Below are 54306 nucleotides of genomic sequence, written 5' to 3'. Positions count from 1 at the left end.
CGGCAGGCTGACGCCGACCCGGCGTACGCTCCCGGCCACCGTGGCCACGTCCCGGCTGGCGCTCACCGAACTCGCCGCCGGACCGTCCCGCGCCGAGGCGGCGGCCGGCCTGACCACGCGGGTGCCGTCCGGCCTCCAGGTGGTCCGCATCGTCGACGGTCTGGCCACGCTGGCCCCGGCGGCCGGTTTCGGCGACGGCGGCGCGGCGGCCGTCCGGCTCCGCCGGGCCCAGGTCGTCTGGACGCTGACCCAGTTCCCCACCGTGCGCCGGGTGGCGTTCGCCGACGCCGCGCCTACCGGGCGGGGTGACTACGCCGACCTGCTGCCGCCGATCGTGGTGACTGGCCCGGCGATCGGCGACCGGGTCACCAGCCCGGTGACGGTGACCGGGAGCGCGGAGGTCTTCGAGGCGACGGTCAGCCTCCGGGTCCTGGACGCGGCCGGCCGGGAGGTCGGCACCTCGTTCACCACGGCGGCCTGCGGCTCCGGCTGCCGGGGCGACTACCGGGCCACCGTCGGCTACCGGGTGGCCGTCACCGGTCCCGGCACCGTCGAGGTGTACGAGGTCTCCCCGCGCGACGGCAGCCGGGTCAACGTGGTGGCGGTCCCCGTCGTCCTCGTCGCCGACACGTGAGATCTGGGGGCGCCGTCACCGCCACTGGGCGGTGAACAGCGGAGCTTCCGGCCGCTCCGCGCGCCCGATGCGCAGATCCTCGAAGATCGTGTTCCGGGCCGCCCGCTCGACCTCGGCGTCGAGGTCGATCCCGAGCTCCGCCGACGCGTCGTGGGCCGCCCCGATCAGCACCAGCTCCACACCCCGATGATCGAGGAACCGGGGCGGATCCAGCGGCGCGAACCGGCGGGTGCGGAAGCGCTCCTGCAGGTCAGCGGGGAGCTCCGGCCGACCGGGGCCGGGCAGACCGACCCCCGGCGGCGACGGCGCCCGCGGATTCTTCACCGTGATGACGTAGCTCGCCTCCGGTTCGATCCGGAGCTCGTGCTGCGGCGGACCGGGACGGCGGGGCAGCTCGAGCTGGTACGCCAGATGAGTGTGGTCGTCGTGCCGGGTGATGCAGTACGCGCCCTCGGCCGCCGGCCGAGCCGGTGGTTGGAACCGCTCACCACGCGTCTTCGTCCCGTACCGGTGCGGTCTGAGCGCCTCGTAGAGCTCCTCAGGCCGGCTCACCACGGCGTCGACGAACGCCCAGAAGCGGTCGTGCTCGTCGATCTCGGGTAGGCGCTTGCGGCCCACGACGAGCAGCCGCAGACGCCGTCGTCCGTGCCACGGGTGCAACACCACCAGCAGCCGCTGCACCTCGCCGAGCGAGTCCACGTGCTGCTCGCCCACCCGGGGCCGGTAGAGGAAGTAGATGTCGCCGTCCTCCAGCGCCTCGCTCACGTCACGACCGCTCTCCTAGCGCGTTCCGACGTCGGGCGCCTGGTAGATCCAGTCCTCGGCCGCGTCCTCCGGCGCGCGCTCCGCCCGGCGGTATTCGAAGGTCTCCGTGGCCTCGTGTGGCCCGTGGAGCTTCAGCTCGTACGACATCGGCGGGTCGTCCGCGTCCGGCACGTCCCAGCCGACGGTCTGCCCGTTGTATGGCCCGCCACGCAGGCGCACGGTCACCTCATCCACGCCCCGACGGTAGCGAAGTCGGGTGCCGGCTGTGGCCCAGACGCGTCCATCGGCACGGCCGGTGAGCCCTCGATGAACCCCTGCGAAACGACATCGTTTCGTCAGCTGCTGCGACGTAGCTCATATGTCAGCCGGTAGCTGCGGCCAAGCGGTTAAGGTCAGTACGGCATCGTTTCGCGGGGAGGGTTATGTGCGGGGGGAACAGCGGGGCGGCCTCGACCAGGCCGACCGGAACCCGGAGTTGATGGCCACCGTCCTTGACCTGCTCCGTGAGGTCGGCTACGACCGGATGACGATCGACGCCGTCGCCGTCCGGGCCCACGTCAGCAAGGCCACCATCTACCGGCACTGGCCGGGCAAGGCGGAACTGGTGGCCGCCGCGCTGCGACACCGGCAGGTCGCCGTGCACACCCCCGCCGACACCGGCTCGCTCCGCGGTGACCTGCTGGAGCTGCTCCGCGCCACCGCCGCGATCTGCACCGCCGACGGCGCCCTCATGCAGGCGTTGACATTCGCGATGCGGACCAGCCCCGAGCTCGCCCAGCTCGTCCGGCAGCACGTGCTGCCGGCCGGCCAAGTCGGCACCGTCGCCGTGGTGGTCCGCGCGGCCGCCCGCGGCGAGATCCCCGCCGAGGCCGGCGAACGGCACCTCTTCCACGACCTCGCCCCGGCCATGGTGATGTCCCGGATCCTCACCCACGGTCTCCCCGCGGACGACGCGTTCCTCACCCAGCTCGTCGACCAGGTCCTCATCCCGGTGCTCCGCCACCGCTCCGCCTGACCGCCCCACACCGGCACCCGTCACGACGCGGTGTTACGCCCGTCAACCGCAACGCACGGCTCCCGCCACATGAAAGGCCCCTCACCATGCCCGGCAACACCCTGACCGCGCCCGGCGCACCCGACGCCGTGACGCCGGCTGCCCACCCGCGGCGCTGGCTGGCGCTCGCGGTCATCGCGATCTCCCAGCTGATGGTCGTGCTCGACGCCACCATCGTGAACATCGCCCTCCCGCAGGCCCAGCTCAGCCTCGGCATTTCCGACGCCGACCGGCAGTGGGTGGTCACCGCCTACACCCTCACCTTCGGCGGTCTGCTCCTGCTCGGCGGCCGGATCGCCGACTACTGGGGACGCAAGCGCACCTTCGGAGTGGGCATGGTCGGCTTCGCGCTCGCCTCCGCCATCGGCGGCCTCGCCACCACCGGCGGTCTGCTCTTCGCCGCCCGCGCCCTGCAGGGCGCCTTCGGCGCGCTGCTCGCCCCGGCCTCCCTGGCCCTGCTCACCGTGCTCTTCACCGAGGCGAAGGAGCGCGCCAAGGCGTTCGCCGTGTACGGCGCCATCGCCGGCGGCGGCTCCGCCGTCGGCCTCGTCCTCGGCGGCGTGCTCACCGAGTACGCCAACTGGCGCTGGTGCCTGCTGGTGAACATCCCGATCGCCGCCGTCGCCCTGCTCGCCGCGATCCCGCTGGTCCCGGAGAGCCGCGCCCACGGCGACACCCGCTACGACATTCCGGGCGCCGTCGTGGTCACCGCCGGGCTGGTCTCCCTCGTGTACGGCTTCACCAGGGCCGCCGAGGACGGCTGGGACGCCGCCGCCACCGTCGGTTTCATCGCCGCCGGGCTGGTGCTGCTCGCCGCGTTCGTGCTGATCGAGCTGCGCTCCAGCCACCCGCTGCTGCCGCTGCGCATCCTGCTCGACCGCAACCGGGGCGGGGCGTACATCGCCTCCACCCTGATCGGCGCCGGACTGTTCGGCGCATTCCTCTTCCTGACCTTCTACTTCCAGGTGGTGCTGCGGTACACGCCGGTCAAGGCGGGCCTCGCCTCGCTACCGGTCACCGCCGGCGTCCTGCTCGCCGCGGGCGTGGCCAGCCAGTTGCTGCCCCGCGTCGGCGCGAAGCCGCTGATGGTGGCCGGCGCGGTGCTCGCCGCCGGGGCGATGCTCTCGCTGACCCAGATCGGCGTGGACACCTCGTTCGTCACGCACCTGCTGCCGTCGCAGGTCGTCCTCGGCATGGGCCTCGGCTTCACCTTCGTGCCGCTGTCCAGCCTCGCCCTGGTCGGGGTGCCCGAGCACGACGCGGGCGCTGCCAGCGCCACTCTCAACGCCACCCAGCAGGTCGGCGGATCGCTCGGCACCGCCCTGCTGAACACCATGTACACCAGCGCGGTCACCGCGTACCTGGTCGGCCGGATCCCCGACCCGATGAACCAGGTCAAGGCGCTGGTGCACGGCTACACCGTGGCGTTCGCCTGGGGCGTCGGGCTGATCGTGCTCTCCGGGCTGGCCACCCTGCTGCTGATCAAGGTCCGCAAGGAGCACCTGGCCACAGCCAACGCCGTGCACATGGGCTGACGACACACACGACGGCGCGGCCGCCGGTCACCATCGCAGGATGGTGGCCGGCGGCCGCGCCGCGCTTCCCGCCAGGTGTGAACGGCAGGTCGAGATCGTGGCCGGGCTCGAACCTCGGGCACACGATCGGGTGGTTGGAACCAGCGCCCCGGCTGCGAGCGCTCGCTGCGAGCGGAAGACTCGAACTTCCCTCTCCCGTGTCAGAGACGGGTGTGCTGCCGACTGCACCAGCTCGCAAGGGTTCCGCTCCGCCGTCGCGGATGCGGACCGTGCCCCGACCAGGATTCGAACCTGGGCTCTCCGCTTTCGTAGAGCGGCGCTCTCTCCGCTGAGCCACCGGGGCGTACGACCGGCGCCCCCCTCGGACGCCGGTCGGTCTAACCCTTCACGCAGACCACCTGCTTGAGGTGCGCGACCACCTCGACCAGGTCGTCCTGCTGCGCCATCACCTTGGTGATGTCCTTGTACGCGCCGGGGATCTCGTCGACCACCCCGGCGTCCTTGCGGCACTCCACGCCGGCGGTCTGCCGGACCAGGTCCGCCGTGCTGTACGTCCGCTTCGCCTGACCCCGCGACATCCGCCGCCCGGCCCCGTGCGAGGCCGAGCAGTACGCGTCCGGGTTGCCCTTGCCGCGCACGATGTACGAGCCGGTGCCCATCGACCCCGGGATGATGCCCAGGTCCCCCCGGCCGGCGCGGATCGCGCCCTTCCGGGTCACCAGCACGTCCACCCCGTCGTACGTCTCCTCCGCCACGTAGTTGTGATGACAAGAGATCGGCTCGCCGTACGAGACGTGCGGAAACTCGTCCCGGACCACCCCGCAGAGCAGAGCGAGCATGACCTCCCGGTTGCGCCGGGCGTACTCCTGGGCCCAGAAGAGGTCCCGGCGGTAGGCGTCCATCTCCGGCGTGCCGGCGAGGAACACCGCGAGGTCCCGGTCGGGCAGGTCGACGTTGTGCGGCAGCCCGCGGGCCACCGCCATGTGCCGCTCGGCCAGCTCCTTGCCGATGTTGCGGGAACCGGAGTGCAGCATCAGCCAGACCTGCCCGTCGTCCGGACCGCCCTGCTCGACGCAGACCTCGACGAAGTGGTTGCCGCCGCCAAGGGTGCCCATCTGGTGCTGGGCCCGGTGCTCCAGCTGCGCCACCTTCCGGTCCAGCTCACCGAAGCGCCGCCAGAACGCGTCCCAGCCCGCGTGCGCCAGACCCCGGACCCGGCGCGGGTCGACCGGGTCGTCGCGCTTGGCGAACCCGACCGGGATGGTCGCCTCGATGGCCGAACGCAGCGGAGCGAGGTCGTCGGGCAGGTCGGCCGCGGTGAGCGAGGTCCGCACGGCGGACATGCCGCAACCGATGTCGACGCCGACCGCGGCCGGCGAGACGGCCCGCCGCATCGCGATGACCGACCCGACGGTGGCGCCCTTGCCGAAGTGCACGTCCGGCATGACGGCGACGCCCTGCACCCAGGGCAGTGCGCCGATGTTGCGCAGCTGCTGCGCGGCCTGCGGCTCGATGCCGTACGGGTCGGTCCAGACCCGGACCGGGGCCCGGGTGCCGGCCAGCGGGGTGAAACCCATCGTCGTCTCCTCGTGTCGGGGGTGTTCGAGCGGCTGGCCGGATTCGAACCGGCGATCTTCACCATGGCGAGGTGACGCGCTGCCTGACTGCGCTACAACCGCGTGGTCGTCCCGGCTGGGACGGACGTAGGCCGTACGGGACTCGAACCCGTAACCGCCCGGCTGAGAACCGGGTGAGCTGCCAATTGCTCCAACGGCCCGTGGGACGGGGAACCGTCCCGGATGTGTCGCCCCGGCCGGCGCGTCGGGGCGCCGGCCGGGCTCGTGCTCATGCCATCCACTGTGGAGTTGAGAAGGTGCGGCGTCGCCGACCGGGGCCGGGACAGGGCAAGCAGGGGCGGCAGGATTCGAACCTGCAACCGTCGGGTTTGGAATCCGGTGCTCTGCCGGGTTGAGCTACGCCCCTGAGCGGGAGTGGGTGACGAAAAAGCCGCCCGGTCCCTTCGCGGGGCGGGCGGCTGCGCGTGTCGCGCTGGCGCTAGTCGCGCCGCCACCCCGATTGCCACCGCTGCCGCCGGCAGCGGCCCAGGCCACGCTCGCCGGTGGGCAGCGGGGCACCACCGCGCGGCATGGGCCGCGGGGCTTCGGTGCGGGTGCGCTGCGACACGGCGTACTCCCTGGGTTGATCCGGTTGACGTTGCCCGTTGACGGTAAGTCCAGTGCACGGTGACCGCAATTGATATTCGGCTGGTCGATGCCGGCGTGCGGCTGGTTGACTGCGGCCATGGTCCCCGAGGCGACGGTGCGGTCCTGGCTGGAACGGCACTGGCAGCTCGGTGACGCGCAGCTCAGCCATCACGCCCGGGGGTGGCGCTGACCGGCGAGGGTCGAGTGGAGCAGCAGGTCATCGGGTCGACTCTCGGCCGGGTCCATCGGGCGCTCGCGACGGTCCGGGTCCGCGACGCGGAACGGTTCCACTGGGTCGACCCCACGGCGGGCCACCTGGGGGTACGCGACTGGGTCCGTCCGGCGGTGACCGCGGCGGTGCGCGAGCTGGATGAGTTGGCGCCGGAAACGCTGTCGTGGGGTCTGCTCCACACCGATCCGGCGCCGGAGGCGTTCCGGTGGGATGGCACGGCGAGCGTGTGCGGGGTGATCGACTGGAGCGTCGCGCTGACCGGTCCGCTGCTGTACGACCTGGCCTCGGCCGTGATGTACGTCGGCGGGCCGGATCGCGGCGGCGAGCTGGTCGAGGCGTACCTGCGCGGAGGCGCGCTCGACCGCGCCGAGGTGGACCGGGGCCTGCGGCCGATGCTGCGATTCCGGTGGGCGGTCCAGGCGGACTACTTCGCGCGGCGGATCGTCGCGGACGACCGCACCGGCATCGATGGACCCGCCGAGAACGACAAGGGCCTGGCGGACGCCCGGCGGCGTCTGGTGGCATTCGGACCCGGAGACGAGGGGTGGGCTTGAACCGGTGTTGTCCGCCCCCGCAGAGTTGAGGACTGCGGCGGTCGCCGCCGGGGTGCACGATGCGGACATGACCTCCGACGAGGCGCCACGGCGGGCCACGGTGGACGAATGGCACGCGTGGCGGCGGACGGTGTTCGGCGACCCGTACCTGGTGTGGCACGACGGGCCGGAGTTCTCCAGGCTGCTGCGGGCGGCGCGGGCTGATCCCGTCATGGTGGAGCGGATGCTGGCGGCCGGCCTAGACGACCGGGACCCGGTCGCCGCGGAGTCCCTGGCGGTGCTCGGCGAGGCCGGGTTCGCGCCGGTTCGGGCTCGGGAGCTGCTGCGCGCCGCCGTTCCCACCGCGTCGAACACCTTTCTGGTCAGCGTCGCCACCGCCCTGCACCGGTTGACCGGCGAGGAGTCGTGGGCGGCGGCGATCGTGGCGGTCCTCGGCGCGCGGCACTGGACCGACCGGATGGATGCCGCGATCGCGCTGGCCCGCTTCGCGCCCACCGCGGACCTTGTCCACGCGCTCGGCCGGGCCGTCTGCGACAGCGAGTACCTGGTGCGGTACCACGCGGCGAACACCCTCCTGCGGTACGCGCGACCGCCGGACGATCCGGAGGTCGACCCTCCGGTCCCCGTGTACCGGGAACCGGGGCTGTTCGAGCTGATCGCGACGCCCCGTGCCGAGCCGCGACGACGATGGCGTCGGCGACGGGACTCCCCCGCCGACCGGGCCGGGTGGCAGGCGGCCGCCGACGAGCTGGTCGGCAGCGCGCTCGCCCGGCTCGACGACCGGTGACGGTTCGGTGCGGGCCGAACCGTCCGGCGGCTACCGTGCCGGTGACGACCGCGCGGAGACCGGTCCGTTGACCGGAAGGAAAGCGTGGAGCTCAGGAAGCGGCTGGCCGAGCGGTTCCGCGAGGTCAACGGGGCCCATCCGATGACGGCGGCGGACGACGCGTACGTCAGCAAGCAGTTCGTGGTCCTGGCGGAGCTGTGCGCGGCGACCGGTCGGGACCCGGACGACGTACGCCGGCTGATGCTGGACCGGCGGCTGCCGCTGCCGGCCTACCTGCGCTCGGACGACGCGGAGATGGTTCCCGCGGACCTGTTCGCGCTGGCCGAGCGAGCGGGCGGCCCGGAACGCCTGGCGGCCTGGTTCACCGCGCACTGGGCCGACCCGGCGACCGGCGCGGCCGAGTGGGACGCCTACGTCAGCGGCCGGTACGTCTGCCTGCGCTCGGTCACCCCGGAAACGATCAAGCGGAAGGACGAGCTGACGGCGGCGATCCGGTCCGCGTTGGACGAGCCGGATGCCGGGTCGGCGGCCTGGTCGGCGCGGCTGCACGCGCTGGTCGACGAGCTGGACGCGCTGGAGCCGGCGTTCACCGGCTACGACCGGCTCCGCTTCGGCGGGCCGACCTCGCGGGACACGTGCGTCGACGCGGTGCGGGCCCGCTACCCCCGCTGCGAGTGACCGAGCTCCGCGCGTTCGAAGACGCGTTCGCCCTGGTGCTGGACGGTTGCGGCGCCCAGGGTCAGCGCGGCGAGGACCAGGGCGAGCACGGCGACGGCCGGGCCACGTCGCGGGGTGGGCGGGTCGAGCAGGGCCCGCACCCGGTCCGGGACGTCGCCCCCGGTCGCGGCGGGCAGGAGGTCGCCGGGGTGGCGCCGTCGGGCCAGGGCGGCGCGGGCCAGGGCGCGGGCGACCAGCCGCCGGTCCCCCAGTCGGGCGGCGGCGTCCTCGTCGGCCCACCGCTCGACGGCGTTGCGCAGCGTCCGGGCGGTGGGGGCGAGTGACGGGTTGGCCGTGGCCGCCAGGTCGACCGCGGTGATCCACCAGGCGTGCCGGTGGGACAGGTGAGATCCCTCGTGGGCGAGCAGGGCGGCGCGTTCGTCGGGGGCGAGGGCGTGCAGCATGCCGCGGGTGACCACGATGCGGCCGGTGGCCTCGGGGGTGGTGAAGGCGTCGGGAGTGTCGGTGTCGAGCACCACCAGGGAGCCGGGTTCGCCCAGTCGGCCGCAGTCGCGGTGCGCGGCGCGCATCGCCCGGGTCCGATGAAGGAGGAAGATCGCGGTGCGGGCCGCCGCGGCGGCGAGGGCGAGCAGGGCGGTGGCCGAGACCGGCCAGGGCACGGGAGCCTGCGACCGCAGCGCCTGGGCCGACCAGGCGCCGACCGCGGCGATCTCGGCGTCCTGTCCGATCCAGGTGGCGGCGGCGACCGCGGCGGCGAACCAGAGCGCCGCGGTGACGAGGAGGCCGGTGGGCGCGAGGAGCCGCACGGCGAGGGCCGGTCGGAGGGTACGGCTCAGCCATGGCCCGCAGCAGGCGTAGGCCACGGCGGACGTCAGCACCAGCCCCAGGGCGATGATCATGAGTCCGGTTCGGTTCGTTGGAGCAGGGCGACCAGCAGCGCTTCGTCCTCGGGCGTGAGCGAGCCGACGAAGCGGGTCAGGACGGCCGAGCGGTCGGTGTCGTCGTCGTCGAGCAGCCGGCGCATCTGGTGGGCGGTCACCTGGGCGCGGTCGCTTACCGCCTGGTAGGCGTAGGCGCGGCCGGACGGGTGGCGGGTGACCCGGCCCTTGTCGTGCAGGCGGGCCAGCACCGTGGTGACGGTGTTGTAGGCGAGCCCGGCGGCGAGGCGCTCCCGGACGGTCGCCGGGGTGAGCGGCGCGTCGGCGGCGGCGAGCACCGCCAGGATCTCGTGTTCCAGGTCGCCGTGCCGGCGGCGTCTGCTCTCCACCCGTCCCCCATCAACTACAACCCTTGTAGTAGTAAGCTCTGAACTACAAACATTGTAGGTGCCACTCGACGACGGGGAGCGCGATGGACGTCGGACTGTTCGACGAGGTCAACCGGTTCGCGATGGCCACCCCGTGGCTGCACGCCGCGGTGACCGGCTATGCCGCGTACGGCGTGTTGCTCTTCGCGGCGCTCATGCTGGCGGGCTGGTGGTACGCCCGGGGCACGAACGACCCGGCGCGGGTGGCGGCGGCCGTGCTGGTCCCGGTGGCCACCCTGCTGGCGGTGGCGGTGAACCAGCCGTTCGTGTCGGCGTTCCACGAGGCCCGCCCGTACACCAGCCACCCGGGCATCCTCGTGCTCGCCACCCGCAGCACCGACTTCTCGTTCCCCTCCGACCACTCGGTGCTGGCGGGCGCGGCGGTCGCCGGCCTGTGGTTCGTGTCCCGACGGCTCGGCCTGGTCACCGCGGTCGCTGCCCTGGCCATGGGCTTCGCCCGGATCTACATCGCCGCGCACTACCCGCACGACGTCCTCGCCGGCCTGGTCCTCGGCGCGGTGGTCGCGGTGGTCGTCGTGCTGCTCGCCCGCCCGCTCACCACCAGGCTCGTCACGGCGACGGGTCGTACCGCGCTGCGCCCCCTCGTCTCCACCGAGCCCCCGACGCGGCCCGGTCCGGTCGTCGCCGCAGGCCCGGGACGGACTCCGCCGGAGGTCACCGGCCGGTGACCGCCGGCCGGAGCGGTCCCCGGCGGATCATCGGTCCTGGACCGCTCCGGTGACCCGGCGCGCGACCGCCAGCAGGTAGTCCTTGCGGTTGAGCGGGTTGTGATCCCAGCGGGGTCGGCCCGGCGCCGGCCCGCGCACCGGCCGGTAGTGGTCGAACTCCGACTCCAGCATCCCCTCGCCCCGGGTCAGCGACGGCAGGCGCTGCCCCAGCGCGTGCACCCGGCCGGCCGGCACCTCCCCCTCCACCAGGTACGACCTGCCGCGCACCGTGGAGCCGCGGGGCACCGCGTCGAGTCCGGCCAGTACCGGCAGCACCGCGCCGAACAGATCCGCCGGCACGTCCAGGCGGAACCGGTGCATCGGCTCGTGCACCCGGGTGCCGGCCCGGGTGAGCGCCGCCATCAGCACCAGCGGGGTCAGGTTGCGGAAGTCCCCGGCGGTGCTGGACATGCTCTTGTCGAACACGCCGTGCGAGTGGCTCTGCCGGGCCCAGTACCCGCCATGGGTCAGGGTGATCACGCAGTCGATCACCTCCCAGCCGCGCAGGCCCTGCCGCAGGGTCTCCCGGACCGTCTCCTCGATGGCCTTGAGGAAGGCCAGCGGCATCGAGCCAAGTTCTATGCCGAGGCGGAACTCCACCCCGCTGTCGACCGGGCCCGGCTCGATCAGCAGCCCGACCGTGCCGAGGAACGGATTCGGCTCCTTGCCGATCCACTCGACGGCGGTCCCCACCCCGACGACGCGTTCCACGCAGACGGTGGTGGTCTCCCGGCAGTCGACCCGCACGCCGTACTCGTCCGCAAGGGTGGCCTGGATGACCTCCTTCTGGACCTCGCCGTAGAGCGACACGGCGATCTCCTGCCGGACGTCGTCCTGCCGCAGGTTGATCAACGGATCCTGCTCGGCGAGCTGGGCGAGGGCGGTGTGCAGGGCCGCCCGGTCGGCGGCCCGGCACGGCACCACCACCGTCTCCAGGGTCGGCGGGGCGAAGTGGTGGCGGCCGGCCGGCCGGTCCGGCGGCGTGCCGAGGAAGTCGCCGATCCGGACATCGGCCAGGCCCCACAGCCGGGCGATCCGGCCGGCGCCCACCACCGGGACCGGCACGGCCACGCCGTCGGCGAAGACGCTGATCGCGGTGATCTTCGCGTCCGCATCCCGCTGGAACGGGACCCGGTCGCGGACCCGGAGGGTGCCGGCGAAGATCCGGGCGTACGCGATCTTCTCGCCGGCCGGTCCACGCTCGACCTTGAAGACCGTGCCGCGCAGCGGGATGTCCTCGTCGCCCTCAGCCGCCGGCAGCAGCTCGACGAGGCCGGCGATGAGCGCCTCGACACCGGCCCCGGTGATCGCCGAGCCGGCGAAGACCGGATGCACCCGCGCCCGCCCGGTCTGCGCGGCGAGCGCCGCGCGCAGCCGACGCCCGGTGACCGCACGCTCGTCCGCGACGTACGCGGCGAGCAGCGCGTCGTCGTGCGCGGAGAGCAGGTCGACGAGGCGCTCGGCGTGATCCGGGTCGTCGGGGTCGAAGGGAAGGCAGCGGGCGGCCGCGGTGCCGGGGGCGTCGACCCGTCCGGTGGCGATGATGGCCGGGGTGAGCTTCTCGGCGATCTGGCGCAGCACCCGTTCCGGGTCGGCGCCGGCGCGGTCGACCTTGTTGACGAAGATCAGGGTGGGGATGCCCAGCCGCTGCAGCGTCCGCATCAACACCCGGGTCTGAGCCTGGACGCCCTCGACCGCGGAGACCACCAGCACCGCGCCGTCGAGCACACCGAGCACCCGTTCCACCTCGGCGATGAAGTCGGGGTGGCCGGGGGTGTCGATCAGGTTGACGGTGACCCCGTCGACCACGAACGAGACCACGGCCGAACGGATGGTGATGCCGCGCTGCCGTTCCAGCGTCATCGTGTCGGTGCGGGTGCTGCCGTCGTCGACGCTGCCGAGCTCGTCGATGACGCCGGCGCTGTGCAGCAGCCGCTCCGTCAGGCTCGTCTTACCGGCGTCGACATGTGCCAGGATTCCCAAGTTCAACGTTTTCACGCAGCGTCATGTCCTCTGGGTAGGTGGCGATTCCCTTCTGGTTGGACATGGACGCTGCGCGCATTGCCTGGCTCCTCTGCTCGGGCGTTCTTGGTCGGATTGCAGCAGCCGGCCCCGGGGGCCGGCAACCGATTAACTCTTCCGGGGTACGCCGCCGACGCCGCCGGAGGGGCGGCCCCGTTCGCGCGGCGGATCGTGCACCACGGCTCCGGCGGCCAGCAGGCGAGTCCCCCCGCAGCATGGCGTGATCCCTTCGTCGCGGCGGCGCTCCTGCCGGCACGCTGCGACCGGGGTACGACGCGGAACCGGGGGCACGTTGGATCGGCGGTCTGAGCGGGAGCTGGCCGGCCCGCTGCCGGCTTTCCGCGTCCGCTACTGGACCTGACCGACCGACGGGCGGACCGTCATCCGCTCCATGAAGGGGAAGCGGGCGGTGAGGTCGGCGAGGGTGGCGCCGGCCCGCCAGGCGGCGGCCACCTGGACGACCGGCAGCAGGTCGGTGGCGTCGCCGCGGGCCCGGACCTCCCCCGCCACCCGGATGTCGATCATGAAGTACCGGGCCTGCGAGCCGAGTCCGACGCAGACGGTCCCGTGCTCGGAGGTCAGCTCTGCGCAGGTGAAACGGCTCCTGCCCTGCTCGGGGGCGGAGACGCGGCCGACGTCGAGCTGGTGCTGGGCGGCGCACGCGGTGAGCCCGGACGCCAGCCCGCCCCGTTCGACCAGGTCGGGATAGAGGCGCACACCCAGCGCCGTCGACACGTCGCTCATGACTGACTCCCACTTCCTCGTGACAGAGACCAGCGGCGCGCAGGTTACGCGGAGGTTTCCGGCGCGCGTGTGGTCATCCTGTCCCCCTTGGACGACCACGGCAATAGGAACCCTCGATTCCACTGCCATCGGGGGCGAAACCCCTTGACGCCTAGAAAGGCTAGGCCTAGCGTGCCTTGGTATGAGCATGGACCTGCGCGGGCACCTGGACCTGCTGATCCTGGCCGCCCTGCGGCAGACCGGGCCGACGCACGGCTACGCCCTGATCCAGGCCCTGCGGGACCGCTCGGAGGGCACCTTCGACCTGCCGGAGGGCACCGTCTACCCCGCGCTGCACCGGCTGGAACGCGCCGGCCTGGTGGCCAGCGCGTGGAACGACGACACCGGCCGCCGCCGCCGGTGCTACGAGCTGACCGACCAGGGCCGCGCGGCGCTGGCGGCGAAGCAGTCCGAATGGCAGGCCCTCGTGCGCGGCGTCGCCGCGATCCTCGCACCGGCCCAGGGAGCACCGGCATGAACGACTCTCCGATCGACGCGTACCTCGACCGGCTCTTCGACCGGTTGGCCGGCACCGGCGCCGCCGGGCGGCGGGCCCTGGTGGAGGCGGAGGACCACCTGCGCAGCGCGGCGGCGCAGGCCGTCGCGGAGGGGACCGACCGCGCCGAGGCCGAACGGCTCGCCGTGGCCCGCTTCGGCGACGCCACCGACATCGCCGCCCGGCTGCGGCGCGCCCACACCTCCACCGCCGACGTGCTGCGCCGGGCCTTCACCGGCGCGTGGCTGCTCGGGGCGGTCGGCCTGCTGGCGATCGGCGTGAGTGGGCTGCTCGCCGAGGCGCTGGGGCGGCTCTTCGGTCCGCACCTGGTCGCGGGCGACGCGGCGGGCGTCACCTACACCGCCGCGCGCTGCGCGGACTTCCTACGGCTGTCGCCGGGAGCGCCGACCTGCGCCCGCGCCGCCGAGTTGCACCACTGGGGCGAGGTGGTGGAATACCGGGTGGCGGCGGGCCTGCTCGGGCTGCTGGCGCTCGCCCTCTATGTCGCCGTACGCCGGCGGGGGCCGCTGCGCGGGCCACGCTGGGCACCCCCGGCGGGGCCGCTGGCCCTGGTCGCCACGACCGTGTTCGGACTGGCGGCGGCGCTGCTCGCGCTCCCGGTGCTGGCCCGGGCCGCGTTCGGCGATCCCGCCGGCATCGGGGCGGACCTCTCCGCCGGAGTGGTCGCGGCGGCGCTCACGGTGGCGGCGGCCGTCGTCGGGCTGCGCCGCACCGGTACCGCCGGCTGAGTCCGCACGACCGGGGCCACCCGTTCGTCGTCGACCGGTCGAGACCAACGGCGGACGGGTCACCTGGGGCTGGGCGTACGACGACTTCGCCTGACGGGCAGGGTCGGTAGGGTCGATCACCATGGCGCGCATCCGCTGTGACTTCTTCTCCGAAGCCCTGGGCATGGGCACGTCGATGACGGTGCTCCTGCCGGAGCGGACCTCCGCCCAGATCGGCATGGCGGGCAGCGCCGCCGTCGGTGACCCGCCGGTGCTCTACCTGCTGCACGGCCTGACCGACGACGACACGATCTGGACCCGGCGCACCTCCATCGAGCGGTACGTCGCGCCGCTCGGGCTGGCCGTGGTGATGCCGAACGCGGGCCGCAGCTTCTACACGGACGAGGAGCACGGCAACCGGTACTGGACCTTCCTCAGCGCCGAACTGCCCGAGGTCTGCCGCTCGTTCTTCCGGCTCTCCGAACGGCGGGAGGACACCTTCGTCGCCGGGCTGTCGATGGGCGGGTACGGGGCGATGAAGTGGGCGCTGCGCGACCCGGGGCGGTTCGCGGCGGCGGCCAGCCTCTCCGGCGCGCTCGACGTGGCCCGGCGCCGCGAGCATCCAACCAGGCCGGTGGACCCGGCGGTCTGGCACACCGTCTGGGGCGACCGGCAGGTGCCCGGCACCGACGACGACACGGTCGCGCTGCTGGAGCGCGCCGGCGACGCCCTGCCCGCGCTCTACGTCGCCTGCGGCACCGAGGATTTCCTGTACGAGGACAACACCCGCTTCGTCGAGACGGCCCGGCGGCGCGGCGTGCCGCTCACCGTGGACCTCTCCCCCGGCGGCCACGACTGGGGGTACTGGGACGCGAAGATCCAGGACGTGCTGGCCTGGCTGCCGCTGCGGCGCGACACGGCCGGCGGTAACTGAACGTCCCGCGCCGCCCCCGGCGCTCGGCCGGAGGTGCGGCGCGGGTTCGAGCGCGGCCGGCCGGTTTCTCATCGGTGGTGGCGGCGGCCGTACCGGAGGACCTGTCGGTGGGACCCGAAGTCCCGGCCCGGCGTCAGACGCCGACGCTGCCGTCGATGGCCTCCCGGAGGAAGTCGGCGTGGCCGTTGTGCCGGGCGTACTCGTGCATCATGTGCAGCATCACCAGCCGCAGCGACACGTCCTCACCCCAGCGCGCCTGGTGGCCGGTGACGTCCAGCGACTCCGCCTCCCGCTCGATGCGGCGGGCGTGCTCGACCTCCCGCTGCCACGCCTCGAACGCCTCGGGCCGGCTGGCCGTGCTCGCGTCGTACGCCTCCTGGTAGTCGCCGGTCGCCGACCAGACCAGCGGGATGTCCTCGCCGTTGATCACCCGGCGGAACCAGGCGCGCTCCACCTCGGCCATGTGCCGGACCAGCCCGAGCAGCGACAGTGTGGAGGGCGGGGAGGACCGCCGGCGCAGCTCGTCGTCGCTGAGCCCCTCGCACTTCATGGCCAGGGTGGCGCGGTGGAAGTCGAGGAAGGCGCGCAGCGTCTCGCGTTCCCCCGCCAGCAGGGGCGGGCCGATCCGTTCGGTGTCCACGAGGGGTCCTTCCTGGGACGACGGGAGGGCCGCTGGCCTGCCCGCCGAGGGTTGGCACGGGTCGACGGGGAGCCTAGTCTCAGCCCACGGATCCACCCTCGAAGGGATCATGGCATGCACCCCCACATCAGACGTTCCGCGCTGGTCGCCTCGGCGGTCACCGCGGCGCTGGTCGCCGCTGGCACGACCGTCCAGGCGGCCGGCGACCCGTACGGGCACACCGCCACGGCGACGGCCTTCGCCCCGAACCCGGTGCAGCAGCTCGGCGACCAGAGCCTGACCGACGCCAAGGACGCCGACTACCCGGCGCTGGCCGGCGCGTACCGGTCGGTGCTGCTGACCAACCTGGACGGTTCCGGGACCCTCACCGGCAAGTACGTGGTGGTCAAGAGCAAGACCGGCACCCCGGCCAGGGCGGTCGACGGCGGGTACCCGGCGTGGCACCGCGACGCCGACCAGTTCGAGCAGGTCATGGGCTACCACTGGGTGAACACCGCCCAGGCGTACCTGCAGTCGCTCGGCTTCGGCAGCACGCTGCGGCCGGTGAACCAGCGGCAGATCGAGCTGCGCATCGACCAGTTCGGCGGGGACAACTCGTTCTTCCGGGAGGACAAGGCGAACATCACCCTGGGCAAGGGGGGCGTGGACGACGCCGAGGACGCCGAGGTGATCGTCCACGAGTACGGCCACTCGGTGCAGGACGGGCAGGTGCCCGGCTTCGGCACCAACCTGGAGTCCGGTTCGATCGGCGAGGCGTTCGGCGACTACCTGGCCGTCGCGGTGACGAGCTGGGCGACCGGCACGCCGACGAAGACCCCGGAGGCCTGCGTGGCCGACTGGGACTCGGTCTCCTACACCCGCACCGCCCCGCACTGCCTGCGCCGCCTCGACGGCAGCAAGGTCTACCCCCAGGACCTGCGGGGCGAGGTGCACGCCGACGGTGAGATCTGGTCGCGCGCGCTGTGGGACATCCGCACCGCGCTGGGTGGCCGCAAGGCCACCACGCTGATCGTGGAGGCGCAGTTCGACTTCGCTCCGGACACCTCGTTCCGGGACGCGGCGCTGGCCACCGTCGCCGCCGCGCAGCGGCTCTACGGCAACCAGGCCGCCTCAGCGACCCGGGCGGCGTTCGTCGCCCGCGGCATCCTCTGACCGGCGGCGCCGTCCCGGCCGGACGCCGGCCGGGACGGCGCTCACCGCAGGGACGACCGGGCCACCGGGAAGTCGAAGTACGTCTGCGGGTACGGCTCGGCGGTGAGGCGGTAGTGCCACCACTCGTTCGGATAGTTCTCGAACCCCTGGGCGGTCATCAGCCGCCGCAGCAGCTCCCGGTTCGCCCGGGCGGACCCGCTGACCCGCGGGTCGGCGGTGTGGGCGAGCGGGTCGAAGCAGTCGAACCCGGTGCCCATGTCGACCGAGTTGTCGGGGAAGCGCTGTCCGGGCGGCGCGGTGCACGACACCAGCGGCTGTCCCGGCACGTATCCGGGCTGGGTGGGCGGCGGGGCGGGGACCAGGGTGAGGTCCAGCGTGCTGCCCCGGCTGTGCGAGGTCGGCGCGCCGACGTACCCGTCGGCGAAGAGCTTCGACTTGGCCACGTCGGGATAGAACTCGGCCTTCATCTGCTGCTCCCCCGGCAGCTTCGCCCAGGCCACGAAGTCGTCGACGGCGCGCTGGGGGCGGTAGCAGTCGTACACCTTCAGGCTGCGCCCCTGGCCGAGCGCGGCGGCCTGCACCCGGCGCAGCGCCTCCGCCGCCGGACGGGTGAGCAGGCAGAGCGGCTCCGGGTAGCCGACGATCGGCCGGCCGACGAAGTTGTGCGCGGTGGCGTACCGGATGTCAAGGTGGATGCTCGGTTCGACGTCGGAGAGCGCCACGAAGTCCGCCGGGGCCCGCGGCCCGGTGGCGGACGGTGGTGGGCTCGGCGAGGGCGAGGGCGAGGGCGGGGGCGGGGGCGGGGGCGGGGGCGGGTGCATCGCGGGCCGCTGGCAGCCCGCGACGACGGCGGTCGCGGCGACGAGCACGACCGCCAGGCGCCGGGCGCCGCCGGACGGTCGTCTCCCGCTGCTCACGCTGCCCTGTCTACCGGACCCACCACGGCGGCGACGGGCAAACCCGGAGACCCGGCCCGGTACGGCCGGGGCGGGCGGCGCTACCAGCCCGGCCCGGTGGTCCCCGAGCTGGCGCGCACGGCGTGCCGCCGACGCCGGTTGATCAGCACCGCTCCCCCGGCCACCAGCACCGCGCCGACGCCGAGGAGCGGTCCGGTCCGGGGCCAGGGCGCGGGGCCGCTGCCCGGAGCGCCGTGCAGCCCGGCGCCACCGGCGAGGGCCGACGGCGGCGCCGTGCCGGTCGGCGACGCGCTGGCGGCGGTCAGCTCGCCCGGGCGGACCAGCCGGCCGACGGCGGCGTCCCGCCGCAGTCCGAAGCCCCAGTCGAGCAGCGCCGCGCCCTGCTGCCACCCCCGCTGGGTGGGGATCTCCGCGCCGAGCAGGGTCACCACCAGCCGCCGGCCGTTGCGCTCGGCCGCACCCACGTAGGTGTGCCGGGCGAGGTCGGTGAACCCGGTCTTGCCGCCCAGCGCGCCCGGATACTGGTACAGGAGCTGGTTGTCGTTCTGGATCTGGAACGGCTTCTCGCGCAGGGCCGGCTGCCCGGGGATCTCCGCGGTGCGGGTTGCCGCGTACCGGCGGAAGGCCGGGTCGGCGAAGCAGGCCCGGAAGATCAGCGCCAGGTCGTACGCGCTGGTGAACTGGCCCGGGCCGTCCAGTCCCGACGGGGTGACCGCGTGGGTCTGAAGGGCGCCGAGCTGCCGCGCCTGCTCGTTCATCGCGCGGATCCCGCCGGCCTGGCCGTCCGCGCCGCCGCCGAGCCGAGCCAGCGCGTTGGCCGCCTCGTTGCCGGACTTGAGCAGCAGGCCCAGCCAGATCGTCTCGATCCGGTACCGGCCGCCCTCGGCCAGGCCGACCGCGGAGCTGCCCGGCTCGATGGCCAGGTCCTCCGCCGTCACGGTGACCTCCCGCCGCGGGTCCAGCCGGGGCAGCATCGTGGCGGCCAGCAGCAGCTTCTGCACGCTGGCCGGTACCCCGTACTCGTGCGGGCCGCAACCGCCCAGCACCGCGCCGCTGTCCAGATCGGCGACGAGCCACGAGGTGGCGGTCACCGCGGGCGGCGCGGGCACGGACGGTGGCACCACCAGGCCGACGCTGGCGAGCTCGGCCCCGCCGACGGCACGGGCGGCGGGGTCCGCCGGCGGCGGTGGCTGCGGTGGCCGGGTCGCCGGGGTGGGCACGTTCGGACAGGGCACCGAGGGCGCGGCGATCGACGTTGCGGCGCGGGCGCTCCGGCCGGCCGACGTCCCGGCGCGGGAATTGGCGGCAGCGGCCGCGGGCATGCCCAACACCGGCAGGAGCAGGGCGGCGGACACCGCGACTGGCAGGCCTCTCATGCCCACGGACGCTAGCCACGCCGCCACGATCGGGTCGTCTCCTCCGCCGTTCGCGTCCGGGGGGACGGATCCGGCGGTAGGCTGCGCGTCTCCTCCGGCCGGCGTCGCTCGTGGTCCACTGACAGCAGATGTCAGTGGCCCCGGCCTAGCGTACGGCCATGGAGAACAGCTTCGACTGGTTCGTCGGCACCTGGACGTCCACCCAGCGGCGGCTGCGGACCGTCCTCACCGGTTGCGACGAGTGGTACGAGTTCCCCGGCGTCACCCGGTGCTGGAGCGTCCTGGGCGGCGCCGGGAACGTCGACGAGGTCACCTTCCCCACGCAGGGGTTCAGCGGCGTGACCCTGCGCCTGCACGATCCGGCCAGCGACGAGTGGTCGCTGTACTGGGCCAGCAGCCGCAGCGGCCTGTCGCTGCCCCCGGTCGTCGGACGGTTCGGCCCGGACGGTCGCGGCGTCTTCACCGCCGAGGAGACCTACCAGGGCACCCCGATCGTGGTGCGGTACCTGTGGTCGGACATCACCGCCACGACCGCCCGGTGGGAGCAGGCCTTCTCGGTCGACGGCGGCGGCACCTGGGAGACCAACTGGACCGCGGACTTCACCCGGACCGGCTGACCCGGCTGCCCGGCGAGGACGGGAGGTGACCCCGCCCGCTCAGGCACTCAGACGACGTGTCGGCGGACCAGCACCCGCAGCGCCACGTACCCGGGCAGCACCGGCAGCCAGAAGGTGGCCAGCCGGTAGACCAGCACCCCGGCGACCGCCGTGTCCACCCCGATCCCGTACAGCAGCAGGCCGGAGACGAGCGCCGCCTCGGTGGCGCCCAGCCCGCCGGGGGTCGGAGCGGCGGACGACACCCCCTCCCCGACGACGCAGACCAGCAGCACGGGCGCGACGAGCCCGGGGTTGACCGGCAGGCCGACGGCGAGCAGCGCCAGGTACAGCGCGCTTCCGTAGGCCAGGGTGAGCGCCAGGCTCGCCGCCAGCAGCCGGGTGATCCGTCCGCTGTGGGCCAGCGAGCGTACGGCCTGCGCCGCCTGGCGGCGGGCCGCGCCGACCCGCGCGCGGAGCCGGGGCACGGCCAGCGCCGCGGCGGCCAGCAGCAGCACCGCCAGCACGGTCAGCAGCACGGCCAGGCCCCGGCCGGTGGCGGCGTTCACCAGGTGCCGGCGCGTGCCACGGGCGAACGGCAGCAGGACGGGCAGGAGCAGTCCGACGGAGACGACGCCCGAGACCCGGTCCACGGCGACGGCGGTGGCCGCCGCCGGGACCGGCAGGCCCTGCTGGCGCAGGTAACGGATGCTCAGCGCGGCGCCACCGAGGGCACCCGGGGCGAGTCGGTTGACGAACGACGCGGCCACCTGCACCGCGACCGTCCGGCCGAGCGGCACCTGGCCGGCGGCGGCCAGGCGCAGCACCAGCGCGCTCAACAGGTAGGTGGCGGCCGAGGCCAGCAGGACGCCGGTCACGGCCAGCGGGTCGGCGTGCAGCACGGCGTGCAGCGCGGCCCGCACCTGGCCGAGCTGCGGCAGCAGGAAGTGCACCAGCAGGCCGAGCATGACCAGCAGGAACACGTCCCGACGGGTGATCCGCACGACCCGGGCCAGCCGGTCCTGCCGGCCGGGGCACCGGCGGGCGATCTCGTCGTGGAGGTCCGCCAGCAGGCCGGGGCGGGCGTCGGCCAGGGCCCGGCCGGCCCGGGACAGCAGGGCCGGTTGCAGCCAGCGCAGCGTGTCGGCGACCGGACCGGTGCCGAGCTGCCGGGTCGCGGCGTCGACGGTCGGCCGTACGCCGGCCAGCGCGGCCAACGTGACCAGGAGCTCCACCAGGTCGCGGGCCTGCTGGTCGGCCGAGGCGCCCTCGGTGCCGAAACCGAGGTCGACCAGCCAGGTCGAGGAGTCGGCGACCAGCACGTTGGCCGCCCGCAGGTCCCGGTGGGCCAGGCCGGCCCGGTGCAGCCGGGCCACCTGCCGGCAGACGTCGTCGAGGACGTCCGGCCCGAGTTCGGCCGCGTCCAGCGCGTCGAGCGGCCGGCCGGGCACGAACTCCTGGACCAGCAGCGCGTCGCCGACCGCGTCGGTGGCGGTCGTGATCAGTTCCGGGGCACGCGCCCCGGCCCGCCCGGCGAGCAGCAGCAGGTACGCCTCGTGCTCGTTCTTCTGCTTCGCCGTCACGTACGGCGGCTCGTCGGCGATGTCCCGGTAGCGCAGCCGGCGGTAGAGCTTGTAGAGCCAGTCCGCGTCCCGCTGGCGGCCGCCGGTGACCTTGACGAAGAGGCGTCGCCCGTCGGTGGTGGTGACCTGCCAGGGTCGGGAGCCGCGCGCGTCACCGCGGAGCGGCGTCAGGTCGGCCACCTCGATGCCCCGGCCGAGGAGGACCTGCCGGAGCCGCCGCGCCGAGTCGCCGGGGCCCACGTCGCCGACGATCAGCCGGGTGAGGCTGGCGGCGAACCAGCCGACCAGGAACCCGCCCAGCACGTCGACCGGCAGGTGGGCGCCGACGTAGATCCGGGCGGTACCGACCGCCGCCAGGGCGAGCCAGACCAGGCCGCGTAGCCGAGCGGGCAGGGCCGGGGCGAGCACCACGCCGAGCGCGGTCGCCACTGCCATGTGCCCGGAGGGATACCCGAACCGCCCGGTGACGATGTCGTGGAACCGGATGTCGGTCAGGAACGCCTCCGGTCGCGCCCGGCCGACCACGGTCTTGACGACGCGGGCGGACCAGTAGGCGAGGGTGCCCGCGATCAGGAGGTCGCGGGCCAGCCCGAACCGACGGGCCGCCACCGCCCCCGCCGCCGCCACCATGACCGCCGGGTAGGCGCCGAGCTGCATGACCAGCACCAGGACCGGTCCGACCGGCCCGGGGATCTGGTTGACCAGCGCGAAGAGGTCCTTCTCCCAGTGACCGGGCGGCCGCCGGGCCCAGTAGCTGAGCACGGCGAGCAGCCCGCCGGAGACCGTCAGGCTGAACACCAGCGCCGGCGACGGCCGGTGGGTCCGGGGCATCCCCGGCCCTAACGGGGGTCCGCCCGGCGCGGGCCGCCGGTACGCGGGTTCGGCTCCGGCCGCGACGTCCTCCGGGCGGCTGCCGCGCTGTCCCGCATGAGTCGACCATAGGGCGAGCCCGGCGCGCGACGGGCCGCAACAGGGGCGATCCGTCCGGTAGCGGCATCCTCACTCCGGGCGGCCCCAAGGGCCCGCACGCGGTCCGGTGGCCGCAGCCGGCCGCCGAGGGCTGATGCGGGCGGAGCCGACCGGGCCGGGTACGGGCTACGCGCGGCGGCGGCCGGTCTGGCGGGGCCGGCGACGGGCCACCAGCACCGCCACCAGCACCCCGACGACGGTGGCGGCGCCGCCGGCGACCGGCCCGATGACCCGCCAGTCCCCCTCGGCCATCCGGCGTCCCGCGGTCGCGGCGGGGCCGCGCCACGGGGCAGCCACGGTCGGCGGGGCCGGGGAGTCGGTCGGGGCGGACTCCGCCGCGTCCAGTTCGCCGGGCGCGACCAGCCGGCCGGCCGAGGCGTCCCGGGGCAGCGAGAAGCCCCAGTCCAGCAGTTGGGCGCCCTGCTGCCAGCCGCGTACCGGGCGGGCCTCCGCGCCGAGCAGGGTGACCACGAGCCGTCGCCCGTCGCGCTGGGCGGCGCCGACGTAGCTGTGCCGGGCCAGCTCGGTGAAGCCGGTCTTGCCGCCGAGCGCGCCCGGGTACCGGTAGATGAGCTGGTTCTCGTTCTGGATCTGGAACCCGCCCTTCTTCAGCGCGGGCTGGGCCGGGATCTGGGTCCGCTCGGTGAGCGTGTACCGGCGGAACAGCGGGTTGGCGAAGCAGGCCCGGGCGATCAGGGCGAGGTCGTACGCGCTGGTGAACTGCCCCTTGCCGTCCAGGCCGGAGGGGGTGACCGCGCGGGTCTGCCGGGCGCCCAGCCGGCGGGCCTCCTCGTTCATCGCGCGGATCCCGCCGGGCACGCCCTCGGTGCCTCCGCCGAGCCGGGCCAGCACGTTCGCCGCCTCGTTTCCGGAGTTGAGCAGCAGCCCCAGCCAGACCGTCTCCACGCTGTACCGGCCGCCTACGAGCAGGCCGACGGCGGAGCTGCCCGGGGCGATGTCCAGGTCGCCCCGGCTGACGGTGACCACCTGCTTCGGGTCGAGCTTCGGCATCATGGTCGCCGCCAGCAGCAGCTTCTGGGTGCTGGCCGGGGTGCCGTACTCGTGCGGGCCGCAGGCGCCCAGCACCGCACCGGTGTCCAGGTCGGCGACGAGCCAGGACGTCGCGGTCACGGCCGGCGGCGCCGGCGCGCCGGCCGGCGCGACCAGTCCGGGCGTGTCGAGCTGCTCGCCACCGACCACCCGGTCCTGCGGCACGGCCGGCGGGGGCACCGGCCGGGGCGGCCGGGACACCTTCGGGGCCGGCGCCTTCGGGCAGGGCAGCGGCGCGCGGGCGGCCCGCGCGGCCGGGGCGGCCTGGGCCCGCGCGGCCGGCGTCGGCACGGCCGGGCCGACGGTCACGAGTACGGCGGCGGTGGCGGCGGCCAGGACCCGAGCTCTCATGACCACGCAGACTAACCCGCAAGATCTCTTGGCGACGGCCGGCCCCGGGGGGGTCTTCGCCCGGCGCGGTCACGCCCCCCGGGGAGCGGCGCGGGTCCCGGTGCTGGCCGTTCGCGCGCGGCTCGCCGCCGAGCCCGGGGCTGCGTTCCAGCAGCAGCACCGGCACGCCGGCCAGTCGCAGTTCGCAGGCGAGCAGCAGCCCGTTCGGGCCCGCCACCGACGATCACCACGTCGAGGGTCATTCCGGTCCTCCTCCGGGACGGTGGTGTCAGTCTGGCCTGACGACCACGCTCGACGTCAGTCTGGATTGACAATCCAGCGCTTGTCAATCCAGACTGACAGTCATGGAAGAGACCGAGCTCGCCGCACGGCTGCGCTCGCCCGACCCGGCCGTCGGGCTGCGCGCGGTCGGCGCGCTGCACCGCCTGGCCGAACAGGTCGAGGCGGCGGCCGTGGCGCGCGCCCGTCAGGACGGCTGGTCCTGGGAGCAGATCGGGGACGCGCTCGGCGTGTCCCGCCAGTCGGTGCACAGCAAGCACGGGAAATGAGGCCGAGATGTTCGAACACTTCGCCGCCGACGGCCGGACGGCCGTGACCGCCGCCCTCGAGGAGGCCCGGCACCGGGGGGACCGCCGCCTCGGCACCGAACACCTGCTCCTCGGCGTGCTGCACGCCCGCGAGCTGGCACCGCTGGGCGCGCTCGGCCTGAACCTGCCCCGGGCCCGAGCCGCCCTGGAGGCGCTGGACGTGGCCGCCCTCGCCGCGGTCGGGATCGACGTGCGCGGCGTCGAGCGGGCGCCCGTACCGCTGTCCGGCAAGCGGACGCCGTTCACCTCCGCGGCGCGGACCGCCCTGCGGCGGGCCGTCGGCGTGACCCGCGAGCAGGGCAGCCGGCGGATCAGGCCGGCGCACCTGCTGCTGGCCATCCTGGAGTGCGCGCCCCCCGACCCGGCGGCCGAGGTGTTCCGCGAGCTGGGCGTGGACCGGTCCGCGGTCCGCGCCCAGCTGAGCCCGAAGGCGGCCTGACACCGCGACCGCGCCGCACCGGCGGGCCGGTCAGGGCAGCGTCGCCCCGCATTCGGCGAGGTAGTCGTGCAGGGCGGCCGATCCGCGCAGCCGGCGCAGCTCCTGCTCGCGCCGGGCCAGCTCGGCCCGGACCCGATCCGCACGCCGACACCGTCACCGCCCGCCACCTGCGCCGGTACGTCTCCCGGTGACCGGCCGGCCCCGCCGCCCGGTCAGCGGGCGGCGGGGCCGTCGCGGGACGCGTCGATCCGCCGGAGCCAGCGCCGCTGCCACGGCGTCTCCACGGCGCGGGAATGGTGTCGCGCGCGTACCCAGGCCACCGCCCGGTCGGCGGGCAGCCCGTCGAGGACGGCGAGCGCGGCGAGCGCGGTGCCGGTCCGGCCGATCCCGCCCCGGCAGGCGATCTCCACCCGCTCCCCCGCGTACGCCCGCCGCCGCGCCTCGCGCAGGGCGTCCAGCGCGTCGGCGCGGTCCAGCGGCAGCCAGAAGTCGGGCCAGCGGATCCGCCGGTGCGGCCAGGCGGGGACCGGGCCGGGGGCGAGCAGCAGGGCGAAGTCGGCCGGCGAGGCGGTGTCGGCGATCCGCCGTCCGCGCACCACGACCCCGCCGGGCAGCGTCAGCAGCCCGGCCCCGTCCACCCACGACTCTGCCGCCATCCCCCGATTGTGCCGCCGGCGCATGAATGACCACGGCGGTGTGGCGGTGTTCGGCCTTTTACGTTTTCAGACCTTTGTGCGAGTTTCGCTCGGAGCGGCCGCCGTCCGGCGCCTTGCCGGCCGCCACGTCGTAGAGCATCTGCTCGATCCGGTCGACCCCGGCCCGCAGCGACATCTCCCGCAGGTAAGCCTCGCGTCCCCGGCGGCCCATGTCGGCGCGGGCCGGCGGCGGGATGGCGGAGGCCAGCCAGAACCGGTCGGCCAGCGCGGCCCAGTCCTCCGGCGGGCAGGAGAGCCCGGCCCGGGCCCGCTCGACCAGCGCGACCGTGTCACCGCCGGCCGAGGCGACCACGGGCGAGGCGCAGGAGAGGGCCGCCTGCAGCTTCCCGGGCACCATGCCGCGCAGCTCGGGCAGATCCCGCAGCATCACCAGTTGGTAGTCCGCCGCCGCGTACAGCTCCGGCATGTCGAGCGGTGAGCGTCGCTCCACGAAGCGGACGTTGTCCGCCCCGAGCTCGGCGGCGAGCCCCCGCACCCGCCGCTCCTCCGCGCCCGAGCCGACCAGGACGAGGTCCATCCGGTCGTCCAACGCCGCCGCCGCGCGCACCGCGGTCTCCAGACCCTGCCGTACGCCGATCGTGCCGGCGTGCATCACCACGCACCGGTCGTCCCGGCGGATCAGTCGCCGGGCGGCCTGGCTCGGCTCGGTCGGCCGGAAGATCCGTTCGTCGGTCCAGTTGAGCACGATCCGCACCCGAGCCGGGTCGGCGCCGCCGTCGGACACCAGGTCCCGCATGGAGGGCGCGCTGACCGCGATGCCGTCGGCCTCGGAGTAGAGCCGGCGCAGGGTGGCACCGATCCGCCCCGACCAACGTCGGGTGTCGACGCTGCGGGAAGGGTCGTCCTCGGGCCACACGTCCTGCACGTGCAGCACGGTAGGGACCCGACCGAGCAGCCGGAGCAGGCCGGCGGCGGCGAAGGTGACCGCCGGGAGCTGGAAGACGTACAGGGCATCGACGTCGCCGAGGTAGCGCCGGCCGGTGAGCGCGACGCTGCCGGCGAACGACAGCCAGCTGGCCATCCGTGCGCCCGCGGACCCGTCGCCCGCGGCGTACCGGGGCACCCGGCGCACCGTCAACCGCTCGCTGCGCGTCTGGTGCCGCCAGCGCTGCCGCCAGCCGGGATAGACGTGCCCGCCGGGGTAGTCCGGGAAGCCGGTCAGGACACGGACCTCGTGCCCGCGGGCGGCCAGCTCCTCCGCCAGGCTGCCGGGGATGAACGCCGGCTCCGGCGGGAAGTGGTACGACAGGATGCCGATCTTCATCCGCCGGCCCCCGGCGCGGCGGCCCGGCGGCGTCCCGCCGGCACCCCGTACGATGCCGACAACCCCTCTGCGTCCGGCCGCGACCGCCGGAGCACCACCAGCGCGGCGATCCGTCCCGCGATCGCGTCGACGAGAGGGGTCCAGATGCTCGACGGAGTGCTCTTCATCTGCCACGCCAACATGTGCCGGTCACCGATGGCGGAGTACATCGCGCGTCGGCTTCTCGCCGGGCACCGGGTCACGGTGGCCAGCGCCGGCACCGACGCCGTCGACGGGGCACCCATGCACCCGTACGCGATCGACGTCGCGGCCGGCACGGGCGTCGACCCCACCGGTTTCCGCGCCCGGAAGCTGCGCCCGGAACACCTGACGTCGGCCACGGTGGTGCTGACCGCGACCCGGCGCCAGCGCTCGCTCTGCACGGCGCTGGCCCCGGGGGTGCTGAACCGGACCTTCACGCTCCGCCAGTTCGCCCGGCTGGCCGCCGCGGCGGAACCGCCGAAGGACCCGGCCGACCGACCGTTGCGGGCGGCGGTCGAGGCCGCCGTCCGCGCCCGGGGGCGGCTGCAACCCGCCGCCCCCGACGCGGACGACCTGCGGGACCCGATCGGTGGTTCGCCGGCGGCCTTCCGGCGCTGCGCCGAGGAGATCGAGCGGTCGATCAGACCCGTGCTGGCGCTCATCGGGACAGCCGGGTGAGTTCCTGAGTCGGATCGCTGACCCGGCCCGCCCCGGCGCGGTCGCCGTGCCGGGCGGCTGGCGCCCGGTCGGCGGGCCCGGCCGGCGCGGGCGGCACGGCCACCCGGTACGCCTCGTACTGGTAGGCGTCCGCCTTCGGCACCTTCGCCATGTTCAGCACACAGCCGAGCAGCCGGACCGAGACCGAGTGCAGCGACCGGGCGGCGGCGGCCACCTGGCGGCGCGAGGTCCGGCCCTGCTGGGTGATCAGCAGGGCACCGTCGGCCTGCACCGCCACCACGACCCCGTCGGTCACGGCCAGCAGCGGCGCGGTGTCGATGATCACGATGTCCGCGGACTCCCGCAGGGCGAGCAGCAGGTCCGCCATTGCCTTGGAACCGAGCAGCTCGCTCGGGTTGGGCGGCGCGGACCCGCTGGGGAGCACCAGCAGGGACTTGTCGCCCCAGCGCTGGACGACGTCGCCGACCTGCACGTCGCCGACGAGGACGTCGGTGAGGCCGACGCCACCGTCGAGGCCGAGATAGTCGGCGACCTTGGGCCGGCGCAGGTCAGCGTCGATGAGCAGCACCCGCCAGCCCGCCTCGGCCAGCGCGATGGCCGTGTTGCAGGCCATGGTGGTCTTGCCCTCTCCCTGAAGGGCGCTGGTCACCGCGATGACCCGGGCCGGCTCGTGCACGTCGACGAAGCGCAGGTTGGTGCGGAGCTTGCGGACCGCCTCGGCGCGCGCCGAGTTCGCCGCCTCGCCGACGATCAGCGGGGCGCTCCGGGCGCCGCTCTCGAAGGGGATCTCCCCCAGCAGCGGGCTGCCGGTCACCCGCTGGAGCGCGGCGGCGTCCCGCATCCGCACGTCGGCCAACCCGCGGAGCACGGCGAGCGCCATGCCGAGCAGCAGGCCGAGCACGCCACCGATGACCAGGTTGCGCACCGGCTGGGGGGAGACCGGCCTGGAGCTCACCCGGGGTCCGCTGACCACCTCCAGCTTGATCGTGGCGGTCGCGGCGTCCGGCGGCGTCTCCACCTTCTGGACCAGCTCCACGAACTTGGCGGAGAGGGTCTCGGTGACCTTCAGGGCGCGGGTCTGGTCGGTGTCGGTGACGGTCGCCTTCAGCAGCACCGTGCCCGCCTCCGTGGAGGTGGTGACCCGCCGCTGCACCTGCTCGGCGGTGAGACCGACGGAGTTCCCGGCCACCACGCTCTGCGCCAGCCGGTCGCTGGTGAGCAGGTCGGCGTACGACTTCACGCGCTGCTGGAGGAAGAGTCCGCCCTGGTAGGCGTCGCTGACGCCCTGGCTGGGCGTGGTGACGAAGAAGGTCACCGAGGCCACGTACCGGGGCGGGGTCCGAACCGTCACGAGGGCGGCCGTGCCCAGCGCCACCATCAGGGTGACCAGAACGATCCACCAGTGGCGTCGGATCAGGCGCAGATAGGCACGAACGTCCATCACAACCCCCCTCGCGTCGGGTCAGTTATCCGCAAAAGCTGCACCAAAGCCCCCTAAAACGTCCAGTACACATATCAGGATCTAAAGTACTCATCCTTCTCAGTGAACGACTCAACGAATGTAGACGATCAGAACGGCACACGGGTATCAAATCCCCCCATTCCCGGACCAGACGCTGAGGGCAGACCATGGATCGCGGAGCCACCACCGCCGAAGCAGCTCCAGCACCCCGCGCCGAGGCCACCCACCGCGCGGCGACCCCGTCTCTGTTAACGCTGGACACCGTCACGTGGTGCGCGGGCTTCCGGGTGCCGCCTGGAGCCGCTTCGAATTCGGCCTGGCGCCGGCTCAGTCAGTCCGGGTGCTGACCGTCGCGCTCGCCTGCGCGGCGGTGTACGTCGCGATCACCGCGGTCCGCTCCCTGCCGGGCTAGAGGCTGCACGAACACCTGTTCGGCGCCGACGAGGCGGACATCCGGCCGCTGCACCCGCTCATCTCGCACGTCCGGGTGCCGTCGCTCTCCCCCGACGAGGTACGCGGGCTGGACCCGTCCGTCGACCCGGACGGGCTGATCAAGCGGTTGTCCGTGCTCGGCACGGAGGTCGGGCGGCGCTGACCGCGGTGCCCGGCCCACGCTGACCGGCTCGCAGTGGGACGGGCCGTCCGGTCGGGCGTCCCACCCCTTCCGGTCCGCGCCGCGCGCCGGACGCCGTGGCTCAGCGCCGGCGCTCGGCCGTACGCTCCTCCTCGGTCTCCTCGGTCTCCTCCAGCGCGTCGGCGTACGGCTCGGTGAAGTCGTCGCCCGGCACCGCGACCTCCTCGGCCCGGTCCCGCTCGTCGGGACGCCCGCCGGCCGGCGGCTCGGGGGCGGTGGGATCACCGGCGAAGCCGTACTCGTTGGGCTCGTCATGCCTGCTCATGCGGTTGTCCTCCGGTCTTCTCCATGTTCGCCTCTCGCCGCCAACGCTAAGCGGTGATCCTCTCCACCGCAGGGCGGCGGCGATGTTGGGGCCGGGCCGGGCGCGCCGGCGGCCAGGGCCGCCCAGAGGACGTGCCGCAGCGCGACGACGGCCGCCGCCGCCGCGAGCGCCGGCCAGCCGCCCGCCAGGGAGAGGCGCAGCAGCCCGGCGGCGACCAGCAGGTCCAGCAGGGCCCGCAGCGCGGCCCGCCAGGAACCGGTGGTGACCAGCGCGGCGAACCCGGCGAGGAAGGCCAGCCCGGTGGTCAGGTCCGGCAGCGCGCCGGTCACGGCGGGGACCCGCCGCCCGCCTGGCCCACCTGCCGCTGCTCCTGGGCGATCTCCCGGCGGAGGAAGAAGTTCAGCGCGGTCCGGATGGTGGCGATCGCCGCGAGCTGCCCGATCTCGACGAAGGTCGGCGACACCGCGGTACGCAGGATGTCCCCGGCGAGCTGGAACTCCAGCCCAAGGGTGAGGAACCGGCCCAGCGAGATCCGGATCGGGGTGAACCGGGCGGCGTCGCGGTGCCGGAGTCCCACGACCACGAACCGCAGCGCCGCCCAGAGCGCCCCGACGAAGATGATCAGCGCGCCGGCGACCTCCACCACGGCGACCACGACCTGGTCGCCGTGGCGCAGGACCTCCGACCACCGCACCCCGGGCCGTTACCCGTCCCGCGGAGCGGTAGTCGACGGGGGTCGACCCGGCTCAGGAGAGCTCGGCGACCGCCTCGAAGATCAGCCAGAGGCCGGAGATGGCGAAGAGCACCGCGGCGCCGTACCGGATGGCCCGCTCCGGCAGGTGCCGGCCCAGCAGCCGGCCGACCAGGATCGCGAGGGCGTCGGCGGCCACCATGCCGAGGGTGGAGCCGAGCCAGGTGCCGAACCAGCCGTACTTGGTGGCCAGGGTGATGGTGGCGAGCATGGTCTTGTCGCCCAGCTCGGCCAGGAAGAACGCGACACCGACGGCGACGATCGCCGACTTGCTGGTCTTCTCGGCCTTGCGCTTCTCCTGCTCGGTGAGCTTGTCCCCGCGCAGGGTCCACGCGCCGAAGCCGAGGAACGCCAGACCGGCGATCAGCGAGATCCAGCCGGTGGGCAGGGCGGCGTTGAGGCCGTACCCGATCGCGACCGACGCGAGGTGCACGATCGCGGTGGCGACGGTGATGCCGATCAGCACCGGCACGGGCTTGAAGCGCGTGGCGAACGTCAGGGCCATGAGCTGGGACTTGTCGCCCAGCTCGGCGACGAAGATGACGCCGAAGCTGATCACCAGCGCGACGAGGAAACCGTCCATGTGAACCTTCCCGATCAAGCCGGGAGGAGGTACAGGGCGCCCTCGACCCGGCTGCGACAGCCTGAGTCGAAGGTCTCGCCCGCCCCGGAGACCGGGGCCGCGTGGCCGGGTGCGGAACGCACCAGTATGTCGACCACGACATTGGGGGCTACTCCCCTTCGCGTCGGCCAGCCTAGCCCACCTCCTCCGACGCCGGTCGCCGCGGGTGAACCGGGTCACCCGCGACGGCCTCCCGCCTACGCCGGCCCGCTGCTCAGTCGGCCCGGGCGAGCGTGACGCCGAACAGGCCGTCCGGGTCGGTCCAGAAGGCTTCCGGGGCGAACCCGGCGGCTGTCAGCTCGGCCGCGATCCCCTCGGGCCGGAACTTCGCCGAGACCTCGGTCCGCAGCTCCTCGCCGGCGGCGAACTCGATGTCCAGGTCGAGCACCCGCACCCGCATCGGACGCTCGGCGCGCAGGCGCATCTCGATCCACTCCCGCTCCGGCACCCAGACCGCCACGTGGCTGAAGGCGTCCGGGTCGAAGTCCGCCCCCAGCTCCCGGTTGATCACCCGCAGCACGTTGCGGTTGAACTCGGCGGTCACCCCGGCGGCGTCGTCGTACGCCGGCACCATCACCGCCGGGTCCTTGACCAGGTCGGTGCCGACCAGCAGCCAGTCGCCGGCCTCCAGCGCGGCGCGCATCGCGGTCAGGAACTCCGCCCGCTCGACCGGCAGCAGGTTGCCGATCGTCCCGCCGAGGAAGACGACCAGCCGCCGGCCGCCGGTGGGCAGCCGGTCCAGCTGCCGGGTGAAGTCGCCGACGATTCCGCGGACCCGCAGCCCCGGATAGTCGGCGGCGATCTCCTCGGTGGACTGCCGCAGCGCGCTGATCGAGACGTCCAGCGGCACGAAGGTGCCCAGCCCGCCGCGGCGGGTGAAGGCGTCCAGCAGCAGTCGGGTCTTCTCTGACGAGCCGGACCCCAGCTCGATCAGCGTCTTCGCGCCGCTCAGCTCGGCGATCTCGTCGGCGTGCTCGGCCAGCACGGCCCGTTCGGCCCGGGTCGGGTAGTACTCCGGCAGCCGGGTGACCTCCTCGAAGAGTTCGCTGCCCCGGGCGTCGTAGAACCATTTCGGTGGCAGCCACTTCGGCTCGGCGGTCAGCCCGAACCGTACGTCCTCCCGCAGACTGCGGCCGAGGTCCCGCTCCTCCAGGTAGATCTCCAGTGGCTCCGCGCTCATGAGGTGTCCCTTCCGTTGGCGAACATCCCTGTCCCACCTGCGAAACTCGTGTCAACCGTGTGCCAGGGCGCGGGCCCGCACCCCTCTCGCGGTCGCCACCACCAGCTGCCCGTCCGGCACCGCCTGCCAGCCGGGTTCGTCGTCGAGGGGTTCCGAGGCCAGCAGCACCGAGTCCCCGGCGGTCCGCACCGACAGCGCGTGCCCGGCGACGCTGGCCACCACCATGCGGCCGTCGGTCAGCAGCAGGTTCAGCCGCGAGCCGGGCGCGGCCGCCTCGACCGCCGCCACCGTGTCGGCCACCGCGCCGGCCGGGTCCTCGCCGGCCCGCAGCCGGTGCCGGACCAGCGCCCAGAGCAGCGCGGCATCGGTCGGCGCGTCCAGGGTGAGCAGGTCGCGCACCGGCAGGTCGGCGGCGAGCGGGACCAGCGAGTCCGGCCAGCCCCGGACCACCCCGTTGTGGCTGAACAGCCAGCGCCCCTCGACGAAGGGCGCGGCGGCGCTCTCCTGCACCGGCATCCCGACGGTGGCCGAGCGGACGGCGGCGAGCACCGCGCCGGTGACCGTCACCGCGGCCAGTTCCGGCAGGGTGGCGTCACCCCAGAGCGGCTGGGCCCGCCGGTAGCGGACCGGGTCGCCCTCGCCCGGGTACCAGCCGACGCCGAAGCCGTCGGCGTTGATCGTGCCGCCGCCGCGCATGTCCCGCGGCGCCCAGGACTGCCGCAGCAGCGAGTGCGGCGGGTCGTACAGCAGGGACCGCAGGCTGACCGACGGTCCGAGGTACGCGAGGTGGCGACACATCAGGCGGCACCGCCGCTCACGCCGCCACCTCAGTTCGCGACTGCGGGGCTCGCAAGACCGGCTCACTCCTCGCGCTCACGCCGCCACCTCAGTTCGCGACTGCGGGGCTCGCAGACCCGGCTCACTCCTCGCGCTGCTGAGCCGGATGGCTCGCTCGCTCCGCTCGCTCACGGGTGCGCCTCCTCGGGCCGGGCGTCGCGGGCGCAGCGGAACCCGCTGAAGATCTGCCGCCGGATCGGGTAGTCCCAGTTGCGGAAGGTGCCCCGGCAGGCCGCCTTGTCGGTGCCGAACGAACCACCCCGCAGCACCCGGTAGTCGTCGCCGAAGAAGACCTCCGAGTACTCCCGGTACGGGAACGCGGCGAAGCCCGGATGCCCCCGGAAGGTCGTCGAGGTCCACTCCCAGACGTCGCCGATCAGTTGGTGCACGCCGAGCGGCGAGGCTCCCGCCGGGTAGGCGCCCACCGGGGCCGGCCACAGGTGCCGCTGCCCCAGGTTGGCGTGCTCGGCGGTCGGGTCCTCGTCACCCCACGGATAGCGGCGGGACCGTCCGGTCGCCGGGTCCCAGCGGGCCGCCTTCTCCCACTCCGCCTCGGTGGGCAGCCGCCTGCCGGCCCAGGCCGCGTACGCCTCCGCCTCGAAGAAGCAGACGTGCACCACCGGCTCGTCGTCGCGGACCGGCGACCACCGGCCGAACCGCCGGTACGCCCAACCGTCGCCGTCGCGCCGCCAGTGCATCGGCGCGGTCAGCCCCGCCTCGGTGCGGTGCCGCCAACCCGCCTCGCTCCACCAGCGGGGCTCGTCGTATCCACCGTCGGCGATGAACTCGCGGTACCGGCCGTTGGTGACCGGCGCGGCGTCGATGACGTACGCGGGCAGCTCGACGCTGTGCGCGGGGCGCTCGTTGTCCAGCGCCCACGGGTCGGTGGAGGTGCCCATGGTGAACGGGCCGGCCGGCACCAGCACCTCGCCGGCCACCCAGGCCCGCGGTCGCGGCGGCGGAGGCGCGTCCAGCACCGGCGGCCCGGAGCGCAGCTGGTGGGTGGCGAGCATGGTCTCGTCGTGCTGCTGCTCGTGCTGCACGATCATCCCGAAGGCGAAGCCGTCGGCCACCAGCCCCCGTTCGACGAAGCGGATGCCGTCCAACAGGTCGTACACCTTGTCCCGGACCGTGCTCACGTACGCCCGCGCCTCGGCCGGCGGCAGCAGCGGCAGCGACGGCCGGTCCTTGCGGGGCTGCTTGAACGCGTCGTACAGGTCGTCGATGTCCTGGCGGACCGGTGGGCGGCCGCCGACGTCGCGGACCAGCCAGAGTTCCTCCTGGTTGCCGACGTGGGCCAGGTCCCAGACCAGCGGGGACATCAGCGGCGAGTGCTGCCGCATCAGGTCGTCGTCGTCCACCGCCTCGGTGAGCAGGGCGGTGCGGGCCCGGGTCCGCTCCAGCTCCATTGCGATCCGGCTGCGCAGCCGCTCCGCCTCCGCACCCGGCCGCTGGGTCGTCGTCACCGGTACCCCCTCTCTGCGGCGGCGCGGCGCCGCCGGATTCCTCGGCTCGTCTCCTCGTGTGTCCCCGCCGGCAGGGCCAACCCCGGCAGGGCCGCCAGGGCCAGGTCGAACAGGGCCGCCGCCGCCTCGGCGAGCGGCCGGTCAGCGAGGCCGTACCGGGCGGCGGGGTGCCAGCGGTCGGCCACCGGGGCGGCGACGGTCAGCGCGGTCCGGGTGGTGCCCGGATCGGCGAACAGGGCGGCCAGCACGGCGAGCGGCAGCGTCCAGTCCCGACCGGGCTGGGCGTCCAGGTAGCGGACCTCCAGGTAGCCGCGCGGGCGTACCGGGGGGAAGAGCGTGCTGACGTGGTATTCCAGGTCGTCGGTGGTGGGTGGCCGGGGCAGCGCCCCGGCGAGCCAGTCGGCGAAGGTGACCCCGGCCGGCGGGGTCCAGTCCGGACTGTCGTCGCGCAGGCAGAGCAGCGGCGCGGCGAGGACGTACTCGGTCCAGGCCGCGACCGGGTCCCGGTCGGGCCGGGCCGGGGACCAGACCGGTCGGGTCCGGGCCGGGTCGATGGCCAGCCAGGCGGCCATCCGGGCCGAAGCCCAGCCGGTACGGCGGCCGGCGTGGCGGTCCGCGGTGGCGAAGGCGGCCACCAGGGGCGGTCCCACCGCGTGCACCGCCGCCCACCGCTCGGCCAGCCGCTCCGGCTCGCCGGCGTCCAGGCAGACCTGCAGCCCGGCGGTGCTGTACATCATGGTTCGACCGGCCGGCCCGCGCCGGTCGAAGACGCAGCGCATGGCCTGGTAGCGCGGGGTCTCCACGACCGGGCGGGGGGCCCGCCAGGGGTCGATCCCGGTGTGGCCGAGGACCAGGCCGGCGGCGTCCAGCACGGCGGTCAGCTCGGCGATGTCGCCCTCGGTGGCGGCGATCAGCGCGCCGACCGACGATCGTGGCGGGGTGGAGATCTCCACCTGCCCGCCCGGCTCCACGGTCACGCTGCCGCCGCCGGGGAGCGGCTCTGCGAGGCTCGTCGCGCCGATGGTGGCGGGGCTGTGCCGCCCCAGCGCCCGGCGCAGCCGCTCACGGTCGACGGGCCGGGCCGGGTCCGCCGCGTCGTGCACGGTCCATTCCAGTTCGACGCCGGTGAGCCTGGGCGGGCCGGTCTTGAAGCAGATCCTGGCGATGTGTCTGGCCGCCCCGGCCGTGTCCCGCAGGACGGTGGTCCGGTCCAGCTCGGGCGACATCACCAAGAGACGGCTCCCTTCTCCGCGCGGGTCCCGACCGCGCCGTCGACCGCGCCGTCACCGACCGTTACCGCCCGGTGCGCCCGGTGCGCCCGCGGTCCCACCATCTTCTGTCTAGCAGACGGAATCCGCGCGCCCGTGAAGATGAATTTTTGTCCGGATCGGCGGCTCAGCCGTCGGCGCCGGTGCTCGGCTTCCCGGTCCGGCCGGCGGCGGGGGTGCGCGCCGGGGAGGAGGTGGATGCCGAGGCGGCGGTGGGTGCCGAGGCGGGACCGGTCGACCGGGTGGGACGGGCGTCGGGCGACGCCTTCGGCTGCTTCTCGGGCACCAGCCGGTCGCAGTAGGCCTCGACCCGGGCCGCGCCGCCGGCCGCGGCCACCAGGTCGGCGAACGCGGGCGTCTCGAGTGCCCGGGCCCGCTGGGACGCGGACTTCGCCAGGTAAGCGCGGCACAGCCCGGTGAGCTGTGCGACGCCCGCCGGCCGGCCGGGGCCGCCCGTGGTCGCGGGGCCGGAGCCGGCGGACGGAGTGGCGGTGGGGCCGCCGGTGGGGTCCGCGCTGGCGGTGCGCGACGGCGAGGCGCTGGAGCTGCCCGGCGTGGTGGGTGCGGGTGGGGACGTCGGCTGCTCCGGCCGGTCGAGGCTGACCGCGGCGAAGGCCACGCCGGCGGTGGCGGTGGCGGCGAGCCCGGCGACCCAGGCCGCCGCGCCGACCCGCAACCGCCGTCGCCGGGGTGCCGACGAAGGCGCCGGCGCGGACGCGGTCGCGGGCGCCGCGCGGGCCGCCCGGAACGCGGCCAGGGCCTGCTCCTCCCCGGACATCTCGCCCGGGTTCGCCGGAGCGGCCGCGGCGGCGAGCAGATGCCGCAGCGGGTCGGCCTCGGCCGCCGGGGGTCGGCCGTGCCAGGCGGCGTTGAGAAGACGCTCGGACTCCGCCCGGTCGGCGGGCCCGTCAGACCGGCGAAAGCTCAATGGGAATCCCCTCACGTCATCCGTCCGCCGGCTCGGCGTGCGGCGCGCTGGGCGCCTGCCGTCCCCGGCCGGTACGGGGGCGGGGCGGGGCCGACGGATGGCCCGGCTCGGCGCGTTCGAGCAGCGCGGCGAGTCGGCGCAGGCCCCGGTGGGCGGCGGTGCGAACCGCGCCCGGGCGCCGGCCGAGGACCCGCCCGGCGGTCTCCGCGTCGAGCCCGATCACCGCCCGGAGCAGTACCGCCTCGGCCTCCCGGGGCGGCAGAGTGGCGATCAGCGCGAGCGCCGCCTCGGTGCCGATGGTCTCGCCGGCCCGCTCGGCGGTGTCCGCGTCCCCGGCCAGTTCGCTGAGCGCCTGCACGGGCACCGGCAGCGACGGCCTGCGGCGCTGCCGGCGCAGGTGGTCCATGGCCCGGTTACGGGCGATCGTCACCGTCCAGGCCCGGAACTCGCCGCCGGTGAAGCTGGGCAGGTCACGGGAGATCTGCAGCCAGGTCTCCGAGGCGACGTCCTCGGCGTCCGCGCCGACCAGCGCGGTGAGATAGCGCAGCAGGCCGGGCTGCAGGCTGCGGTAGAGGAAGCGGAACGCTTCCTCGTCTCCCGCCTGCGCGGCGACGACCGCCTCGCCCAGCTCACCGGTCATGGATCCGCCGTTCCGAATCCGCGGGCCGACCCGTGCCGGAGCCGGCGTGGCCGACGCCCGCCCTGTCCGGCAACCGGACCACCACCCGCACCTTCAGCCCCCCGCTGCCGATCGCGCCCGACGCCGGGGCGGCGGGCGGCACGTATGGACAACGCCGCGAAGCACGGCCGTCGGCGGACATACGGTACCGGCCTCATGGGGCGGCCCTGAGCCGGGCTAACGCTAGGAGTGGATCGGTGGCGGGACAAGCCTCCGTTCAGCCGAGAAAGAGTGAGATTTGTCTACGACCGAACACGGCGAGTCGGTGTAACGGCGAGAGCTTGTCGGACGCCGCGGGACGCGGATCGGAGGGGAATCCCGCGAGCGCGGCTTCCGAAAACCGGAAATATCACCTCGTTCGCGCCTTTCCTGGTCGATCTTGCCGGCGCCGTCACGGTTCAGCCGAACGGCGCTGGTGCCGCTGGCCGTTCGGCGGATCGACTCGGACCGGCCGCCGCCTCCGACCGGCAAGATCGCGGGAAATAATCCGCCACCCATCTGGGTACGGTAATGGGGTGTTGTCATCGGAAGTCGTACTCAGCGGTCGGTACCGCCTGGACGAACGTGTCGCCACCGGCGGCATGGGCGACGTCTGGCGTGCCACGGACCTGGTGCTGGGCCGTCAGGTCGCGGTGAAGGTCCTGCTCCCGGCGCTGGTGTCCGACCCCGACTTCATCGCCCGGTTCCGCGCCGAGGCCCGGATCATGGCCTCGCTGCGCAGCCCCGGCATCGTGCAGGTCTTCGACTCCGGGGCGGACGACCTGCCCGACGGCAGCCACGCCGACTACCTGGTCATGGAGTTCGTCGAGGGCGAGCCGCTGTCCCGGCGGATCGAGGCCGCCGGTCAGCTCGAGGTCGCCGAGACCATGTCGATCGTGGCGCAGGTCGCCCAGGCCCTGCACGCGGCGCACGCCCGCGGCATCGTGCACCGGGACGTCAAGCCGAGCAACCTGCTGGTGCAGGAGGACGGCACGGTGGTGCTGGTCGACTTCGGCGTGGCCCGGTCGACCAACGTGACCAGCATCACCAGCACGAACGCGGTGCCCGGCACCGCCCTCTACATGGCTCCCGAGCAGGCCGCGGGCCGTCCGGTCTCCGGGGCCACCGACATCTACGCGCTCGGCGCGGTGGCGTACTGCTGCCTCACCGGCGGTCCGCCGTTCACCGGCGACAACCCGCTGCAGGTCGCCGTGCGGCATCTCGACGACGAGCCGCCGGAGCTGTCGCACGATATCCCGCAGCCGGTCCGCGGTCTGGTCGCCCGGGCGCTGGCGAAGGACCCGGCCGACCGGTTCCCCACCGGCGCCGCGATGGCGGCGGCGGCCCGCGCCGCGACCTCCGAGTCGCCCACCGCCACGGTGCCGGTCGCGCTGCGCCGGCCGACCGGGCCGGCGAGCACCCGGGACGACCTGCCGGCCACGGCGCCCGCGGCCACGGTCGCCCCGGCGGGCCGCCGGGGCCGGCGCGGCACGCTGGTCGGCGCGCTCGCCGCGGTGCTGGTGGCCCTGGCCGCCCTCGGCGCGGCGCTCGGCGCCGCCGGCCCGGCGGAGGCGCCGGCGACCACCATCGAGACCACCCAGCCGCTCGGGCCCAGCGATGACGCGCAGTCGCCGCCAGCGACCGAGACGGTCCCGACCGACCAGGGCGGGCGGACGTACCGGCCGGCCGGCCCGGGGCACCGGCCGTCCGCGTCGGTCTCCGCGTCGCCGACACCGCGGCCATCCTCCGCCACCTCGCCGCCGCCCGCCACGTCGCCAGATCCGACCGCCGTCGAGACCACGTCGCCGAGCACCGATCCGACGCCGAGCGAGGCCACTTCCTCGAGCGAGCCGCCGCCCAACTCTCCCCCGGTCCCGCAGAACAACTGACCCGGTCCGCAGGAGCTGGACCCGGTGCCGGTTCCGCCACCTTCACCGTGCCGGAACCGGCGCCGGTCCATCCGGGTCGCTCGGCACTCCGCCCCGAGTCGCCGCCCGACCGCGCCGGAGCGGACGACGCCGGCCGGGCAGCGCTCACTCCGCGCCGAGCGCCTCGACCACCGGGCGGGCCAGCGCCCGCCGGGCCGGCAGGACGGAGGCGGCCAGCGCGGCCAGCACCGCCACCGCGACGATCAGGCCGAGCCGCCCCCACGGCATGACCAGGGTGAAGTCGCCGCCGATCCGGGCGACGACGGCCATCGCGCCCGCGCTGACGCCGGTGCCCAGCGCGATCCCGAGCAGCGTGCCGACCAGGGCGGTGAGCACCGCCTCGACGGCCAGCACCGCCCGCATCCCGCCCCGGGTCAGGCCGACCGCCCGCAGCACCGCGTTCTCCCGGGTGCGTTCGACCACCGACAGGCTGAGCGTGTTCGCCACCCCGACCAGCGCGATGACCACGGCCAGGCCGAGCAGCGCGGTGACGAAGGCGAGCACCATGTCGACCGTGCCGGTGAGCATCTTCTTGTACGCGGCCTGGTCCATCAGGTTGACCGTCGGGTAGTTGCCGAGCACCGACTCGATCGCGGTCCGGGCCGCGGCCGGGGAGACCCCGTCGGCGGGGTCGACCTCCGCCAGGTACCCGCGCTCGGCCGGGAAGAGCCGGCCGAAGTCGGCGTCCACCAGGTCGACCACGAAACCGGCGGGCACCGGGCTGCCGGCCAGCGCCGGACCTTCGTCGGCGACCACCGCCGCCACCCGGAACGGCCGACCGGCGACGGTCACGGTCGAGTCGACCGTCCAGCCCCGCGCCGCGGCCAACTCCCGGTGCACCAACGCGGTCCCCGGGCCGAGCCGGCCGACGTCACCGGCGTCCACGCCGGTCAGGGTCCGGCCGATCAGGGCGGGGTGCACCGACCGGACCTCGACGCCGCCGACGACGTGGCTGCGCTGCTCGTGCACGAGCCCCAGCTCGGGGCGGGCGGCCAGCTCGCCGGCCAGCGGCGCCGGCAGGTCCGCACCGATGCCGGTGACCAGGAAGTCCACCCCGATCTCCGCGTCCACGGCACGCTCGATGCCCGCCTTCGCGCTGCCCGCCCCGACCACGAACGCCGACACCAGACCGATGCCGATGACCAGCGCGGTGGCGGTCGCGGCGACCCGGCGCGGGTTGCGGACCGCGTTGGCCACGGCGAGCCGGGCGGTCGTGCCGAGCAGCCGGCGAGCCGGCCAGCCCAGCACCCGGACCAGCGCCGGCACCAGCACCGGGCCGAAGAGCACGATGCCGAAGAAGCTGAGCACCCCGCCGGCCGCCACCAGCGGCACCTGCCCGGCCAGGCCGGCGCCGACCAGCGCCGCCACCCCGGCGGCGAAGACCAGCGCGCCCAGCGCCAGCCGAACCCGGCCGGCTCGCCGGGACGGCCGTACCGCCGCGTCGGTCAGCGCGGCCACCGGCGGCACCCGGGTCCCCTGCCAGGCCGGCAGCGCCCCGGCGCCGACGGTGAGCAGCGTGCCGAGGCCGAGGCAGAGCAGCACCGTCCGGGCGGTGAGGGTGAGCCCGCCGGAGATCGGCGTGTCCCACGTCGACAGCAGCGCGTTCAGCCCACCGGCGAGCGCGGCGCCGGCGAGCACGCCGAGCACCGAGGCGAGCAGCCCGATGACCGCCGCCTCCAGCAGGGTCGCCCGGAACACCTGGCCCCGGGTAGCGCCGACCAGCCGCAGCAGCGCGGTCCGCCGGGTCCGCTGGGCGAGCACGATGGCGAAGGTGTTGGCGATGACGAAGCCGGCCACCACGACGGCCACCGCGGCGAAGGTCATCAGGAACAGGCCGAACTGCCGCTGGTCGCGTACCGCATCGTCGACCGCGTCGTCGAGGATCTGCTGCCGGTCCTTCACCGTCGCCGCGGCCCCGGCCACCGCGCGCACCCGTTCGGCCAGCGCCCGCGGGTCCGTCCCGGGACGGGCGGCCACCATGATCCGGCCGTACCCGCGCTCGCCGGTCACCGCGAGCGCGTCGGCGCCGACCAGCCCGAGGTACGGCCCGCCGACGTCCCGCGAGGTGCCGGCCACGTCAACCGTGCCGACCAGGGTGTACGGGCGGGCCGCTCCCCCGGACCCGCCGACCCGCACCGGCGAGCCGAGCCGGAAGCCCTCGTCGGCGACGGTCGGCGCGTCGAGCACCAGCTCGCCGGGGCGTGCCGGCAGCCGGCCGGCCACCACGTCGTACGACTGCAGGGCCGGGTCGGTGGGGATCGAGGCGAGGACGGCGTACCCGAGCACCGGGCGGCCGTCGGAGCCGACCACCCCGGCGGAGCCGGTCAGCTCGCCGTCGGCGGCGGCCACCCCGTCGACGGCCCGCACCCGGTCGACCAGGGCGGGCGGCAGGGGCAGCTGCCCGGCGTACACGCCGAGGTCGGTGTGCCGGTCGAAGGTGCCGGCGCGGTCGTAGGCGGCGGCCCGCATGCCGTCGGTGAAGATCAGCGTGCCGGCGACGAAGGCGACGCCGAGGACGATGGCCAGCGAGGAGAGCAGCAGGCGCGGCCCGTCGGCGCGTACCTGGTGCAGGGTCAGACGGAACATCGGTCACCGCCCCCGGGTCGGGGTGGCCGCGGACGGGTCGAGGCGGGTGAGCGCGTCGAGGACCTGCCCGGCGGTCGGCGCGATCAGCTCGTGGACCAGCCGGCCGTCGGCGAGGAAGACCACCCGGTCGGCGTGCCCGGCGGCCACCGGGTCGTGGGTCACCATCACCACGGTCTGACCGAGGGTGTCGACCGCCTCGCGGAGCAGGCGCAGCACCTCGGCGCCGGAGCGGGAGTCCAGGTTGCCGGTCGGCTCGTCGGCGAAGACCACCCACGGTCGGGTGATCAGCGCCCGGGCCACCGCGACCCGCTGCTGCTGGCCGCCGGAGAGCTCGGCGGGCCGGTGCCGGAGCCGGTCGGTGAGGCCCACCGCCGCGACCACCTGCCGCAGCCACGCCGGGTCGGGCCGCCGGCCGGCGATGGCCAGCGGCAGCACGATGTTCTCCTCGGCGGTAAGGGTGGGCAGCAGGTTGAACTTCTGGAAGACGAAGCCGACCCGGTCCCGGCGCAGCAGCGTGAGCCGCCGGTCGTCGAGGCGGGCCAGGTCGGCCTCGCCGATCCGGACCGCGCCGCCGGTCGGCCGGTCGAGCCCGGCGAGGCAGTGCATGAGGGTGGACTTGCCGGACCCGGAGGGTCCCATGATGGCGGTGAACCGGCCGGCGGCGAAGTCGAGGTCGACGCCGTCGAGGGCGACGACCCGGGACTGGCCGGCGCCGTACTCCTTGCGCAGGTCCCGGGCGGTGACCGCGACGCCGGTGGCGGTCGTGGCAGGTGCGACGGACACGTGGTGCTCCCGTGTGGAGGCGGTGGATGAAGACCCTTCCGACGCTATGCGCGGCACCGGCCGGTTGATCTCCACCTGCGCGCTCGACCTGGGTACGACCGGGGTCGCCCCGGACCGGGTGGACCCGTACGACCCAGGTCGTACGCCCGCTCAGCCGCCCGGGGTGACCAGCCCGCTCTCGTACGCCAGCACCACCGCCTGCACCCGGTCGCGGAGCTGGAGTTTCGCCAGGATCCGGCCCACGTGCGTCTTCACCGTCGCCTCGGCGACGTGCACCCGGGCCGCGATCTCCGCGTTGGACAGGCCCTGCGCGACGAGCAGCAGCACCTCCCGTTCCCGCTCGGTGAGCTGCGCCAGCCGGACGTCCTCGGTGGGGCCGGGACCGAGCTGGCCGGCGAACCGGTCGAGCAGCCGCCGGGTGATCGACGGCGCCACCACCGAGTCGCCCGCGGCGACCACCCGGATCGCGGCCAGCAGCTCCTCCGGCGGGACGTTCTTGAGCAGGAAGCCGCTGGCCCCGGCCTGGAGCGCGGCGAACGCGTCGGCCTCGGTGTCGAAGGTGGTGAGCACCAGCACCCGGGGCCGCCCCAGCGGCCGCCCGGCGCAGATCCGCCGGGTCGCCTCCACCCCGTCCATGGTCGGCATCCGGATGTCCATCACCACCACGTCCGCCTCGACCCGGTCGAGCACCCGCAGCGCGTCGGCGCCGTCGATCGCCTCGCCGACCACCGCCAGGTCGGGCTGGGAGTCCAGCACCATCTTGAACCCGGCGCGCACCAGCGCCTGGTCGTCCACGATCACCACCCGGACCGTCATGCCGCCACCCCCTCGGCCGCCGACGGTAGCGGCAACCGTGCCTCGACCCGCCAGCCCCCGGCCAGTCTGGGCCCGGCGGTGAGGCTGCCGTCGTACACGCTGACCCGCTCGCGCATGCCGACCAGGCCGTGCCCACCTGACGGCGCAGGCTGGACCAGCGGCCGGCCGCGCCCGTCGTCGACGGCCCGGACCAGCACGGCGTCGTCGGAGTACCCGAGGTCCAGCTCGACGGACGCGCCCACTCCGGCGTGCTTGAGCGCGTTGGTCAGCGCCTCCTGCACCACCCGGTACACGGTCAGCTCCAGGCCCGGCGGCAGCGCCGGCGGCTCGCCGGTCACGGTCCAGGTGATCCGCAGCCCGGCGGCGCGGAACCGGTCCAGCAGCTCGGGCAGTTCGACCAGCGCCGGCCGGCGGTGCGCCGGCTCCGCCGACAGCCCGCCGCCGTCGGGCTCACCCGCCATGCCGGGCGCGGCCAGCGGCTCCGGCCGGCTCGGCTCCCGCAGTACGCCCACCAGCCGCCGCATCTCCTCCAGCGCCTGCCGGCCGGTGTCGGCGACCACCTTGACCGCCTCCCGGGCGGTGGCCGGGTCCCGGTCGATGGTGAAGCGGGCGCCGTCGGCCTGCACGATCATCACCGCCATGCTGTGCGCGACCACGTCGTGCAGCTCCCGAGCGATCCGGGTGCGTTCCTCGGCCACCGCCGCCCGGGACTCGGCCTCCCGCTCGCGTTCCAGGGTGGCGGCCCGCTCCTCGAGAGTCAGCACGTAGAGCCGGCGGGTCCGCACGTTGAGTCCGACCAGCCAGACCGCGCCGGTGATCAGCCCGAAGTAGATCGCGTTCGCCCACCAGGCCGCCGGTCCGCGGATCTGGAGCGCGGCGAGCACCACCCCGGCGGCGGCGACCGCGCCGGCCACGACGCCGTCCCGCAGCCGGTCGGCGTACTTGACCACGCTGTAGAGGGCGATCAGCACGGCGATGTCGTAGCCCAGCGGGCCCCAGCCGACGATCACCTGGGTGAGCGCCAGCGCGCCCACCACGACCGCCACCGGCGTCGGGTGCGACCGCCGGAACAGCAGCGCCACCGCCATCGCGATCCCGACCGCGGTGGCCTTCCAGCCGCCGGGCTGGGTGACGACACCGGCGACGGCGAAGAGCGCCACCAGCCCGGAGACGGCGACGTCGAACGTGACGCCGCGCAGCGGACGGCCGAAGATCGTGCGGTTCACGGTCACCCAGCGTACGGGCTGCCCCGCCCGTCGACGGGCGGGCCAGATCGCCAACATCGACGACGCACTCCCGGCGACGGGAGGTCCGGGTAGGAAAGGGCGATTGGGTTGGTGAGCCGTCAGGCGAACCGTTCAGTCGTCACGGGGATCAGCCCGTGCTGCCGCATGACGGAGATCAGCTCGTGCAGCACCGGCCGGGTGGTGTCGTCGGCGTCGTTCGCCAACAGGGCGGTCAGGTCGAGGCACCAGGCGAGTTCCCGGCCGATCCTGCGGAGGTTCCAGGCGAACCGGTCTCCGCCTACCCGCAGTTGGCCAGCGGGCATCCCTCGTGCGCCCCGATCGGCGAGATCGCCCTCGACCGAAGTCCGCCACACGGCACTGAGGTTCGCCAGTTGGTCCGCGCGAAGATCCTTGGCGAACAGGACACGGTAGACCCGCTTCTCGTGGAATCCGTCCGGCGCGTCCGTGGGGCCGAGCCGGAGCGGTGGCGCGGTCGCAAACGGTCCGTAGTCGCGAAAATAGGTACGCAGCACCGCTTCGGCGGGCAACTGTCCGCCGCCAAGCTGTCGGTAGACCGCCTCCGCGACACCACGACAGGTCGGAGCCACCCGCCCGGACAACTCCGGGTCGGCGCGCATGCTGCGGCTGAACGAGGCGGAGCTCCACCAGCGGCCGTCCACCGGCGTCCAACCTGCGCTGTTCAAGCCCACCGTCGCGCAGTCGTGGTCTCGGACAAACTCCTCGACGACGATCCCCTCCGCCTCAGCGTTCGACCGACGGCCGCTGATCCGCGCGAGGATCAGGTAGTAGTCCAGCTGCGGCTCGGCTGTATCAGGAACCGCTGCCATTGGCGCTGTCCTACGGGGGGCAGTCACCTGCAAGATCCTCCGAGTTCTCCCGACGGTGAAGACCTGGCGCAGGCCACCGTAGCGAAGACGACAGCCGGCCGGACAGTCTTGATCAGGGGGCGACGCGCAGATCGTGGACCGATCCGGGGTCGACGTCGCAGACACCGCTGGAACGCCAACGGGACGGGCGTACGCTTGGCGGGTGGCGATCAGCACCGGCAGGTTGCGGTTCGGCCCGGACAACGGGCGCATGCTGCTGCGCACCGGCCGCAAGGGTGTCGGCTCGACCGTCGGGCACGACCTGACCATCGAGGTGACCGACTGGTCGGTGGAGCTGGACGTTCCCGGGACCGGGCCGGCGGATGCCACCGCGACCGCCCGCGTCGAGTTGGGATCCTTGGCCGTGCGGGAGGGCACCGGCGGTGCGCGACCGCTGACCGACAAGGACCGGGGCGAGATCGAGAACAACGCCCGGCGCACGCTGGACGTCGATCGCCACCCGACGGCCACCTTCAAGTCCAGCCGCGTCGTCGCCGCCGACGACCACGCCACGATCAGCGGAACGCTCACTCTGCACGGGGCCGCCGCCCCCATCGACGTCGAGGTGCGCGAGGTGACGCCCGACCGGTACCGCGCCACCACGGTGGTGACCCAGTCGGCATACGGAATCAAGCCGTACTCGGCCTTTCTCGGCGCGCTCAAGGTCCGTGACGACGTCGAGCTGGAGATCGAGGTCGACCTCGGACGTTGACCGTGGTCGGCCGCACGTCGAGCGCTACCCTTGCCGCGAGCGCGGGGTATTCGTCCGCCCGGCAGGTGCAGCCGCGGCGATCTTCGCCGGTCAGGGCCGCTGCCCGAGCTGTGGCCTGCGGCGCAGGTCGAATGTCTCTGGATGCTGGGCGAACGCCCACGCGGCAAGGGCGAAGGCCACCAGACACAGCATTCCCGGGACGAGGAAGCCGACCTGGTGTCCCAAGGTGGCAACGGACGCTGTCGCCACGAGACTTCCGTTGACGGTCGCCACGTTCTCGTGACTGAGGTATATCGACGTCGCCGCGCCGGCACGTCCCGCCATCAACCGCTGAGCGAGGTCGATGCCGACCATGACGGTGGCGGCGCCGAACATCGCATAGACGACCTGCAGCAGCATCAGCTGCCCAGGTGTGGTGACAACGACGAGGCCGCCGTAGTAGACCACGCTCGCGGCGCCGCCTACCAGGAACACCTTGCCGCGTCCCCAGCGCAGGGCCACGAACGCCATGGCCGGCATGAGTACCAGCTCGCACAGCGGCGGCAGCGCCAGCGCGAACCCGGTCAGCTGCAGCGGCGCGTGCAGGGATATGTGCATCAGGATCGGCAACTGGGACAGCAGCATGACGCGTCCACTGGAGAACAGCACCATGACGAGCACGAGAATCAGCAGTAGCCGCTGGCCACCGGCCGTCCTCTCCCGGACACCGCGCCTGTCCTCGGTGTTCACATCCGTGACCGGACGCGGTGTTGCGGCGGCGACGGTGTCGGCCCCTCGCAGCAGGTACCACGACAGCGCCAGGCAGCCGAGGCAGACGACGGCCACGACCCGGAAGAGCGGACGTGCCCCGAGATAGGCCAGACCGAGACCGCCGATGCCGAACCCGGTGAACGAACCGATGGACAGCACGATGCGCATCATGGCAATTACCGCGGTGGAGGTGGCGTGCCGGCTTTCGACGAGGTCGCGCGCGTAGGCCATCAGCTGCGCGTTGGGGACGCCAACCGCGCAGAAGAAGACGACCCCGACGGCGAGCATCGCCGGGTAGGACCGCACGCCCGCCAGGATCGCGTAGCCGATGCCCAGCCACGCGAGACTCGCCGCAATGATCATGCGCCGAACGCCGCCCCGGTCGGAGACGTGGCCCGTTGCGAGCAGCACCGCCATGCTGGCCAGTGCGACGACGACGAAGTTGACCGTCACCATGGTGTCCGAGGCGCCCAACTCGTCCCGGGCGAACAGCGACAGCACACCGAGTGCCGCGAACGACGCCGTCGAGCTGACCAGCATCAGCACCATCAGCGGCCGGTACGGCGCCGCGGCACGCCACGCGACCACGAACCGGCCATTGCTGTGAGCGTCCCGCTGAGCGTCGGTCTGCGCCACCACCAACACCTCCGTCCGCTGTGGGATCGGTGCGGGCGACCCGAACGGTCAGGGGGCGAGCAGTTCGCGCATGCGGGCGATCTCGACGCCCTGTTCGGTGGCGACGGAGTTGGCGAACTCGTTCATGGTCAGGTCGGCGCCCACCTTGAGCAGGTCGGTCGCCATCGTGACGGCGCCCTGGTGGTGCTCGGTCATCATCCGGACGAAGAGCCGGTCGAAGTCCGCGCCGCGGGCGGCGGCGAGCCGCCGCATGGCCTCCGGCGACTGCATGCCCCGCATCGTGCCGTGGTCGTGGCCGGGGACCTCCGCCGGCAGACCACGCGCGTCGAGCCAGCCCCGCATCATGCCGATCTCCGGCCCTTGAGCGGCCCGGATGCGGTCGGCGACCGCGCGGACCCGAGGGTCGGTGGCTCGGCCCTCGGCGAGCGCGGCCATCTCCAGCGCCTGCTGGTGGTGCGGGATCATCATCCGGACGAACCAGACGTCGAGGCTGTTGTACCGGGGCGGCGACGCGTCCCGAACCTCCTGCGCCGGGCGGACCGCCGCCGACTCTCCCGGCCGCCCGGGCACGATGACCGGGGGTACGTCCGCAGTGGGCGACGCGCTCGACGCCGATGCGGCAACCCCCGACGGGCCGTCGGCGCGCGACCGGAGGGTCACGCCGAGGACGACCACCACCAGAGCCACGAGTGTGACGGCGATCAGCGTCCGTCCACGTCGGTCGGTCATGCGCGACCCCTCCCGGTCGAGGTGACAGCGATCCTATCCATAGACAAAGGACGTCGAGTGTGACCCAGATCACATTGATGTCGATCGTCCGCCGGTAAGGTGTGGGCAATCGTCATCCCCTTTCGAAGGGCCTCGCCGATGATCAGATTCCGTCCGTCTCGGTCCCGTCAACTCCGGATCATGAGCCTGGCCGCCACCGGCCTGCTCGTTGCCAGCCTCGCCACGGCCACCGGCGCTCAGGCGACACCCCGACTCAGCGCCGAACCCGCCACGGTGGACGCCGCCGGGCTCGCCGTCGACGAGATCTCCAGCAGCCCCAACATCCGACAGATCGCCAACCTGCCGAAGCAGGCGCCGTTCGACACCGAGAGTGCCTTCGGCACCGACATGGCCTTCCAGGGGCCGTTCGCCTACGTCGGCAACTACAACGGGTTCGTCATCTACAACATCGCGAACGCGTCGAAGCCGAAGATCATGTCGCAGGTACTCTGCCCGGGGTCCCAGAACGACGTCTCGGTCTACGGTGACCTGCTCTTCCTCTCCACCGACTCCTCACGCAGCGACGACTCCTGCAACAGCGTCTCGCAGTCCGCGGCGGTCAAGGAGTCCTGGGAGGGCATCAAGGTCTTCGACATCAGCGACAAGACGAACCCGCGCTACATCAAGTCGGTCGAGACCGACTGCGGCTCGCACACGCACACCCTGGTGCCCGGGAAGGACGGCACGTCCGTCTACCTGTACGTCTCCTCGTACAGCCCGGCAGCGGCGTTCCCCGACTGCCAGCCGCCGCACGACTCGATCTCCATTGTGAAGGTTCCGCTGGAACAGCCCACCGACGCGGCGGTCGTCGCCACGCCGGACCTCTTCCCGGACGGCGGCTACCCGGGCCGCCCGGGCGGCTCGGCGACCACCGGCTGCCACGACATCACCGCGTACCCGGGGAAGGACCTGGCCGCCGGCGCCTGCATGGGCGACGGCATCCTGATGGACATCTCCGACCGGGAGGCGCCCCGGGTGATCAACCAGGTCCGGGACACGACCAACTTCGCCTTCTGGCACTCGGCCACGTTCAACAACACCGGCACCAAGGTCATCTTCACGGACGAGCTGGGCGGGGGCGGCGCGGCGACCTGCAACACGACCGTCGGGCCGAACCGGGGCGCGGACGCCATCTACGACATCACCGGCAGCGGTGACGCCCGGACAATGGACTTCCGCAGCTACTTCAAGATCCCCCGGGCCAACTCCAGCACCGAGAACTGCGTGGCCCACAACGGCTCGCTGATCCCGGTGCCCGGGCGGGACATCATGGTCCAGGCCTGGTACCAGGGCGGGATCTCCGTCTGGGACTTCACCGACTCGGCGGCGCCGCGGGAGATCGGCTACTGGGAGCGGGGGCCGATCTCCGACACCCATCTGGTCCTCGGTGGTGCCTGGTCGTCGTACTACTACAACGGGAACATCTACTCCAGCGACATCCAGAAGGGTCTGGACGTGCTGGAGATCGACCAGGATTCCATCCCGGGAGCCAAGACGAAGCACTTCACCCGGCTCAACGTGCAGACCCAGCCCGACTACCGGGACTGACGTCTCAGCCACACTCGGGCCCGGTCCCCGCACGCGGGGGGCCGGGCCCGACTCCGGTCAGCTCCTCGGCAACTCGTAGCGCCGCTCGCCGCCACCGGTCGCGGTGACCAGCCGCACCTCGCCGTCCCGGCGGGCCGGCCGTCAGGACGCTGGGATGCGGGCCAGTTGCTCCTCGATCGCCGCCGGAGTGAGGGCCGGCCGGCCGCCGGGGTGGCCCACCGTGGCGGCGGCCGCCGCGACCGCGTACCGGGCGGTGCGCTCGTGCGGGTCGCCGCGGAGCAGGCCGACGGTGAGCGCGGCGACGAAGGCGTCGCCGGCGCCGGTGCTGTCCACCGTGGGCGTCTCGCTGAGCGGCACGAACAGTGCCCCGTCCGGCCAGACGAAGGCGTTCCCCTCCCCCGCCACCTCGACGGCGACCAGCGACGGCCCGCGCCCGAGCAGCTCCCGGCCGGCCCGGAGGCCGGCGTCGGCGTCCTTCGGCGGGTCGCCGACGAGCAGCCCGGCCTCCCGCGCGTCGGCGCGGAACACGTCGGCGAGGGCGAGCAGCTCCGCCGCGCCGTCCGGGTCGTCCGGCGCGCCGTCGAGCAGCACCAGCCGGTCGGCCGCCCGGGCACACCGGGCCGCCGCGAGCACCGCCGGCAGCGGCTGCTGCAGTTGTACGAGCACCGCCCGGGCCGCCCGTACGACGTCCTCCGCGCCGGCCACGTCCGCCTCGGTCAGCAGGGTCTGGTCGGGGATGTCCTCCAGGTAGCGCCAGCGGCCGTGGGCGTCCACCACGTCGACGATGAGCGCGCTCGGCGTGCCCTCCCGGCGGACCACCGGGGCGACATCGATGCCGTCGCTGCGCGCCCGGCCGAGCAGCCGGTCCCCGACCTCGTCCAGCCCCACCACGCCGAGCAGGCCGACCCGCGCGCCGAGCTGGGCGAGGCCGACGGCCTGGTTGGCGCCCTTGCCGCCGAGCAGCTCCCGGCGACACCGCACCGGGGCCGTCCGGGAGGCGTCCGGGACCTCGTCCACCAGCAGCACGAGGTCCCGCGCCACCTGCCCGACCGCGATCGCGTCCAGTCCCGCCATGCGGGGCTGATACCCGGGTCGCCGCCGGTCACGCCCCCGCCACGGGGTGGCTCAGTCGTGGGCCCGCTCGACCGTGAACATGTAGCAGCCGTACACCACGTTGCGGCTGTGCAGCGCGACCACCGCCGGATCGGCGAGGAGCCCCGCGATGACCACCTCCGGGTCGTGACCATCGTGCAGCCGGCCGCCGTGGATGCGCCCCCGCCGGTCGTACGCCCGCAGCACCTGGGGACGCCCCCGCCACTGCGCCGGGTAGCCGCCGGCGGGATCCGCGCCCGCGCAGTCCGCGTCGTGGGCGAAGATCGGCCCCACCTCCCGGTACGGCCCGGCCGCCGGCGGCGGCGCGTAGCCGAACAGCAGCAGCGGCTCGCCCGGGGTCGCGTCGCGCAGGCAGCAGCGCAGCGGCTCCCCGCCCTCGGCGGTGGACCGCTCCACCGGCTGCCCCGCCGCGTCGCGGCCGGTCTTCCGGACGGCGGCCAGCACACCGGCCGGCAGGGGACGGACGAGGAAGGTGGTGCGGATGGCGGTCGTCATGACCCCACCCTCGCCCGGTCCGGACGGGGATGCTGGCGGCGATCGGACCTCGCGTCGCCGGCCGGGCACGGACGGGCTGCCGCGACGAGGCAGCCCATCCCCCGTTCCGCCCGGACGGTCAGCCCTTGACCACCGGAATCTGCAGCTCCGTGACGCCCTTCTCCGGCTCCTCCTGGGAGTAGTCGAGGTAGAGCTCCCGGGCGAAGCCGGTGGCCCGCCAGCCGTTCTCCTCGATCCAGGTGGCGAGCACCTGCATGGTGCCCTCCACCTCGTCCATCGACCCGTGGTGAACGATCGTCGCGGCGGTCGGCACCCGGGGCAGGTCGACGATCGCGACGTCCCCCGCGGACGCCGGGTCCACGTCGACCCCCACACCGGCGTGCACGACGACCGCCTCGCCCTCCCCGGCGGGCTCGTAGTAGGCCAGACCCGGCCCGGTCGGGCTGATGTGGGCGGCATCCAGCCGGCGGAACAGCTCCGGGTAGAGCGGCTGGATCACCGGGCTGATGTCCGGCGTCTCGTAGCTGCGCGCGGTCCCCGTCAGCTCCGCGACCCGGACCGGCGGGATCTCCTTCAGTACGACGTCCTGGCTGGTCATCCGACCCTCCCTCTCGATCATCCGGAGCCTCGCCTCGATCCCGGCCAGCCGGGCACGGTCCGCCGCCACCTGCGCCTCCAACTGCGCGCGGCACAGCCGCAGCATGCCGCGCAGCTCGGCGACGTCGACCTTGTCGTCCACGATGGCCCGCACCTGGTCGAGGGTGAGCCCCAGCTCCTTGAGGGCGATCACCCGGTTGAGCCCGGCGCAGCTGGTCGGCCCGGTAGAACCGGTAGCCGGTGCGCGGGTCGACGGCGGCCGGGCGCAGCAGCCCGATGCCGTCGTAGTGCCGCAGCATCCGGACCGACACCCGACCGAGTCCGGCGAATTCTCCGATGGTGAACATGGTCCCCCCACGGTCGGCCCTGACACGGTGTCAGAGTCAAGCGTCGGGGTCCAGGCCTCAGCCGGGCAGCTGCGCTTCGTCGCCGCCCCGGGTGCGGCGCGGGCCCACCAGCCGGCGGACCACGGGGGCGGCGTTCCACTTCGCCGCGCCGACCAGGTCCCGCGCGTGTTCCAGCAGGGTGTAGTCGGGGCGGGCCAGGCCGTCGGCGATCGCCAGGTCCAGGTCGTTGCCGCAGCGGGTGAGCACGCTGTCGAAGTCCCGGCGGACGGGTTCGAGCAGGTCGTAGCCGAACGATCGGTGCAGCCGGGCGAAGAGCGGCTTGTACAGCCGGGCCCGCTCGTGCAGCCCGGACGAGTACGACATCGGGTTCTTCGGCCGCCGCCGAATGTAGTCGGGCAGCACGTCGGCGAACGCCCGCCGCACGATCCACTTCTCCTGCCCGTCGCGCACCTTCAGCTCCAGCGGCAGCCGCATCGCCAGCTCCACCACGCTCAGGTCGAGGAAGGGCAGCCGGGCCTCCACCCCGTGGTCCATGCTGGTCCGGTCGACCCGCTGCAACTCCGTACGACAGAGGTTGCGGATCTTGTGGAGGAAGACCCGGCGGGACCGCTCGGGGCCGACCTGGTGGTACATCGGGTAGCCGCCGAACAGCTCGTCCGACCCGTCCCCCGTGAGCACCACCTTGACCCCCAGCTCGCGCAGCCGGCGGAAGATCGGCACCGAGACCACGGCGTTGATGATGTCGCCGTACTCGGTCAGCTCCGAGATCCGGATCGCCTCCCGGACGTCGGCCAGCCGGATGTCGCGCGGGCGCAGCTCGACCACCTCGTGCGGCACGCCCAGGTCGGCGGCGAGCCGTCGGGCGTACGTCACGTCGGGGCTGTCCGGGACGCCGACGGTGACCGCCACGCAGTCCGGGTGCATCTCCTTGACGTGCAGCAGCGCCAGCGAGCTGTCCAGCCCGCCGGAGAGGACCACCCCCACGGTCAGGTCGGTGTCCACCCGCATCCGGATGCTGTCGGTGAGCGCGACCCGGACGAGCAGGGCGGCCTCGTCCGGGTCGTCGATCACCGGCAGCCCCGCGCCGAGCGCGAGCAGGTCGACGTGCGGGCGCAGCCGGACCGGACCGTCCGGCTCGGCCCAGCCGTGGTGCCCGGGCGGCACCTCACTGATCGGCGCGCCGTGCCCGACCAGCGCCTTGACCTCTGAGGCCAGGTGCAGGCAGGCGGGGCCGCGGGACCAGTAGAGCGACTTCACCCCGACCGGG

The 54306-nt window shown here is 74.1% G+C and carries 54 protein-coding genes, 5 tRNA genes and 1 pseudogene (2 of these 60 only partly in view); 19 read left to right on the top strand and 41 right to left on the bottom strand.

The annotated features are described in order from the left end of the window. On the top strand, nucleotides 1-634 hold the 3' portion of the coding sequence (locus tag GA0070613_RS21965; protein WP_231929357.1) for a Gmad2 immunoglobulin-like domain-containing protein. The gene continues 263 nt to the left of window position 1, outside the view; only the last 634 of its 897 coding nucleotides appear in the window; the start codon falls outside the window, past its left edge; the stop codon is at nucleotides 632-634. A 15-nt stretch (nucleotides 635-649) separates the two neighbouring features. On the opposite strand, the gene GA0070613_RS21960 is transcribed toward GA0070613_RS21965, so the two are convergent. Beyond that, nucleotides 650-1399 (bottom strand): hypothetical protein, encoded by a 750-nt coding sequence (locus GA0070613_RS21960; RefSeq protein WP_089014016.1) that lies wholly within the window; start codon nucleotides 1397-1399, stop codon nucleotides 650-652. 15 nt (nucleotides 1400-1414) lie between these two features. Beyond that, the gene (locus GA0070613_RS21955) at nucleotides 1415-1633 is read right to left on the bottom strand and encodes a hypothetical protein (protein WP_089014015.1); all 219 of its coding nucleotides are present in this window, start codon (nucleotides 1631-1633) and stop codon (nucleotides 1415-1417) included. 190 nt (nucleotides 1634-1823) lie between these two features. Between GA0070613_RS21955 and GA0070613_RS21950 the strand changes: the two genes are divergently transcribed. Together GA0070613_RS21950 and GA0070613_RS21945 are read left to right on the top strand one after the other, a co-directional pair. Then, on the top strand, nucleotides 1824-2414 hold the full coding sequence (locus tag GA0070613_RS21950) for a TetR/AcrR family transcriptional regulator (RefSeq protein ID WP_172875868.1): 591 nt from the start codon (nucleotides 1824-1826) through the stop codon (nucleotides 2412-2414). Between the two features lie 86 nt (nucleotides 2415-2500). Further along, nucleotides 2501-3988: an MFS transporter gene (locus tag GA0070613_RS21945; RefSeq protein WP_089014013.1), complete on the top strand. Its 1488-nt coding sequence runs from the start codon at nucleotides 2501-2503 to the stop codon at nucleotides 3986-3988. Between the two features lie 165 nt (nucleotides 3989-4153). Here the strand turns inward: GA0070613_RS21945 and GA0070613_RS21940 are convergent. From GA0070613_RS21940 to GA0070613_RS21915, 6 genes are all read right to left on the bottom strand, one after another. Beyond that, a tRNA-Gln gene (locus tag GA0070613_RS21940) sits at nucleotides 4154-4225 on the bottom strand. Between the two features lie 33 nt (nucleotides 4226-4258). Then, nucleotides 4259-4331: transfer RNA gene (locus GA0070613_RS21935), tRNA-Arg, on the bottom strand. Nucleotides 4332-4365: 34 nt separating this feature from the next. Further along, nucleotides 4366-5565, bottom strand: coding sequence for an RtcB family protein (locus GA0070613_RS21930; protein ID WP_089014012.1), 1200 nt, complete (start codon nucleotides 5563-5565; stop codon nucleotides 4366-4368). Nucleotides 5566-5593: 28 nt separating this feature from the next. Further along, nucleotides 5594-5667: transfer RNA gene (locus tag GA0070613_RS21925), tRNA-Gly, on the bottom strand. Nucleotides 5668-5692: 25 nt separating this feature from the next. Next, a tRNA-Glu gene (locus GA0070613_RS21920) sits at nucleotides 5693-5765 on the bottom strand. Nucleotides 5766-5897: 132 nt separating this feature from the next. Continuing rightward, a tRNA-Trp gene (locus GA0070613_RS21915) sits at nucleotides 5898-5971 on the bottom strand. A 425-nt stretch (nucleotides 5972-6396) separates the two neighbouring features. On the opposite strand from GA0070613_RS21915, the gene GA0070613_RS21910 reads away from it, so the two are divergent. The 3 genes from GA0070613_RS21910 to GA0070613_RS21900 all read left to right on the top strand — a co-directional run bounded on the left by GA0070613_RS21910 (nucleotide 6397) and on the right by GA0070613_RS21900 (nucleotide 8443). Further along, complete coding sequence (locus GA0070613_RS21910; protein WP_157746432.1) at nucleotides 6397-6978, top strand: phosphotransferase enzyme family protein; 582 nt, start codon at nucleotides 6397-6399, stop codon at nucleotides 6976-6978. 67 nt (nucleotides 6979-7045) lie between these two features. Continuing rightward, nucleotides 7046-7765 (top strand): hypothetical protein, encoded by a 720-nt coding sequence (locus GA0070613_RS21905; RefSeq protein WP_089014010.1) that lies wholly within the window; start codon nucleotides 7046-7048, stop codon nucleotides 7763-7765. An 84-nt stretch (nucleotides 7766-7849) separates the two neighbouring features. Then, nucleotides 7850-8443, top strand: a complete 594-nt coding sequence (locus GA0070613_RS21900; RefSeq protein ID WP_089014009.1) for a DUF6058 family natural product biosynthesis protein — start codon at nucleotides 7850-7852, stop codon at nucleotides 8441-8443. On the opposite strand, the gene GA0070613_RS21895 is transcribed toward GA0070613_RS21900, so the two are convergent. Continuing rightward, nucleotides 8425-9342: a M56 family metallopeptidase gene (locus tag GA0070613_RS21895; RefSeq protein WP_089014008.1), complete on the bottom strand. Its 918-nt coding sequence runs from the start codon at nucleotides 9340-9342 to the stop codon at nucleotides 8425-8427. The genes GA0070613_RS21900 and GA0070613_RS21895 overlap by 19 nt on opposite strands. Next, entirely contained in the window at nucleotides 9339-9710 is a 372-nt protein-coding gene (locus GA0070613_RS21890) for a BlaI/MecI/CopY family transcriptional regulator (protein ID WP_089014007.1), read from the bottom strand. The genes GA0070613_RS21895 and GA0070613_RS21890 overlap by 4 nt, the downstream gene beginning before the upstream one ends. 83 nt (nucleotides 9711-9793) lie before the next feature. Here GA0070613_RS21890 and GA0070613_RS21885 point away from each other — a divergent pair, with 83 nt between their 5' ends. Further along, on the top strand, nucleotides 9794-10438 hold the full coding sequence (locus GA0070613_RS21885; RefSeq protein ID WP_089014006.1) for a phosphatase PAP2 family protein: 645 nt from the start codon (nucleotides 9794-9796) through the stop codon (nucleotides 10436-10438). Between the two features lie 27 nt (nucleotides 10439-10465). On the opposite strand, the gene GA0070613_RS21880 is transcribed toward GA0070613_RS21885, so the two are convergent. Together GA0070613_RS21880 and GA0070613_RS21875 are read right to left on the bottom strand one after the other, a co-directional pair. After that, complete coding sequence (locus GA0070613_RS21880) at nucleotides 10466-12475, bottom strand: elongation factor G (protein ID WP_089014005.1); 2010 nt, start codon at nucleotides 12473-12475, stop codon at nucleotides 10466-10468. A gap of 372 nt (nucleotides 12476-12847) precedes the next feature. Then, complete coding sequence (locus GA0070613_RS21875) at nucleotides 12848-13243, bottom strand: hypothetical protein (protein ID WP_089014004.1); 396 nt, start codon at nucleotides 13241-13243, stop codon at nucleotides 12848-12850. Between the two features lie 181 nt (nucleotides 13244-13424). Between GA0070613_RS21875 and GA0070613_RS21870 the strand changes: the two genes are divergently transcribed. The 3 genes from GA0070613_RS21870 to GA0070613_RS21860 all read left to right on the top strand — a co-directional run bounded on the left by GA0070613_RS21870 (nucleotide 13425) and on the right by GA0070613_RS21860 (nucleotide 15440). After that, nucleotides 13425-13760: a PadR family transcriptional regulator gene (locus GA0070613_RS21870; protein ID WP_089014003.1), complete on the top strand. Its 336-nt coding sequence runs from the start codon at nucleotides 13425-13427 to the stop codon at nucleotides 13758-13760. Further along, nucleotides 13757-14527: a permease prefix domain 1-containing protein gene (locus tag GA0070613_RS21865; protein ID WP_089014002.1), complete on the top strand. Its 771-nt coding sequence runs from the start codon at nucleotides 13757-13759 to the stop codon at nucleotides 14525-14527. The genes GA0070613_RS21870 and GA0070613_RS21865 overlap by 4 nt, the downstream gene beginning before the upstream one ends. A 121-nt stretch (nucleotides 14528-14648) precedes the next feature. Beyond that, entirely contained in the window at nucleotides 14649-15440 is a 792-nt protein-coding gene (locus tag GA0070613_RS21860; protein ID WP_089014001.1) for an alpha/beta hydrolase, read from the top strand. Between the two features lie 133 nt (nucleotides 15441-15573). Here the strand turns inward: GA0070613_RS21860 and GA0070613_RS21855 are convergent, their stop codons facing one another. Then, the gene (locus GA0070613_RS21855; protein WP_089014000.1) at nucleotides 15574-16080 is read right to left on the bottom strand and encodes a DinB family protein; all 507 of its coding nucleotides are present in this window, start codon (nucleotides 16078-16080) and stop codon (nucleotides 15574-15576) included. A gap of 114 nt (nucleotides 16081-16194) precedes the next feature. On the opposite strand from GA0070613_RS21855, the gene GA0070613_RS21850 reads away from it, so the two are divergent. After that, nucleotides 16195-17232 (top strand): M36 family metallopeptidase, encoded by a 1038-nt coding sequence (locus GA0070613_RS21850; RefSeq protein WP_089013999.1) that lies wholly within the window; start codon nucleotides 16195-16197, stop codon nucleotides 17230-17232. Nucleotides 17233-17273: 41 nt separating this feature from the next. On the opposite strand, the gene GA0070613_RS21845 is transcribed toward GA0070613_RS21850, so the two are convergent. After that, the gene (locus GA0070613_RS21845; protein ID WP_089016111.1) at nucleotides 17274-18053 is read right to left on the bottom strand and encodes a M15 family metallopeptidase; all 780 of its coding nucleotides are present in this window, start codon (nucleotides 18051-18053) and stop codon (nucleotides 17274-17276) included. Nucleotides 18054-18229: 176 nt separating this feature from the next. Then, on the bottom strand, nucleotides 18230-19525 hold the full coding sequence (locus GA0070613_RS21840; protein WP_089013998.1) for a D-alanyl-D-alanine carboxypeptidase family protein: 1296 nt from the start codon (nucleotides 19523-19525) through the stop codon (nucleotides 18230-18232). 158 nt (nucleotides 19526-19683) lie between these two features. Here GA0070613_RS21840 and GA0070613_RS21835 point away from each other — a divergent pair, with 158 nt between their 5' ends. Continuing rightward, nucleotides 19684-20142, top strand: a complete 459-nt coding sequence (locus GA0070613_RS21835; protein WP_089013997.1) for a hypothetical protein — start codon at nucleotides 19684-19686, stop codon at nucleotides 20140-20142. 47 nt (nucleotides 20143-20189) lie between these two features. Here GA0070613_RS21835 and GA0070613_RS21830 read toward each other — a convergent pair whose 3' ends face one another. Both GA0070613_RS21830 and GA0070613_RS21825 read right to left on the bottom strand, forming a co-directional pair. Then, nucleotides 20190-22532, bottom strand: coding sequence for a lysylphosphatidylglycerol synthase domain-containing protein (locus GA0070613_RS21830; RefSeq protein ID WP_089013996.1), 2343 nt, complete (start codon nucleotides 22530-22532; stop codon nucleotides 20190-20192). A gap of 264 nt (nucleotides 22533-22796) precedes the next feature. After that, nucleotides 22797-24071 (bottom strand): D-alanyl-D-alanine carboxypeptidase family protein, encoded by a 1275-nt coding sequence (locus GA0070613_RS21825; RefSeq protein ID WP_089013995.1) that lies wholly within the window; start codon nucleotides 24069-24071, stop codon nucleotides 22797-22799. Between the two features lie 344 nt (nucleotides 24072-24415). On the opposite strand from GA0070613_RS21825, the gene GA0070613_RS21820 reads away from it, so the two are divergent. Further along, nucleotides 24416-24619: a helix-turn-helix domain-containing protein gene (locus GA0070613_RS21820; RefSeq protein ID WP_089013994.1), complete on the top strand. Its 204-nt coding sequence runs from the start codon at nucleotides 24416-24418 to the stop codon at nucleotides 24617-24619. Between the two features lie 7 nt (nucleotides 24620-24626). Continuing rightward, nucleotides 24627-25097 (top strand): Clp protease N-terminal domain-containing protein, encoded by a 471-nt coding sequence (locus GA0070613_RS21815; RefSeq protein ID WP_089013993.1) that lies wholly within the window; start codon nucleotides 24627-24629, stop codon nucleotides 25095-25097. A 212-nt stretch (nucleotides 25098-25309) separates the two neighbouring features. Here GA0070613_RS21815 and GA0070613_RS21810 read toward each other — a convergent pair whose 3' ends face one another. Together GA0070613_RS21810 and GA0070613_RS21805 are read right to left on the bottom strand one after the other, a co-directional pair. Next, nucleotides 25310-25753 (bottom strand): protein-tyrosine phosphatase family protein, encoded by a 444-nt coding sequence (locus tag GA0070613_RS21810; protein ID WP_089013992.1) that lies wholly within the window; start codon nucleotides 25751-25753, stop codon nucleotides 25310-25312. A 58-nt stretch (nucleotides 25754-25811) separates the two neighbouring features. Further along, nucleotides 25812-27077, bottom strand: a complete 1266-nt coding sequence (locus tag GA0070613_RS21805) for a glycosyltransferase family 4 protein (RefSeq protein WP_089013991.1) — start codon at nucleotides 27075-27077, stop codon at nucleotides 25812-25814. A gap of 144 nt (nucleotides 27078-27221) precedes the next feature. Between GA0070613_RS21805 and GA0070613_RS21800 the strand changes: the two genes are divergently transcribed. Further along, entirely contained in the window at nucleotides 27222-27776 is a 555-nt protein-coding gene (locus GA0070613_RS21800; RefSeq protein ID WP_089013990.1) for an arsenate reductase/protein-tyrosine-phosphatase family protein, read from the top strand. Here GA0070613_RS21800 and GA0070613_RS21795 read toward each other — a convergent pair. Next, the gene (locus tag GA0070613_RS21795) at nucleotides 27757-29217 is read right to left on the bottom strand and encodes a polysaccharide biosynthesis tyrosine autokinase (protein WP_089013989.1); all 1461 of its coding nucleotides are present in this window, start codon (nucleotides 29215-29217) and stop codon (nucleotides 27757-27759) included. The genes GA0070613_RS21800 and GA0070613_RS21795 overlap by 20 nt on opposite strands. A 292-nt stretch (nucleotides 29218-29509) precedes the next feature. On the opposite strand from GA0070613_RS21795, the gene GA0070613_RS33065 reads away from it, so the two are divergent. Further along, the gene (locus GA0070613_RS33065; protein WP_197699152.1) at nucleotides 29510-29650 is read left to right on the top strand and encodes a hypothetical protein; all 141 of its coding nucleotides are present in this window, start codon (nucleotides 29510-29512) and stop codon (nucleotides 29648-29650) included. A gap of 283 nt (nucleotides 29651-29933) precedes the next feature. On the opposite strand, the gene GA0070613_RS21785 is transcribed toward GA0070613_RS33065, so the two are convergent. The 10 genes from GA0070613_RS21785 to GA0070613_RS21740 all read right to left on the bottom strand — a co-directional run bounded on the left by GA0070613_RS21785 (nucleotide 29934) and on the right by GA0070613_RS21740 (nucleotide 37829). Further along, complete coding sequence (locus GA0070613_RS21785) at nucleotides 29934-30137, bottom strand: hypothetical protein (RefSeq protein WP_089013988.1); 204 nt, start codon at nucleotides 30135-30137, stop codon at nucleotides 29934-29936. Continuing rightward, entirely contained in the window at nucleotides 30134-30466 is a 333-nt protein-coding gene (locus GA0070613_RS21780; protein ID WP_089013987.1) for a hypothetical protein, read from the bottom strand. Before GA0070613_RS21780 ends, GA0070613_RS21785 begins: the two co-directional genes overlap by 4 nt. Next, nucleotides 30463-30831 (bottom strand): DUF1622 domain-containing protein, encoded by a 369-nt coding sequence (locus GA0070613_RS21775; protein ID WP_089013986.1) that lies wholly within the window; start codon nucleotides 30829-30831, stop codon nucleotides 30463-30465. The genes GA0070613_RS21780 and GA0070613_RS21775 overlap by 4 nt, the downstream gene beginning before the upstream one ends. A gap of 52 nt (nucleotides 30832-30883) precedes the next feature. Next, on the bottom strand, nucleotides 30884-31471 hold the full coding sequence (locus GA0070613_RS21770; protein ID WP_089013985.1) for a TMEM165/GDT1 family protein: 588 nt from the start codon (nucleotides 31469-31471) through the stop codon (nucleotides 30884-30886). Between the two features lie 253 nt (nucleotides 31472-31724). Continuing rightward, entirely contained in the window at nucleotides 31725-32690 is a 966-nt protein-coding gene (egtD, locus tag GA0070613_RS21765) for an L-histidine N(alpha)-methyltransferase (RefSeq protein WP_089013984.1), read from the bottom strand. Between the two features lie 51 nt (nucleotides 32691-32741). Further along, nucleotides 32742-33488: an ergothioneine biosynthesis protein EgtC gene (gene egtC, locus GA0070613_RS21760; protein WP_089013983.1), complete on the bottom strand. Its 747-nt coding sequence runs from the start codon at nucleotides 33486-33488 to the stop codon at nucleotides 32742-32744. 167 nt (nucleotides 33489-33655) lie between these two features. Beyond that, nucleotides 33656-34936: an ergothioneine biosynthesis protein EgtB gene (gene egtB / locus GA0070613_RS21755; protein WP_089013982.1), complete on the bottom strand. Its 1281-nt coding sequence runs from the start codon at nucleotides 34934-34936 to the stop codon at nucleotides 33656-33658. Between the two features lie 53 nt (nucleotides 34937-34989). Next, complete coding sequence (gene egtA / locus GA0070613_RS21750) at nucleotides 34990-36225, bottom strand: ergothioneine biosynthesis glutamate--cysteine ligase EgtA (RefSeq protein WP_089013981.1); 1236 nt, start codon at nucleotides 36223-36225, stop codon at nucleotides 34990-34992. Nucleotides 36226-36388: 163 nt separating this feature from the next. Further along, on the bottom strand, nucleotides 36389-37189 hold the full coding sequence (locus GA0070613_RS21745) for a hypothetical protein (RefSeq protein ID WP_089013980.1): 801 nt from the start codon (nucleotides 37187-37189) through the stop codon (nucleotides 36389-36391). Between the two features lie 16 nt (nucleotides 37190-37205). After that, nucleotides 37206-37829: an RNA polymerase sigma factor gene (locus GA0070613_RS21740; RefSeq protein WP_089013979.1), complete on the bottom strand. Its 624-nt coding sequence runs from the start codon at nucleotides 37827-37829 to the stop codon at nucleotides 37206-37208. A gap of 554 nt (nucleotides 37830-38383) precedes the next feature. Between GA0070613_RS21740 and GA0070613_RS21735 the strand changes: the two genes are divergently transcribed. After that, nucleotides 38384-39736: a serine/threonine-protein kinase gene (locus GA0070613_RS21735; RefSeq protein WP_089013978.1), complete on the top strand. Its 1353-nt coding sequence runs from the start codon at nucleotides 38384-38386 to the stop codon at nucleotides 39734-39736. Between the two features lie 144 nt (nucleotides 39737-39880). Here the strand turns inward: GA0070613_RS21735 and GA0070613_RS21730 are convergent, their stop codons facing one another. The 5 genes from GA0070613_RS21730 to GA0070613_RS21710 all read right to left on the bottom strand — a co-directional run bounded on the left by GA0070613_RS21730 (nucleotide 39881) and on the right by GA0070613_RS21710 (nucleotide 46067). After that, nucleotides 39881-42361 carry an ABC transporter permease gene (locus GA0070613_RS21730; protein ID WP_089013977.1) on the bottom strand — a complete coding sequence of 827 codons (2481 nt, stop codon included), beginning with the start codon at nucleotides 42359-42361 and terminating at the stop codon, nucleotides 39881-39883. Between the two features lie 3 nt (nucleotides 42362-42364). After that, a complete protein-coding gene (locus tag GA0070613_RS21725) occupies nucleotides 42365-43144 on the bottom strand; it encodes an ABC transporter ATP-binding protein (RefSeq protein WP_089013976.1) in 780 nt (259 codons plus the stop codon). Nucleotides 43145-43294: 150 nt separating this feature from the next. Further along, complete coding sequence (locus tag GA0070613_RS21720) at nucleotides 43295-43960, bottom strand: response regulator (protein WP_089013975.1); 666 nt, start codon at nucleotides 43958-43960, stop codon at nucleotides 43295-43297. Next, nucleotides 43957-45192: a sensor histidine kinase gene (locus GA0070613_RS21715; RefSeq protein ID WP_089013974.1), complete on the bottom strand. Its 1236-nt coding sequence runs from the start codon at nucleotides 45190-45192 to the stop codon at nucleotides 43957-43959. Before GA0070613_RS21715 ends, GA0070613_RS21720 begins: the two co-directional genes overlap by 4 nt. Nucleotides 45193-45305: 113 nt before the next feature. Next, nucleotides 45306-46067 carry a hypothetical protein gene (locus tag GA0070613_RS21710; RefSeq protein WP_157746431.1) on the bottom strand — a complete coding sequence of 254 codons (762 nt, stop codon included), beginning with the start codon at nucleotides 46065-46067 and terminating at the stop codon, nucleotides 45306-45308. A gap of 169 nt (nucleotides 46068-46236) precedes the next feature. Here GA0070613_RS21710 and GA0070613_RS21705 point away from each other — a divergent pair, with 169 nt between their 5' ends. Further along, nucleotides 46237-46785: a YceI family protein gene (locus GA0070613_RS21705; protein ID WP_089013972.1), complete on the top strand. Its 549-nt coding sequence runs from the start codon at nucleotides 46237-46239 to the stop codon at nucleotides 46783-46785. A 90-nt stretch (nucleotides 46786-46875) separates the two neighbouring features. Here the strand turns inward: GA0070613_RS21705 and GA0070613_RS21700 are convergent, their stop codons facing one another. Continuing rightward, nucleotides 46876-48171, bottom strand: coding sequence for an MFS transporter (locus GA0070613_RS21700; RefSeq protein ID WP_157746430.1), 1296 nt, complete (start codon nucleotides 48169-48171; stop codon nucleotides 46876-46878). 48 nt (nucleotides 48172-48219) lie between these two features. Next, on the bottom strand, nucleotides 48220-48900 hold the full coding sequence (locus GA0070613_RS21695; RefSeq protein WP_089013970.1) for a DUF305 domain-containing protein: 681 nt from the start codon (nucleotides 48898-48900) through the stop codon (nucleotides 48220-48222). Nucleotides 48901-49038: 138 nt separating this feature from the next. On the opposite strand from GA0070613_RS21695, the gene GA0070613_RS21690 reads away from it, so the two are divergent. After that, entirely contained in the window at nucleotides 49039-50487 is a 1449-nt protein-coding gene (locus GA0070613_RS21690; protein WP_157746429.1) for an LVIVD repeat-containing protein, read from the top strand. A 141-nt stretch (nucleotides 50488-50628) separates the two neighbouring features. Here GA0070613_RS21690 and GA0070613_RS21685 read toward each other — a convergent pair whose 3' ends face one another. The 4 genes and pseudogenes from GA0070613_RS21685 to GA0070613_RS21670 all read right to left on the bottom strand — a co-directional run. Next, nucleotides 50629-51561 carry a PfkB family carbohydrate kinase gene (locus GA0070613_RS21685; protein WP_089013969.1) on the bottom strand — a complete coding sequence of 311 codons (933 nt, stop codon included), beginning with the start codon at nucleotides 51559-51561 and terminating at the stop codon, nucleotides 50629-50631. 51 nt (nucleotides 51562-51612) lie between these two features. Then, nucleotides 51613-52095 (bottom strand): DUF1203 domain-containing protein, encoded by a 483-nt coding sequence (locus GA0070613_RS21680; protein WP_089013968.1) that lies wholly within the window; start codon nucleotides 52093-52095, stop codon nucleotides 51613-51615. A gap of 118 nt (nucleotides 52096-52213) precedes the next feature. Further along, a pseudogene (locus tag GA0070613_RS21675) lies at nucleotides 52214-53039 on the bottom strand (MerR family transcriptional regulator). Nucleotides 53040-53096: 57 nt separating this feature from the next. Next, nucleotides 53097-54306, bottom strand: the 3' portion of a protein-coding gene (locus GA0070613_RS21670; protein ID WP_089013967.1) for an asparagine synthetase B family protein. The gene runs 404 nt beyond the window's last position; the window shows 1210 of its 1614 coding nt (coding positions 405-1614); its start codon lies off the right edge, out of view; its stop codon occupies nucleotides 53097-53099.

The sequence above is a fragment of the Micromonospora inositola genome, from assembly GCF_900090285.1.
In the GTDB taxonomy this organism is placed as follows: domain Bacteria; phylum Actinomycetota; class Actinomycetes; order Mycobacteriales; family Micromonosporaceae; genus Micromonospora; species Micromonospora inositola.
Note: the sequence above shows the minus strand (reverse complement) of the source record. Positions and strands in the feature narration are given on the sequence as shown.

Excerpts from the sequence above, each read along its gene's own strand:
- GA0070613_RS21945 (WP_089014013.1), top strand. The coding sequence starts at position 2,501 with ATGCCCGGCAACACCCTGACCGCGCCCGGCGCACCCGACGCCGTGACG.
- GA0070613_RS21930 (WP_089014012.1), bottom strand. The coding sequence starts at position 5,565 with ATGGGTTTCACCCCGCTGGCCGGCACCCGGGCCCCGGTCCGGGTCTGG.
- GA0070613_RS21905 (WP_089014010.1), top strand. The coding sequence starts at position 7,046 with ATGACCTCCGACGAGGCGCCACGGCGGGCCACGGTGGACGAATGGCAC.
- GA0070613_RS21895 (WP_089014008.1), bottom strand. The coding sequence starts at position 9,342 with ATGATCATCGCCCTGGGGCTGGTGCTGACGTCCGCCGTGGCCTACGCC.
- GA0070613_RS21885 (WP_089014006.1), top strand. The coding sequence starts at position 9,794 with ATGGACGTCGGACTGTTCGACGAGGTCAACCGGTTCGCGATGGCCACC.
- GA0070613_RS21875 (WP_089014004.1), bottom strand. The coding sequence starts at position 13,243 with ATGAGCGACGTGTCGACGGCGCTGGGTGTGCGCCTCTATCCCGACCTG.
- GA0070613_RS21870 (WP_089014003.1), top strand. The coding sequence starts at position 13,425 with ATGAGCATGGACCTGCGCGGGCACCTGGACCTGCTGATCCTGGCCGCC.
- GA0070613_RS21865 (WP_089014002.1), top strand. The coding sequence starts at position 13,757 with ATGAACGACTCTCCGATCGACGCGTACCTCGACCGGCTCTTCGACCGG.
- GA0070613_RS21860 (WP_089014001.1), top strand. The coding sequence starts at position 14,649 with ATGGCGCGCATCCGCTGTGACTTCTTCTCCGAAGCCCTGGGCATGGGC.
- GA0070613_RS21850 (WP_089013999.1), top strand. The coding sequence starts at position 16,195 with ATGCACCCCCACATCAGACGTTCCGCGCTGGTCGCCTCGGCGGTCACC.
- GA0070613_RS21845 (WP_089016111.1), bottom strand. The coding sequence starts at position 18,053 with ATGCACCCGCCCCCGCCCCCGCCCCCGCCCCCGCCCTCGCCCTCGCCC.
- GA0070613_RS21840 (WP_089013998.1), bottom strand. The coding sequence starts at position 19,525 with ATGAGAGGCCTGCCAGTCGCGGTGTCCGCCGCCCTGCTCCTGCCGGTG.
- GA0070613_RS21835 (WP_089013997.1), top strand. The coding sequence starts at position 19,684 with ATGGAGAACAGCTTCGACTGGTTCGTCGGCACCTGGACGTCCACCCAG.
- GA0070613_RS21830 (WP_089013996.1), bottom strand. The coding sequence starts at position 22,532 with ATGCCCCGGACCCACCGGCCGTCGCCGGCGCTGGTGTTCAGCCTGACG.
- GA0070613_RS21825 (WP_089013995.1), bottom strand. The coding sequence starts at position 24,071 with ATGAGAGCTCGGGTCCTGGCCGCCGCCACCGCCGCCGTACTCGTGACC.
- GA0070613_RS21820 (WP_089013994.1), top strand. The coding sequence starts at position 24,416 with ATGGAAGAGACCGAGCTCGCCGCACGGCTGCGCTCGCCCGACCCGGCC.
- GA0070613_RS21815 (WP_089013993.1), top strand. The coding sequence starts at position 24,627 with ATGTTCGAACACTTCGCCGCCGACGGCCGGACGGCCGTGACCGCCGCC.
- GA0070613_RS21810 (WP_089013992.1), bottom strand. The coding sequence starts at position 25,753 with ATGGCGGCAGAGTCGTGGGTGGACGGGGCCGGGCTGCTGACGCTGCCC.
- GA0070613_RS21805 (WP_089013991.1), bottom strand. The coding sequence starts at position 27,077 with ATGAAGATCGGCATCCTGTCGTACCACTTCCCGCCGGAGCCGGCGTTC.
- GA0070613_RS21800 (WP_089013990.1), top strand. The coding sequence starts at position 27,222 with ATGCTCGACGGAGTGCTCTTCATCTGCCACGCCAACATGTGCCGGTCA.
- GA0070613_RS21795 (WP_089013989.1), bottom strand. The coding sequence starts at position 29,217 with ATGGACGTTCGTGCCTATCTGCGCCTGATCCGACGCCACTGGTGGATC.
- GA0070613_RS21785 (WP_089013988.1), bottom strand. The coding sequence starts at position 30,137 with ATGAGCAGGCATGACGAGCCCAACGAGTACGGCTTCGCCGGTGATCCC.
- GA0070613_RS21770 (WP_089013985.1), bottom strand. The coding sequence starts at position 31,471 with ATGGACGGTTTCCTCGTCGCGCTGGTGATCAGCTTCGGCGTCATCTTC.
- egtD (WP_089013984.1), bottom strand. The coding sequence starts at position 32,690 with ATGAGCGCGGAGCCACTGGAGATCTACCTGGAGGAGCGGGACCTCGGC.
- egtC (WP_089013983.1), bottom strand. The coding sequence starts at position 33,488 with ATGTGTCGCCACCTCGCGTACCTCGGACCGTCGGTCAGCCTGCGGTCC.
- egtB (WP_089013982.1), bottom strand. The coding sequence starts at position 34,936 with ATGGAGCTGGAGCGGACCCGGGCCCGCACCGCCCTGCTCACCGAGGCG.
- GA0070613_RS21740 (WP_089013979.1), bottom strand. The coding sequence starts at position 37,829 with ATGACCGGTGAGCTGGGCGAGGCGGTCGTCGCCGCGCAGGCGGGAGAC.
- GA0070613_RS21730 (WP_089013977.1), bottom strand. The coding sequence starts at position 42,361 with ATGTTCCGTCTGACCCTGCACCAGGTACGCGCCGACGGGCCGCGCCTG.
- GA0070613_RS21720 (WP_089013975.1), bottom strand. The coding sequence starts at position 43,960 with ATGACGGTCCGGGTGGTGATCGTGGACGACCAGGCGCTGGTGCGCGCC.
- GA0070613_RS21695 (WP_089013970.1), bottom strand. The coding sequence starts at position 48,900 with ATGACCGACCGACGTGGACGGACGCTGATCGCCGTCACACTCGTGGCT.
- GA0070613_RS21690 (WP_157746429.1), top strand. The coding sequence starts at position 49,039 with ATGATCAGATTCCGTCCGTCTCGGTCCCGTCAACTCCGGATCATGAGC.
- GA0070613_RS21685 (WP_089013969.1), bottom strand. The coding sequence starts at position 51,561 with ATGGCGGGACTGGACGCGATCGCGGTCGGGCAGGTGGCGCGGGACCTC.
- GA0070613_RS21680 (WP_089013968.1), bottom strand. The coding sequence starts at position 52,095 with ATGACGACCGCCATCCGCACCACCTTCCTCGTCCGTCCCCTGCCGGCC.